At 40.2% G+C, this 57,671-nt stretch carries 56 protein-coding genes, 1 pseudogene and 1 other annotated feature (1 of these 58 running past the window's edge); of the genes and pseudogenes, 13 read left to right on the forward strand and 44 right to left on the reverse strand.

Translation table 11 applies throughout. The annotated features are described in order from the left end of the window. The first annotated feature begins 75 nt into the window (after positions 1-75). The gene (locus tag ODU37_RS00005) at positions 76-756 is read left to right on the forward strand and encodes an IS6-like element IS1216 family transposase (protein WP_010710189.1); all 681 of its coding nucleotides are present in this window, start codon (positions 76-78) and stop codon (positions 754-756) included. A gap of 33 nt (positions 757-789) precedes the next feature. On the opposite strand, the gene ODU37_RS00010 is transcribed toward ODU37_RS00005, so the two are convergent. The 3 genes from ODU37_RS00010 to optrA all read right to left on the reverse strand — a co-directional run bounded on the left by ODU37_RS00010 (position 790) and on the right by optrA (position 4,292). Next, a complete protein-coding gene (locus ODU37_RS00010) occupies positions 790-1,395 on the reverse strand; it encodes an EFR1 family ferrodoxin (protein WP_167787032.1) in 606 nt (201 codons plus the stop codon). Between the two features lie 531 nt (positions 1,396-1,926). Next, on the reverse strand, positions 1,927-2,061 hold the full coding sequence (locus ODU37_RS00015; RefSeq protein ID WP_002415371.1) for a hypothetical protein: 135 nt from the start codon (positions 2,059-2,061) through the stop codon (positions 1,927-1,929). 263 nt (positions 2,062-2,324) lie between these two features. Then, positions 2,325-4,292 (reverse strand): ABC-F type ribosomal protection protein OptrA, encoded by a 1,968-nt coding sequence (optrA, locus tag ODU37_RS00020; protein ID WP_050572105.1) that lies wholly within the window; start codon positions 4,290-4,292, stop codon positions 2,325-2,327. Between the two features lie 350 nt (positions 4,293-4,642). On the opposite strand from optrA, the gene ODU37_RS00025 reads away from it, so the two are divergent. Next, complete coding sequence (locus ODU37_RS00025) at positions 4,643-5,323, forward strand: IS6-like element IS1216 family transposase (RefSeq protein WP_010710189.1); 681 nt, start codon at positions 4,643-4,645, stop codon at positions 5,321-5,323. A 54-nt stretch (positions 5,324-5,377) separates the two neighbouring features. Here the strand turns inward: ODU37_RS00025 and ODU37_RS00030 are convergent. Beyond that, positions 5,378-9,643: pseudogene (locus ODU37_RS00030) on the reverse strand (SspB-related isopeptide-forming adhesin); the annotation flags it as partial. Positions 9,644-9,813: 170 nt separating this feature from the next. On the opposite strand from ODU37_RS00030, the gene ODU37_RS00035 reads away from it, so the two are divergent. After that, positions 9,814-10,404 carry a type IV toxin-antitoxin system AbiEi family antitoxin domain-containing protein gene (locus tag ODU37_RS00035; RefSeq protein WP_000037239.1) on the forward strand — a complete coding sequence of 197 codons (591 nt, stop codon included), beginning with the start codon at positions 9,814-9,816 and terminating at the stop codon, positions 10,402-10,404. Further along, complete coding sequence (locus tag ODU37_RS00040; RefSeq protein WP_024412121.1) at positions 10,401-11,246, forward strand: nucleotidyl transferase AbiEii/AbiGii toxin family protein; 846 nt, start codon at positions 10,401-10,403, stop codon at positions 11,244-11,246. Before ODU37_RS00035 ends, ODU37_RS00040 begins: the two co-directional genes overlap by 4 nt. 61 nt (positions 11,247-11,307) lie before the next feature. Here the strand turns inward: ODU37_RS00040 and ODU37_RS00045 are convergent, their stop codons facing one another. The 20 genes from ODU37_RS00045 to ODU37_RS00140 all read right to left on the reverse strand — a co-directional run bounded on the left by ODU37_RS00045 (position 11,308) and on the right by ODU37_RS00140 (position 30,081). Beyond that, the gene (locus ODU37_RS00045; protein WP_024392283.1) at positions 11,308-14,109 is read right to left on the reverse strand and encodes a phage tail tip lysozyme; all 2,802 of its coding nucleotides are present in this window, start codon (positions 14,107-14,109) and stop codon (positions 11,308-11,310) included. A 1-nt stretch (position 14,110) separates the two neighbouring features. Beyond that, complete coding sequence (locus ODU37_RS00050) at positions 14,111-16,462, reverse strand: VirB4-like conjugal transfer ATPase, CD1110 family (RefSeq protein ID WP_029743201.1); 2,352 nt, start codon at positions 16,460-16,462, stop codon at positions 14,111-14,113. Further along, positions 16,419-16,772, reverse strand: a complete 354-nt coding sequence (locus ODU37_RS00055; protein WP_172013014.1) for a PrgI family protein — start codon at positions 16,770-16,772, stop codon at positions 16,419-16,421. The genes ODU37_RS00050 and ODU37_RS00055 overlap by 44 nt, the downstream gene beginning before the upstream one ends. A 61-nt stretch (positions 16,773-16,833) precedes the next feature. Continuing rightward, entirely contained in the window at positions 16,834-17,688 is an 855-nt protein-coding gene (locus tag ODU37_RS00060; RefSeq protein ID WP_249562086.1) for a conjugal transfer protein TrbL, read from the reverse strand. 18 nt (positions 17,689-17,706) lie between these two features. After that, the gene (locus ODU37_RS00065) at positions 17,707-17,949 is read right to left on the reverse strand and encodes a hypothetical protein (RefSeq protein WP_001072182.1); all 243 of its coding nucleotides are present in this window, start codon (positions 17,947-17,949) and stop codon (positions 17,707-17,709) included. A gap of 17 nt (positions 17,950-17,966) precedes the next feature. After that, positions 17,967-19,784: a VirD4-like conjugal transfer protein, CD1115 family gene (locus tag ODU37_RS00070; RefSeq protein WP_249562087.1), complete on the reverse strand. Its 1,818-nt coding sequence runs from the start codon at positions 19,782-19,784 to the stop codon at positions 17,967-17,969. Further along, positions 19,784-20,272, reverse strand: a complete 489-nt coding sequence (locus ODU37_RS00075) for a hypothetical protein (protein WP_000093698.1) — start codon at positions 20,270-20,272, stop codon at positions 19,784-19,786. Before ODU37_RS00075 ends, ODU37_RS00070 begins: the two co-directional genes overlap by 1 nt. Before the next feature lie 77 nt (positions 20,273-20,349). Further along, positions 20,350-20,934 (reverse strand): CPBP family intramembrane glutamic endopeptidase, encoded by a 585-nt coding sequence (locus tag ODU37_RS00080; protein WP_249562088.1) that lies wholly within the window; start codon positions 20,932-20,934, stop codon positions 20,350-20,352. A 2-nt stretch (positions 20,935-20,936) separates the two neighbouring features. Further along, complete coding sequence (locus ODU37_RS00085) at positions 20,937-21,170, reverse strand: hypothetical protein (RefSeq protein WP_001005705.1); 234 nt, start codon at positions 21,168-21,170, stop codon at positions 20,937-20,939. Between the two features lie 8 nt (positions 21,171-21,178). Further along, positions 21,179-21,562 carry an arsenate reductase gene (locus ODU37_RS00090; RefSeq protein WP_024414124.1) on the reverse strand — a complete coding sequence of 128 codons (384 nt, stop codon included), beginning with the start codon at positions 21,560-21,562 and terminating at the stop codon, positions 21,179-21,181. A gap of 10 nt (positions 21,563-21,572) precedes the next feature. After that, entirely contained in the window at positions 21,573-22,001 is a 429-nt protein-coding gene (locus tag ODU37_RS00095; RefSeq protein WP_024414123.1) for a hypothetical protein, read from the reverse strand. Continuing rightward, on the reverse strand, positions 21,985-23,340 hold the full coding sequence (gene dcm / locus ODU37_RS00100; protein WP_024414122.1) for a DNA (cytosine-5-)-methyltransferase: 1,356 nt from the start codon (positions 23,338-23,340) through the stop codon (positions 21,985-21,987). Before dcm ends, ODU37_RS00095 begins: the two co-directional genes overlap by 17 nt. Positions 23,341-23,488: 148 nt before the next feature. Then, positions 23,489-24,307: a replication initiator protein A gene (locus ODU37_RS00105; protein WP_024414121.1), complete on the reverse strand. Its 819-nt coding sequence runs from the start codon at positions 24,305-24,307 to the stop codon at positions 23,489-23,491. Further along, complete coding sequence (locus ODU37_RS00110) at positions 24,304-24,477, reverse strand: hypothetical protein (protein ID WP_032504704.1); 174 nt, start codon at positions 24,475-24,477, stop codon at positions 24,304-24,306. Before ODU37_RS00110 ends, ODU37_RS00105 begins: the two co-directional genes overlap by 4 nt. 199 nt (positions 24,478-24,676) lie before the next feature. Next, positions 24,677-25,042 (reverse strand): 50S ribosomal protein L7/L12, encoded by a 366-nt coding sequence (gene rplL / locus ODU37_RS00115; protein ID WP_002936483.1) that lies wholly within the window; start codon positions 25,040-25,042, stop codon positions 24,677-24,679. A gap of 65 nt (positions 25,043-25,107) precedes the next feature. Beyond that, on the reverse strand, positions 25,108-25,602 hold the full coding sequence (gene rplJ, locus ODU37_RS00120; RefSeq protein ID WP_002936486.1) for a 50S ribosomal protein L10: 495 nt from the start codon (positions 25,600-25,602) through the stop codon (positions 25,108-25,110). Between the two features lie 26 nt (positions 25,603-25,628). After that, positions 25,629-25,763 (reverse strand) — a sequence feature (ribosomal protein L10 leader region). Positions 25,764-26,165: 402 nt separating this feature from the next. Further along, complete coding sequence (topA, locus tag ODU37_RS00125) at positions 26,166-28,259, reverse strand: type I DNA topoisomerase (RefSeq protein WP_249562089.1); 2,094 nt, start codon at positions 28,257-28,259, stop codon at positions 26,166-26,168. A 92-nt stretch (positions 28,260-28,351) separates the two neighbouring features. Next, entirely contained in the window at positions 28,352-29,194 is an 843-nt protein-coding gene (dprA, locus tag ODU37_RS00130; protein WP_249562090.1) for a DNA-processing protein DprA, read from the reverse strand. 58 nt (positions 29,195-29,252) lie between these two features. Continuing rightward, positions 29,253-29,810: a sugar O-acetyltransferase gene (locus tag ODU37_RS00135; protein WP_249562091.1), complete on the reverse strand. Its 558-nt coding sequence runs from the start codon at positions 29,808-29,810 to the stop codon at positions 29,253-29,255. Between the two features lie 10 nt (positions 29,811-29,820). Beyond that, positions 29,821-30,081: a metal-sensitive transcriptional regulator gene (locus tag ODU37_RS00140; protein ID WP_044762876.1), complete on the reverse strand. Its 261-nt coding sequence runs from the start codon at positions 30,079-30,081 to the stop codon at positions 29,821-29,823. A 108-nt stretch (positions 30,082-30,189) separates the two neighbouring features. On the opposite strand from ODU37_RS00140, the gene ODU37_RS00145 reads away from it, so the two are divergent. The 4 genes from ODU37_RS00145 (at position 30,190) to ODU37_RS00160 (ending at position 33,461) form a co-directional block, all read left to right on the forward strand. Beyond that, positions 30,190-30,513, forward strand: coding sequence for a rhodanese-like domain-containing protein (locus ODU37_RS00145; RefSeq protein WP_012775130.1), 324 nt, complete (start codon positions 30,190-30,192; stop codon positions 30,511-30,513). Next, on the forward strand, positions 30,510-32,162 hold the full coding sequence (locus ODU37_RS00150) for an FAD-dependent oxidoreductase (protein WP_105243192.1): 1,653 nt from the start codon (positions 30,510-30,512) through the stop codon (positions 32,160-32,162). Before ODU37_RS00145 ends, ODU37_RS00150 begins: the two co-directional genes overlap by 4 nt. 107 nt (positions 32,163-32,269) lie before the next feature. After that, positions 32,270-32,821 carry a DUF1836 domain-containing protein gene (locus ODU37_RS00155; protein ID WP_105243191.1) on the forward strand — a complete coding sequence of 184 codons (552 nt, stop codon included), beginning with the start codon at positions 32,270-32,272 and terminating at the stop codon, positions 32,819-32,821. Then, a complete protein-coding gene (locus ODU37_RS00160) occupies positions 32,811-33,461 on the forward strand; it encodes a hemolysin III family protein (RefSeq protein ID WP_002936498.1) in 651 nt (216 codons plus the stop codon). The genes ODU37_RS00155 and ODU37_RS00160 overlap by 11 nt, the downstream gene beginning before the upstream one ends. A gap of 32 nt (positions 33,462-33,493) precedes the next feature. Here the strand turns inward: ODU37_RS00160 and ODU37_RS00165 are convergent, their stop codons facing one another. From ODU37_RS00165 to ODU37_RS00230, 14 genes are all read right to left on the reverse strand, one after another. Next, positions 33,494-34,504 (reverse strand): YdcF family protein, encoded by a 1,011-nt coding sequence (locus ODU37_RS00165; protein ID WP_044679376.1) that lies wholly within the window; start codon positions 34,502-34,504, stop codon positions 33,494-33,496. A 2-nt stretch (positions 34,505-34,506) separates the two neighbouring features. Then, a complete protein-coding gene (locus ODU37_RS00170) occupies positions 34,507-35,280 on the reverse strand; it encodes a ribonuclease HII (RefSeq protein WP_398580390.1) in 774 nt (257 codons plus the stop codon). Continuing rightward, positions 35,267-36,118, reverse strand: coding sequence for a ribosome biogenesis GTPase YlqF (ylqF, locus tag ODU37_RS00175; protein ID WP_044679372.1), 852 nt, complete (start codon positions 36,116-36,118; stop codon positions 35,267-35,269). The genes ODU37_RS00170 and ylqF overlap by 14 nt, the downstream gene beginning before the upstream one ends. 99 nt (positions 36,119-36,217) lie before the next feature. Further along, on the reverse strand, positions 36,218-36,706 hold the full coding sequence (locus ODU37_RS00180; RefSeq protein WP_002936504.1) for a YkgJ family cysteine cluster protein: 489 nt from the start codon (positions 36,704-36,706) through the stop codon (positions 36,218-36,220). A 51-nt stretch (positions 36,707-36,757) separates the two neighbouring features. Further along, entirely contained in the window at positions 36,758-37,405 is a 648-nt protein-coding gene (locus ODU37_RS00185) for a Maf family protein (RefSeq protein ID WP_172134814.1), read from the reverse strand. Between the two features lie 51 nt (positions 37,406-37,456). Next, positions 37,457-39,577, reverse strand: a complete 2,121-nt coding sequence (gene nt5e, locus ODU37_RS00190) for a cell surface ecto-5'-nucleotidase Nt5e (RefSeq protein ID WP_172134815.1) — start codon at positions 39,575-39,577, stop codon at positions 37,457-37,459. Between the two features lie 130 nt (positions 39,578-39,707). Further along, positions 39,708-40,979 (reverse strand): dihydroorotase, encoded by a 1,272-nt coding sequence (locus tag ODU37_RS00195; RefSeq protein WP_398580391.1) that lies wholly within the window; start codon positions 40,977-40,979, stop codon positions 39,708-39,710. Between the two features lie 39 nt (positions 40,980-41,018). After that, the gene (locus ODU37_RS00200) at positions 41,019-41,672 is read right to left on the reverse strand and encodes a uracil-DNA glycosylase (protein ID WP_249562096.1); all 654 of its coding nucleotides are present in this window, start codon (positions 41,670-41,672) and stop codon (positions 41,019-41,021) included. 9 nt (positions 41,673-41,681) lie between these two features. Continuing rightward, complete coding sequence (locus ODU37_RS00205; protein WP_013730366.1) at positions 41,682-42,608, reverse strand: glycosyltransferase family 2 protein; 927 nt, start codon at positions 42,606-42,608, stop codon at positions 41,682-41,684. Between the two features lie 108 nt (positions 42,609-42,716). Next, positions 42,717-43,349 (reverse strand): orotate phosphoribosyltransferase, encoded by a 633-nt coding sequence (gene pyrE / locus ODU37_RS00210; protein ID WP_014637891.1) that lies wholly within the window; start codon positions 43,347-43,349, stop codon positions 42,717-42,719. Positions 43,350-43,486: 137 nt separating this feature from the next. Beyond that, the gene (locus ODU37_RS00215; RefSeq protein ID WP_029998742.1) at positions 43,487-43,813 is read right to left on the reverse strand and encodes an inorganic diphosphatase; all 327 of its coding nucleotides are present in this window, start codon (positions 43,811-43,813) and stop codon (positions 43,487-43,489) included. After that, a complete protein-coding gene (gene pyrF, locus ODU37_RS00220; protein ID WP_011922496.1) occupies positions 43,806-44,501 on the reverse strand; it encodes an orotidine-5'-phosphate decarboxylase in 696 nt (231 codons plus the stop codon). Before pyrF ends, ODU37_RS00215 begins: the two co-directional genes overlap by 8 nt. Before the next feature lie 164 nt (positions 44,502-44,665). Then, on the reverse strand, positions 44,666-45,607 hold the full coding sequence (locus ODU37_RS00225; RefSeq protein ID WP_024385739.1) for a dihydroorotate dehydrogenase: 942 nt from the start codon (positions 45,605-45,607) through the stop codon (positions 44,666-44,668). 9 nt (positions 45,608-45,616) lie between these two features. Next, positions 45,617-46,429 (reverse strand): dihydroorotate dehydrogenase electron transfer subunit, encoded by an 813-nt coding sequence (locus tag ODU37_RS00230; protein ID WP_398580398.1) that lies wholly within the window; start codon positions 46,427-46,429, stop codon positions 45,617-45,619. 174 nt (positions 46,430-46,603) lie between these two features. Here ODU37_RS00230 and ODU37_RS00235 point away from each other — a divergent pair, with 174 nt between their 5' ends. Beyond that, the gene (locus ODU37_RS00235) at positions 46,604-47,515 is read left to right on the forward strand and encodes a LysR family transcriptional regulator (RefSeq protein ID WP_012775137.1); all 912 of its coding nucleotides are present in this window, start codon (positions 46,604-46,606) and stop codon (positions 47,513-47,515) included. A gap of 155 nt (positions 47,516-47,670) precedes the next feature. On the opposite strand, the gene ODU37_RS00240 is transcribed toward ODU37_RS00235, so the two are convergent. Beyond that, positions 47,671-48,534, reverse strand: coding sequence for an IS982 family transposase (locus ODU37_RS00240; RefSeq protein ID WP_398580392.1), 864 nt, complete (start codon positions 48,532-48,534; stop codon positions 47,671-47,673). A gap of 113 nt (positions 48,535-48,647) precedes the next feature. On the opposite strand from ODU37_RS00240, the gene ODU37_RS00245 reads away from it, so the two are divergent. The 4 genes from ODU37_RS00245 (at position 48,648) to glgB (ending at position 54,268) form a co-directional block, all read left to right on the forward strand. After that, positions 48,648-49,775 (forward strand): glucose-1-phosphate adenylyltransferase, encoded by a 1,128-nt coding sequence (locus ODU37_RS00245; protein ID WP_105156187.1) that lies wholly within the window; start codon positions 48,648-48,650, stop codon positions 49,773-49,775. Between the two features lie 12 nt (positions 49,776-49,787). Then, positions 49,788-50,903, forward strand: a complete 1,116-nt coding sequence (gene glgD / locus ODU37_RS00250) for a glucose-1-phosphate adenylyltransferase subunit GlgD (RefSeq protein ID WP_011922501.1) — start codon at positions 49,788-49,790, stop codon at positions 50,901-50,903. Between the two features lie 8 nt (positions 50,904-50,911). Next, a complete protein-coding gene (gene glgA / locus ODU37_RS00255) occupies positions 50,912-52,357 on the forward strand; it encodes a glycogen synthase GlgA (protein WP_249562099.1) in 1,446 nt (481 codons plus the stop codon). A 72-nt stretch (positions 52,358-52,429) separates the two neighbouring features. Next, positions 52,430-54,268 carry a 1,4-alpha-glucan branching protein GlgB gene (gene glgB / locus ODU37_RS00260; protein WP_249562100.1) on the forward strand — a complete coding sequence of 613 codons (1,839 nt, stop codon included), beginning with the start codon at positions 52,430-52,432 and terminating at the stop codon, positions 54,266-54,268. Between the two features lie 127 nt (positions 54,269-54,395). On the opposite strand, the gene ODU37_RS00265 is transcribed toward glgB, so the two are convergent. From ODU37_RS00265 to ODU37_RS00285, 5 genes are all read right to left on the reverse strand, one after another. After that, on the reverse strand, positions 54,396-55,196 hold the full coding sequence (locus tag ODU37_RS00265; protein ID WP_105184230.1) for a transporter substrate-binding domain-containing protein: 801 nt from the start codon (positions 55,194-55,196) through the stop codon (positions 54,396-54,398). Positions 55,197-55,367: 171 nt separating this feature from the next. Further along, positions 55,368-56,177, reverse strand: a complete 810-nt coding sequence (locus ODU37_RS00270; protein ID WP_398580399.1) for a transporter substrate-binding domain-containing protein — start codon at positions 56,175-56,177, stop codon at positions 55,368-55,370. 198 nt (positions 56,178-56,375) lie between these two features. Next, the gene (locus ODU37_RS00275; RefSeq protein WP_105158896.1) at positions 56,376-56,843 is read right to left on the reverse strand and encodes an 8-oxo-dGTP diphosphatase; all 468 of its coding nucleotides are present in this window, start codon (positions 56,841-56,843) and stop codon (positions 56,376-56,378) included. Next, positions 56,836-57,339, reverse strand: coding sequence for a GNAT family N-acetyltransferase (locus tag ODU37_RS00280; RefSeq protein ID WP_161950684.1), 504 nt, complete (start codon positions 57,337-57,339; stop codon positions 56,836-56,838). The genes ODU37_RS00275 and ODU37_RS00280 overlap by 8 nt, the downstream gene beginning before the upstream one ends. Positions 57,340-57,416: 77 nt before the next feature. Beyond that, positions 57,417-57,671, reverse strand: partial view of a ZmpA/ZmpB/ZmpC family metallo-endopeptidase gene (locus tag ODU37_RS00285; protein WP_249562102.1) — the end only. It continues 5,493 nt past the right edge of the window; the window shows 255 of its 5,748 coding nt (coding positions 5,494-5,748); its start codon lies beyond the right edge, outside the window; it ends in the stop codon at positions 57,417-57,419.

The following is a 57,671-nucleotide window of genomic DNA, read 5'->3' on the forward strand; positions in this document are numbered from 1 at the left end:
CGGTTCTGTTGCAAAGTTTTAAATCTACTATCAAATAAGGTAGAATAATAGAAAAAGATAGCAGGAGGAATGACGATGAATCATTTTAAAGGAAAGCAATTTCAGCAGGATGTGATTATTGTAGCCGTGGGCTACTATCTTCGTTATAACCTTAGCTATCGTGAAGTTCAAGAAATCTTATATGATCGTGGCATTAACGTTTCTCATACGACGATTTATCGTTGGGTGCAAGAATATGGCAAACTACTCTATCAAATTTGGAAAAAGAAAAATAAAAAATCCTTTTATTCCTGGAAAATGGATGAAACGTACATCAAAATTAAAGGAAAATGGCATTATTTGTATCGAGCCATCGATGCAGATGGTTTAACCTTGGATATTTGGTTACGTAAAAAACGGGACACACAAGCAGCCTATGCTTTTCTTAAGCGGTTAGTGAAGCAGTTTGATGAACCGAAGGTTGTAGTCACAGATAAAGCACCATCAATTGCTAGTGCCTTTAAGAAACTAAAAGAATACGGATTTTATCAAGGGACAGAACATCGTACCATTAAATACCTGAATAATTTGATTGAACAAGACCATCGTCCAGTAAAGAGACGCAATAAATTCTATCGAAGTTTACGCACTGCCTCACCCACGATTAAAGGCATGGAAGCCATCCGAGGATTATATAAGAAAACCCGAAAAGAAGGCACTCTCTTCGGGTTTTCGGTCTGTACTGAAATCAAGGTATTATTGGGAATCCCAGATTAAATCATAGATACCGTAAGGGATTTTATTCTTTATTTAAAACTTTGCAACAGAACCAGTACCACATTGATTACAAGAAGCATCAACTGAAAAAGCAGAATCAAGTGATTCACCCTCTTTAATACCCAAATCTATGAGTAGTTTTTCTGTACCAAATTCTGAACTTCCAGTTATTGCCTTGGCTTCTTCTGAGTCTTCAATGATGAAATTCATACGATTATCAATTGCAGTTCTTACGACATCAATTTGACCTTCGATATTTTTAATAGCATCTCGTTCTCTTTGTTCGTTCATATCAAAAGCAGGAATAAAATTATCGAGCATTTGTATATTATTTATATAATTGGCTGGTATTGAACGTTTGTCTAAAATCTTTTTCACTTCATCTGCAGTTGAACCTGCATATTCTCCATATGTTGCAATAACAAATAGATATTTGCAATTAAAAATAGAGCGTTCTAAAAAATCTCTAATATATGGCGGGATATTAACGTGAAAAACCGGGAATACAATACCTATCCTCTCGTCTGAGAACTCATATTTATTCTCTTTTATCATTTGTGGGATGGATATTAGTTTTCCACCAAGTCTTTTCGCAACATAAAGACTGTTTCCTGTTGCGGTAAAATACAAAATTGTCATTTCTGCTACCTCTCTTTAACTAATTAGGATTCAAAATTGATTTTTGATGCAGTTACACTTGCATCGGGTTTGAATTGTTATCTAGGTGTCATCATAATGAGTATTATACTTAAGAAAATTCAAAATGTAAGTACGCACATTTGTGACGTATACTATCCCAACGGATAGTGTAAAGGATGAACTAGATTTTGTTTAAACGTTAAATTTCTCAATTCCCTGTACAAATCTATCTTTATCCTCATCTCTCATTAATGGAATAACTGTAACACAGGATACATTCCTCATTTTTTACAGTGGCAATAATCAGTCTACTATGTTCAACTTCTATGAGAAAATATACTTCGTTTGGCTCTTTTTAACGAACAATACAAGAAAAATATCCTAATTATCTGTTGCTTTTTTACTACAAAACAATCGATTAGTACATTATTACCATACCTATTTAGCACCAAGGCAAGCAATTCTACAAATCACAATATAATCTGATTTATCACCCTATATCTAAATACTATTGTTGAACTTCAGTTTCTCTTATCTTAACCTTCCTTTCTGCTGTATTTGAGACGTCATAACCTCTTGAACATTTTCAAATTCTTTACTTATGACATATTCATCAAATACTTCAGTCCCATATTTAGAATCTGGTTCTGCAACGACAGAAACCACCTGCTCAATCCTCCTGTTATATACAGAGGGCTACTGGAAGAACAACTTCTGGCAGCATAACAATCAAAGGAAATTTAGTGAGTTTATACGACTACACTTTTCTTGACAATTCCAAAGTATAGATAATAAAAACCGCTATGCGGCAAACTCAAAAGGTCTTCACATAGCGATTATATCTAATAAAAATTCATTAATTTTTTTACATTTTCAACAACCAGAATGTATCATTAACACTTTTACATCCTTATTGCATAACTCAAAAATTACATAACTTCCAATTCTCTCATCAACTGTTCCCATTCATTAAAATAATTACCCTGACACCTTTTAACATCATCAATTGATTTTTGTATTTCCGTCAGTACTATATAATCAGAAGAATTGTTTGGTTCAGAAATGATTTTATTCAATCTTTCTAATTCTTCATCATATTGATTTATTAACACTTCAAGCTTTTCAATTCGTTTCTCCTTCTTAACCTTCTCCTTCTCAATGGAGTTACGATCGCCTTTTACTGTGTTATTTTTCTCTACTTTCTGCTCAACTTTAATGTTATTAAATGGCTTTTCAGAATTCATCCTTTTTTTCTCGTACTCACCATAAGTAGATTGTACAAACTCTACACCATCCTTATCAAAAACAAGTAATCTGTCAGCAATCTTATTAGTAAAATATCTATCATGTGACACAAAAATAATTGTACCTTGATAACTGCATAAGATATTCTCTAAATTCTCTTTTCCAATAATATCCATGTGGTTTGTCGGTTCATCTAAGATTAAAACATTAGTACGTTTATATAATAATTTACATAATGTCAATCTAACCTTTTCTCCACCTGACAAAGAGGACACCGGTCTAAAAACATCATCTCCACTAAACTGAAATGAGCCAAGAGCAGTTCTGACCTCTGTGTCATTTAGCTCAGGGTATTCGCTTTGAAAAATTTCGAATAGTGTATCATCTCCACTGATTTGAGCAAGCTGTTGGTCAAAATAGCTAATTTCAACATTGTATCCGAATTTAAAATCTCCAGACAATGCTGCCACACCATCCATAAGTGTTTTAAGCAACGTGGATTTACCAATACCATTACTCCCAACAATTCCAAGCTTCTGTCCCCTTTCAAGGTTGAAATTAACCTTTGCAAGAGGAGTATCATAGCCTATCACAAGTTCTGAAGCACTTAATACTTGCCTTGAACTACTGATTCTCGGTTGAAATTTAGACATATAAGTTTTTGTATCGTATTGGTCTGGTGCATTTAATATTTGCATACGCTGTAATAATTTAATTTTAGATTGCACCATTTTAGCTTTCGTAGGTTTATAACGAAAACGTTCAATCAAGCGTGTAATCCTTTCAATTTCTATCTGTTGCAAGTCGTAATCTTTTTGCTGTTTGATATGATTTTCTCGTTTTTGCTCCTCAAAGGCTGAATAATTACCTTTATAACATTTGGTCTCTCCCCATTCGATTTCATAAACCTTATCCACAATTCGATTAAGAAACATTCTATCATGGGAAATAATAACCAATGTAGATTTATAACTTCTCAAATAACTCTCCAACCATTGTATTGTTTCTATATCAAGGTGGTTAGTAGGTTCATCAAGTAATAGAATGTCTGGCTTTGTTAAAAGTATTTTTATAAAAGCTATCTTAGTTCGCTGACCACCTGAAAATTCAGAAATGGGTTTTTTATCATCTGCTTCAGTAAAACCCATACTACGAATCATCGTTTCATATTCTTTTTGGTAGGTTAGACCTCCAAGAGCCATATACCTTTCACTGATATCAGAGTATTCATTGATGATTTTATCATCATATTGATTCTCCATTTTATCTATCAGCTGTTTCATCTTGTTTTCCATATCAATAAGCGTCTTAAATACCGTACGGACTTCATCCACCATTGATATACTTTCATCTTCAAAAGGCATCTGTCTTAAATAGCTAATATAAGGGTTACCGGTCTTTATTACTTGAAACTCACTTTCACCAGTTCCTTCTTCTAATTCAATTTCGCCTATAATAGCTTTTAGCAAGGTTGTTTTTCCACATCCATTTCTACCAACAATAGCAATCTTTTCATTATCATTGATTTCAATATCGATGTTTTCCAACACCATATTACCATCATAGTAAACGGCACCATTAATTATTTTGTATTGCATTTTCATATCCTCCTTTGCGTTAGTACTAGCAATTGCAAAGGTGGCTTTGGACAATAATTATTCTACTCCATGTAAAGCTTGTCACAGCCACCTATACATGGAGTTCTTTAAATGTTACTTTAGTTGTAGATTTCATTTGCTTCTCCCTCCTATCGTTTCAAATATAATTCAACTTCCCCCTTATTGTACCAAATCGCTAGCGCAATGGCTAACCTAAGTTTTAGCTTACACCTTTTCTGATAAAAACAAAGTAACTGATCCGTTATCTCATCTGCCTTCCTTTCCTTTCTATTATTTTTTTTATAACAACGCCATTATATCATAAAGTGCGGTTCTGTTGCAAAGTTTTAAATCTACTATCAAATAAGGTAGAATAATAGAAAAAGATAGCAGGAGGAATGACGATGAATCATTTTAAAGGAAAGCAATTTCAGCAGGATGTGATTATTGTAGCCGTGGGCTACTATCTTCGTTATAACCTTAGCTATCGTGAAGTTCAAGAAATCTTATATGATCGTGGCATTAACGTTTCTCATACGACGATTTATCGTTGGGTGCAAGAATATGGCAAACTACTCTATCAAATTTGGAAAAAGAAAAATAAAAAATCCTTTTATTCCTGGAAAATGGATGAAACGTACATCAAAATTAAAGGAAAATGGCATTATTTGTATCGAGCCATCGATGCAGATGGTTTAACCTTGGATATTTGGTTACGTAAAAAACGGGACACACAAGCAGCCTATGCTTTTCTTAAGCGGTTAGTGAAGCAGTTTGATGAACCGAAGGTTGTAGTCACAGATAAAGCACCATCAATTGCTAGTGCCTTTAAGAAACTAAAAGAATACGGATTTTATCAAGGGACAGAACATCGTACCATTAAATACCTGAATAATTTGATTGAACAAGACCATCGTCCAGTAAAGAGACGCAATAAATTCTATCGAAGTTTACGCACTGCCTCACCCACGATTAAAGGCATGGAAGCCATCCGAGGATTATATAAGAAAACCCGAAAAGAAGGCACTCTCTTCGGGTTTTCGGTCTGTACTGAAATCAAGGTATTATTGGGAATCCCAGATTAAATCATAGATACCGTAAGGGATTTTATTCTTTATTTAAAACTTTGCAACAGAACCCAAGTCAATCACCACATCTTTTTGTGGGTCTAATTTTGGAACATTATTAACCACTGTTTCCGTGACATAGGCCAAGCCAAAATCAATCTGATAGGCTGTATTTTCATACTGACCACCTGTTTTGGTCAACTCATTTTTTACCGTCATCGGAAGCGTGACAACTAAGGTTTGACCAGTCTTCACATAGGTCTCATAAAAGGTTTTGGGATCATCGCTACTAAGGACCTGAATGGCTCCTTTAGGTGTAAACTGACGTTTAGCCATGGCATCTTGGACGACTTCCGGAGCTTCTGACAAACTAGCGTAGGTGCTGACAGAGATACCAGATACACGATTGCCATCCTTATCCAAAACTTGAATGCCATCAGGATTTAGGGTAAGGGCTTCTTCTGGGTAATCGTCTACCATGTAAAATCCCTTGGCAAGAACATCATCCGTCACGACCATGTCCTTGTATTGACTGTAATCCAAGACAATTTTGTAATAATTGACCGTATTCGGAAGAACAGTCTTTCCATCAATTGAAATACCTTCTTGGTTGGTATTAGACTTATGTGGAGTTACTTTAGGGACGAAATTAGTCACCGTATTGGTTTCATAAGCTTGGCCAAAATCCACCTGATAGGCCACGTTTTCATAAGACTTCCCTGAATTAAGCATGGTTTCCAAAACCGTCATCGGAGTGACAATGGTAATATTCTCCCCCTTGGTCACATAAGATTCAAAAAAGGCTTGTGGGTCCTCAGGCATGAAAACTTGAAAAGCTCCTTTAGGCTGAATTTTTTGTTTCGAAAGGGCTGCTTGTAGCATTTTAGGAGCTTCTGATAATTGAGAATAAGCCTTCACCGTGATTCCTGAAACTGTTTTGCCATCAGATGTGATAAACTGAATAGCTGCTTCATCCGGCAATAAAGCTTCTTCTGGACAATCATCCACAAAGTAAAAACCTTGTGCAATCTGAGAGTTGTCTGCTTTAATCCCTCGGTATTGGTCCAAGTCCCATGAGAGAGTATAGTAATTTTGACTTCCCACTAGCATGGGCTTCCCATTGATATCCACTTTGTCTTTATTGAGGTTCTGTTTCTTGGGTTCTGGAGAAACAAGGGTGTTGGTCACTTCCTTGGTTTCATAGCCATTTCCAAAATCAACTTGATAAGACTTGTTTGTATAGGTCTTAGTTTGACCATAGAGACTATCTTTCACCGTCATTTTGGTCAAAAGAGCTAAAGAAGTTCCTGTTTGAACATACTGGTCATAAAAGGCTTGGTTGTCATCCGGCAAAAAGACTTGAAAGGCACCTGTCGGTGTAATCTTAGCACGAGCCAATTTATCTTGAAGGTCTTTAGGGGCTTCATTTAGGGAAGCATAGTTTTTAACCGTAATTCCTGATACCTTCTGACCGTCAAGGGTTGTAACAGCCGTCCCATTTTCCACCACATCAAGCACTTCCTCTGGGTAATCGTCCACAAAGAAGAAGCCTCGTGCAATTGTCTCTTTAGCAGAACGATCTCCCTTATACTGGTCCAAATCCCAAGTCAAACGATAGTGGTTGGTTGTGCCAAGGGCTACGACCGTGTCATTAATGAGGACACTATCCGCATTTTCATTGTTTTTATCTGGTGTAATGAGTGTGGTTGTCTCCCCATCACCTGGTGTACGAACCGTTACAACATTTGAAGTGACTGTGTAAGCATTTGTTGTGCCCTTGTTCAAAAGGAGTTTGTAACTATTGGAATAGGTTGCCCCATCATTTTGAACAGAACCATAGAGTTTTGGGGCGTTCAGTTGATAAACCTTGGTTAAATCTTTATTTACCTCCTGCAACAAGTTTTCCTTTGCGGTTAAGGTCACAAAATTCTTAGTCGCATCAAAGCTAAGGACATAGTTTCCATTCTCTTTTTGTGTTGTTTCCTTATCAAATAGGTAACCAGCAGGCAAGTAGTCCTCAAAAATGAGACTAGTCGTTTGGGCACGATTGGGCGATAAGGCATCAACTGTTAAGGGATAAATCACCGTTGAATCTTTTGCGACAGTTTTCTCATGAAGATTAGCTTGGTCACTATTGACTACTTCTTTCATAATCTCTGGAGTTGTCGTCAAACGGTACGCATGATAATGGACAGTCGGAACTTGTGGTGGCGTTGGAAGTTCTTTTGGAATAGGTTTAACAGGTAAGTTTACCTTGGTCAAAGTTAGACTAGGCTGCACTACTTCTTCCAAAGGCTTTGGCGTGAAGGTCACAGGCTTTTCAGGTGTAAAGGTTTTTGGAGTAAAGACATCTGGTGTTACCGTAATAGGTTCTGGAACGGGTTCAAGTTCCACCGCTACATGAGGTTTGGGACTATAAGGTGTCACTGTACGTGCAACTGGTAGGGTATTTAAGGCGAACCAGTATGACAAGCCAACATTCTGTGGCATATCGCCTTGCCCAAAGGTGACTGTGTAGGTATTGCCTGATGTAACTGTTGAGACAATAGCTCCTTTATAAGCATAACGACTTGATGTGGTATCCCATTCCTCAGGTAAATTCAAATCACTTGCACGGTTGGAACCCAACGAACGGGCCAGACCTTCATTAGTCACTTGAACGGTTGAACCATTAATCGGCACAAATTTCCCAGAAGTATCTTTGACATATTCTAGACCAATGTCATTATGATTGAGGGAAGAATGTGTGAAGACTCCTGGCTTTTCTTTGGAGAAGGTGACTTGTGAACCGTCTTCCAAGAAATACTTAGCAACTACACGAAACTCCATCTTGTCTGTTCGCCAGTCACCGTTTCCGTCATTTCGATAGGCAATAAAGCCCTCTGTGGGATCGTTTGGTACAACCAGCTTCACGGCATCGGTTCCAGCTGGTGATACAAGATTGGTAATATCGTAAGTCACTCGATTAATCTTTTTCCCATCAAATCGTGCATGTTGAAGATTTTGATAGTTAAAACTAAGTGTATCACCTGTTTTGAAGCTATCATAGACAAAGAATCCTGTTGAATCCAAAATTCTTGAGTAGCCACCCAGCATGGCATCGCCAGTTGAAATGATTTGATTAGGATTTCGGGTAATTGCTCCATGTTTTGCTTGTGGCTCACCGTTATTGAGATTCAGGGCTTGAGTAAGGGCTTCAGAAATATAACCTTCTTCACCTTTTGAAATCTCGGCCAAGTCACGTTGATAGCGTTCCATTTCTTTGGCATTATAGGCATCAATCGCTTCATTCTCTTTTCTGGCTGCGGCTTCTTTTTCTTTATTACGTTTGGTAATAGCTTCAATCTCGGCTGCACGATCTGAAACTAATTGTTGTTTCTCCTGATTAGCTTGATCTACTGCGGCTTGACCTGCACGGTTTTCAGCATCAACAGCTGCTTGACCTGCTTGATTCCGCTTTTCAATGGCTTCATTATCTGCCTTTGCCTTAGCAAGTCCAGCTTCATTTTCTTTTTGAATGGCTTGGTTTTTTGCAACAATATCATCTGCCTTGGTTTTCTTTGTTAGATAATCCGCTACAGCTTGTTCGTTAGTTGATTGAATAGTTTCAACAGCCTTGCCATAGTTTGTATAGTCCAGTACAGATGTTCCGTTTCCTGATGAGACTACTTGTTCTTTTACTGTCACATCAGCATCTGCATACCGAGTTTTTAGGTCATTGACTTTAGTATCAACCCAAGCATTTGTCTCTTTACCAGTTTGGTTGGCCCCTTCGAAGGCCTGTGTCAGTTTCCTATTTTCTTGCTCAATTCGGACTTTATTCGATTCATATGTTGCTTTATCAGCTTTGTAGGTTTCAGTAACTTCATTGATAGCCTCAACTTGGTTTTGGGCATCTTCTTCTGCTTTTGAAATTTGTTGGTTGGTTTCTGCCGCAGAAGTTGTATTTCCCAAGTCCATTGGGCTATCTTCAACCGTAGAAACACCTTCAGCCTTTGCTTCTTCAACTGCTTGTGTTACTGTATCATGTGGTACGGTGACAGCAATCGCTCCATTAGATTGTCCAGTTAACGCTAAACTTTCAGTTTGTTCAGATAAAGGGTTTGGCTGTGCTTCTGGTAAATTTGTGGCTGGATTCTCCGTTCGTTGGATGGTGGTGTCAACTGATGATGTGACTTCATCAGCAGATGCAACCGTTCCTCCCCAAGCAACAACAGCCGTCACCATAGTTCCAAGGGCAACGGAACATAAAGTACGATATTTTTTACTCTTGCGAAAGACGTGTTTCTCGCCTTTTTCCTGATTGACAAGAAAGTGATGATTACATGTTTTGGTCATAAATAGTCCTTCTTTTCTTTTATTCTCTAGCAACAAATTGTCACTCTTTCCTCATCATAAAAAAGAAGGCTTGATTTTGTTATCACAATAAAATGAGGGAAAAGAAAATGTTGCTTTTATACCACAAATATTGTAAAATTGTAGTGTAAAAGCAACAAGTGGGGGGCCGTATGTCAAAAAAAGAGATTCTACTCGATTTTATAGAAAAGAACAATGGAATTGTCACAAACAAAGATTGTAAAGCACTAGGTATTCCAACAATATATCTGACAAGACTAGAGAAAGAAGGCATTATCTTCCGAGTTGAAAAAGGTATTTTCCTAACCCAAAACGGAGACTATGATGAATACTACTTCTTTCAATATCGTTTTCCTAAGGCTATTTTCTCTTATATTTCGGCACTGTATCTACAACAGTTTACAGATGAAATTCCACAATATTTTGATGTGACAGTTCCTAGAGGCTACCGCTTTAATACTCCTCCAGCTAATCTAAATATTCACTTTGTCTCTAAAGAATACAGCGAGCTGGGAATGACTACTGTACCTACTCCTATGGGAAACAACGTAAGGGTATATGATTTTGAACGTATTATTTGTGATTTTGTAATACATCGAGAAAAGATTGATTCCGAACTCTTTGTCAAGACACTTCAATCTTATGGGAACTATCCTAAAAAAAATCTAGCAAAACTCTATGAATATGCGACAAAAATGAATACTTTAGAAAAAGTTAAACAAACTCTGGAGGTTCTAATATGAACAAAGCTAAATTAACAGCACTCTGTCATAAAATATCAAAGAATACTGGTTTAACCTTTAATTCCGTGATGACCTATTACTTTCTTGAAGTGATTTTGAAAAAATTAAGTCAGAGTACCTATTCAAATCACTATATCTTCAAAGGAGGATTCCTACTTTCGAATGTCATCGGAGTTGAATCTCGTAGCACTGTTGATATTGACTTTTTATTCCATCAAATAACACTATCAGAAGAAACTGTTAAACAGCAACTTGAAGAAGTTTTAGCAGATTCTGAAAAAGGTATTTCTTTCACAATTCAATCTATCACAGCTATAAAAGAAAGTGATGAATATGGTGGCTATCGTGCGACCATTTTGTGCCAACTTGAGAATATTAAACAAGTTATCCATTTGGATATTGCGACAGGTGATGTTGTAACTCCTCAGCCGATAACATACGACTATAAAGCTATTTTTGATGAAGACAATTTTCCAATCATTGCTTATACAATTGAAACAATTCTAGCTGAGAAACTTCAAACCATCTATTCACGCAACTTCTTGAACAGCAGAAGCAAAGATTTTTACGATGTTTATATTATTTCAAAACTGAAGAAAGAAGACATTGACTTCATTCAATTGAAAAATGCCTGTCAGAGAACATTTTCATATCGCGAAACAGAACTCGATTTTGTAAAGATTATTGAACTACTCGAGAGGTTCAAATCTGACCCTATTCAGAATAAACAATGGCAAAATTATTCAAAAAAAAATAGCTATACAAAAGGGATTTCACTTGCAGATGTTCTTGATGAGATGATTCGTCTCATAACAGTTCTCATTTCTATAAATTCTGATTAATCGTGACAAAAAAGCACAAAAGATATGCTAACAAATCCAATTATTGTTAGCATATCCTTTTTTATTTCGTCGTATAAGCAAAACTCAAGCTACTATCCACTCCAGATAATTTACGGAAGGTGTAGTTGGGATTGCCATTGTAATTGGTTTCGGAGATAAGGAATGAGCCATCTGGGTAGACTTTTTCGACGAAAGCCACATGTCCGTATTCTGTTGGGGTGCCATGTCCTCCTCCCGCAAAGGAAAGGATAGCTCCTTCTTGTGGACTTGTCCCTGTCTCTCCACCGAGACTTGCGGCTGTTCGTACCCAATCTTGGCCATTGCCCATTGTACTGATAATTGGAATCTTCTCACCATTTTTACCTTTGAGTTTTAGCCCCAGTTGGTTGATACGGGCTGCAACTCCCCAAGTACATTGGCCGTAGGCATACCCCATACCGTCACCACCTCCTGGAACAGAGTTTTCAAAAAGGTCTCCTCGTACAGCTTCAAGTGCTTTGGGATCACTTTGTGCTGTCCCACCGTTGGGGTGACTAAAGCCTTTTTCAATTTGGTAATACCACTCACTTGCTCTTGTCTGACGTTCAAGTAGCTTATCACCACTATTTCCTTCCCAGTAAATGAGAAATAGTTGGGCAAGACTAGCTGGACTACCTGTATTTTTGAAGAAGTCCTTTAACCAGTTGGTGTAATAAGGACTATCCCCATGCAACATGAAATCCAGTTGTAACCCTAAGTCATACCACTTTTGATGTTTTCCTTTGGCATATTCGAGCAATAAGGTATGTCTGCGTGACCCATCCGCGGTATCTGTCCATTGGCCTAAGCCTAAACCACGTTTGAGAATATTTGGGTAACGCCCATTATATATAGTTGGACCATTGAGTGAAAGCCAGCCCTCATCATCCCACGAACCGTCTGTCGCACCAATAGGGGGAGATAGATAGTCGCCCTCCGCACGCTTGGGATTAATAGAGGATTCTACCGACCAATTTCCTAGAATGGCTGCGATAGCTTGATTGGTCGCACCTTTGCTTTTAAGATAGTCATAAATTGCCTTGGCTCTCTCGAACTCATCGCCGCCAAACTGACCGATAGTTGGAAGAATGGTGGTCTGAACCTGGATCACTTTTGGAAAGTAGAAAGCTGGATTGACATAGACTAGCTTATCCGTGTCATCATCAACCTTTTGATAGGTGACTTTTAGACCCATTCCGTCTTTGGTCTGACCAATAATATCTCCTGCCAAGACTTGTTGATGTTCACTCACACGACCTGAATGAATGCCAAACAAGGTTAGTTTAGTTTTATTCACTCCCTTTCCAGATGTCAAAATAATATTCTCTCCATCAAGAGATACCTTGCCATCCATCGGAGCCACAATGACTTGGCCTTCTTTTGCTTCTAAGATGATATGGTGATGAAGCGTTGGTTTCTCATCAATGACCTCATAACCATATCGGTAGGTCATGTTTAAGCTATCCTCATCGGTCTGTCCCTGAAAGGGATTGTCCAATTCTTGAAGGGCTAGATAGTTGCCTTCTTCGATCAATTCCTTTAGCTCTTCTTGGTCCTCCTCAGACAGCTTGTAAGCAGGTTCTTTATACAAGTCAGACATGGATTTAATAGAATCTCCACCGTTTAAGTCTGTCCACACTTGACTGAGAAACGCTTTGTAGGTCACACCACCTGCTTCCATGAAATCGTCAAGCTTGTAGTCTTGGTATTGATGATTCATGTAAACCATGACCTCATCAATCTTGGTGAAATAGGTAATTCCCTTTTCGTTGGTTCTTGTATGCTCCGCATCTTCCCACGTCATGTGGGTATAGGCCTTGGTCAATTCCATCTCATCTTGTTGAATGACACTACTACCTGAAACACTCATGAAAAAGCTCATCATCAAAAGGATTATCAAGAGAATGCCTGAGACAATCCAAGTCAAAGGATTTCCCGCAAGGACAGAAAAGAAAGTCAGACTTCCCTTAATGGCTTGGACGATTCCTTTGAAACCTGCGACACTTTGTTTTCTGGCAAGCTTTAAAAAGGTTTGGTAGCGTCTTCTTGGTTTAAGAGGTTTCTGGCGTGTGAATCCTTTTCCCTTTTTGAAGTTCTGGAATCGTTCCTTTCCATGAGAAAATTTTGTTTTGGTAAACCGCACACCTGTCTGTCCACTTTTTACAACCACCTTACCTGCTTGAAAGGTAAACCTTCCATAGCGTCTGGCTTTCAAACTAGTATCCTTTATGGTTCTAAGTCCATCTAAATCATCATCCTGTGATACCAAGTCAAACGATTCAGATGTAGCTAAGCCTAATCCAACTTTGACTTTGGTAGAGTTTTTCTTAGTCTTTTGGACTTTCTTGAGTTGTTTAACCTCACGCTTTGCAGAACTTACGTCTTTTTCTGCACTTAGTCGATTAAATGACTGTTCTTGGTGAAACTGAAAGCGAGACTTCAGGGAAGGATTTTCTTTTTGGAAAGTAAACTTGGGATTAACTACCTGTTGTTTCTCACTTAGTTTCACTTCTGACAAATGTTTTCTTGCCGTCCGCAAACGTTCTTGAGCTTGCGGAAGTCGATAGTTCTTTATTTCCTTTACCTTCAACAGTTTAGGAGAAACATAGGTAATTTCCTTTAGGAACTTCTCTTCTGCTTCCTTTTGGCTACTGAGTAGATTTCCTTTTAACTCTGTTTTCTTTCCCTGAAACAGAGAATTTTTGGCTGTTTTTCGAAATCTTCCTTTTTTAGGAACAGTCTGTTTTAATGTCCTAACTTCTTTCCGATAATGCATACGGGCTGATTTTAGGTTGCTTCGAAAGTTTTGCCTAGCCTGTTTGACTAGCTTTTTATCCTCTTTCATCTCATGTCCTCATTTTTTCAGGGTCCGTACTCATGATGTCAAAGAGCTTGGTGTGTTGTGGAATCTTATTTTTGAATGGAACAACGGTGGAACCGGCCTTAATTAAGCCTGCCCCTTTTTCAGGATTAACTAAGTACTTCTCCAGCTCTTTAGAAAGCCCAAGCATATGTACCAATTCTTCTCGATCGCTCTTAGCCTGTTTCAAAAGAATCATGAACTCGCTATTGGCAATAATGCGTCTGCCATTGGCATCCAAAAGAAGCGTTTCTACATTCTGAGTAATGCCTGTCGGTATCGCCCCATACTTACGGACACGACTCCAAAGTTTGAAGAAGAAATCAGAGGCATACTTGTCTAATAAGAGAAGCTGCATCTCATCAAAGTAAATCCAGGTTTTCTTCCCTAGCTTTTGGTTTTTGACCACACGATTCCAAATCTGGTCAAAGATAACCATGAGGGCAATTTGTTTTAATTCATCGCCTAACTTTTTGACATTGTAAATCAGGAAATGACTGTCTGTTTTAATATTGGTCCTATGTGAAAATATGTCCAGCGACCCTTCCACATAGAGTTCCATATCCAGTGCCAAGTCCTTAGCTTCCTGTTCAGGTTGTTGGGACAAGACAAAGACCCATTCGACCAAGGACGGTATGTCAAAATGCTTATAGGTCAAGCGTGTCACACGATCTATCAAGGATTTTTCACGACCATCCATTTTGCGATCTAAGAGCTTTCCTATCCAAGACAAGAGAAATTCGGACTTAACCTTAACCGGATCCTCATCCATATTCTCATCAGATAGATCTAAGACATTTAAGAAGGTAGTGGAATCTGGAGCAATATCAATACTCTCTCCACCAAAGGCTTGACCGATAATACTGTACTCATTTTCTGGGTCAACAATAATAATTTCAGTATCATTATCTGCTTCCTTGAGCTTAGTAGAGATGATTTCATGTTTTGTCGCCATCCCTTTGCCAGCTCCAGAAGTCCCTAAAATCAAACCTGACGGAGTATTTAACTTGCCACGGTGAATACTGATGATATTACTTGAGATTTGATTGATGCCATAAAATTTCCCACCCTTGTCTTGAATATCAACGGAAGTCCAAGGTGCATTCACGGCAATGTTTGAAGTCAATAGAGAACGAGAAACTCCTTCGAGATAGTTCTTCCCAAATGGCAATAGACTATTAAAAGCAGCTTCTTGCATGTAGGTCAAATTATCGATAATCATATCATTAGACCCTGCTACTTGCTTGATAATATCAAGAGATTGTTTGAGTTGGTCTTCAGTATCTGCCAGCACACCAATCAGAAATACGGTGTCAAACAGTTTATCTCCTGTTTGGGTCATGGTTTGAAGAAGAGCTTCTGCTTCATCGATGTTGTTTTCAAGAACATGGCCGACCTTCTCCAAATAGATTCCAGTCCGAGCCATCTTTTGTTGTTCCCCAATCTTTTGCGATTCCATCAAGGTTTTCTTGGTTCGTAACTTGGTCATAGTTTCAGACTTGGTGGAGCCTTTAGCATGTAGGCTAATCATCACTTCCAAATCTGACTGCATGAGGTCACGAATAAATTTATCCCCTAGCTCCATACCGTAATCACGAACATAGACAATCTGTAATAATCTATCGTCCAATTCAATATGATTCTTGTGTTTAAAGGAAAGGTAGGTTGGGGCAATAAAGTGTTTGGTGGATTGACCTGACAGATCCAAATCCTTGTAAGAGAACGGTAAATGATTTTCACCTCGCAACATATCCGCAAGAACATTCACTCGCTCCTCTCCACCGAGCAGACCAAGAGACACATCAATCTCTGAAAAGCCACTCTTGAAATATTCCCCAATTTGCGACAGAGAACGAAAAGCTAGTTTTGGTGTTTGGTCGCTCTTGCCAAATGAAAGAAACTTGACAGCCGAAAAGTTGTTCTCACCCGCCTCTAAGTTGGCATCCATCATGCGATTTAATTCATCACGATAAGCATCAAACCCATCTTCCTGTAAGGGATAGAGAATACTCTTACGGAATTTTTCCAGATTGACCTTTTGATTGAAAATGGTCAGTTGGAAATTGGTCTTATCATCCAGTGAATTGATTAAATCGGAATATTTCTCAACAATAGCTCCTTTATCATCTAAGCCAACTGTTTGATAATTAACATCTCCTAAAAGATAGGTTTGTGAGAAATAGCTTGGACTGACCTGCATAAGGCCATTCTGAAAAAGCCCTTGATAGGCTAACGTATTTACGGTAGAAGGTCTGATCTCCTGCTTCTGAGTTTTCGTCTTTTGCTTTTTGTCATTAGAAGAGGTCTTTGGTTTCATTGAGTGTTTTAATTTTTTCACGTTGGTCTCCTTTTCTTCCAGTAAATGTACGGTCTGGCACCGTTAGTTCATAATGAAATCGGTACCTGAGATAGGTTTCAAAAGGTAAGTCATTGGGTCGATAGACCCCAAATAACATGAGTGGAATGGTAAAGCTAAAAACAAAACCATAGACAAACCAATCCCCAAATTGCCAGTAAAATAGGTTCAAGCCCAATACCAAAATGGTTATGGCGACGGCTGGAAATACAAAAATAACCTGTCTAGTTGTAAATCCTAACCATGCCCTGTGTTGAACCTTTGAGATGTCCTTAAAGACACGAGTGTTCATAAATGTTCTCCAATCTAAGTAAGCTATAAAAAGAGGAGGCGAGATAATGACTCCCTTCCTCCTACATCCCCAAAATACTTCGGGCGGTTCGTTGACTGCCAACTAAGGCAATGATTAACAAGATGGCCTGTACCAAGCCACCAAACATAATGGCGAGTGATTCCATAACTCCAGCTCCATTTGATAAAGCAATCTTTCCAGCCGATTCAAACAAGGGAACAAGAGATACAATTAGAAAAATCAAAATACCTTGAACGGCATAGACCATGATGTTTTTAAGGTAGCCAATCCCAACACTCCTCCAGTCATCACTGAGGAAGGTTGGAATAGTAACAGGGGCAAAAGGAATCATCAGATAGAGTTGGATAAAGCGAATGGTAATCAAGATATTGACTACCATGATACTGGCCATTCGTACCAACCAAATGAGAATCGCAAAAAAGCCAATAATCATTTTTCCTACAATTCCAGATCCCTTGATGCCTGAGATGGTATCGTAATTAGCACCACCATTCGTGACAAGACTTGCCACTTGTTCAATAACATAAGAGGCAATGGCAATAATGGCTTCCACAATAACCGTCGTATTGGTAATCACGACCGCGACCATGATGTAGCTGACAATCATAGGTGCCATAGCTTCAAAGGTCATTGCACCACCTGAGTTTGCGATTTTCTTGGCCATTTTTGAAAATTCGAGTACGAGAACAACCGCAAGAATAGCTACTCCCAAAGGTTGCATAATCCCCTTGGTAATGGCTGTCATGTAAGACCACACCGTCGGATTAAAGTCCGCTAGTGACTTAACCAAGTTGGCGGTTGATTCTAAATCCACTTGAAACCCTTCAAAAAGGCTATCACTAGATACTTTTTCAGAGGCTAGAAATACAAAAGGTGACGAAAAATTCATTATCATGTCATGTGCTGTCCTCCCCTAAATGGTAATCTGAGTCACAAAAGCACCAGCGGCTCCCACCATGACCCCACCAACAATTTCTAGAATAGCATTTCGGACACCTGGCCCACCATCTTTAATGTTGGTTGAAAGGTTGATAATGCCCATGACAACAAGAAAGGCTCCTACTGCAATTAAGCCTTTTTGTAATAGAGACATGGCTTGAGAGAACATGGAGCTGGCGTCCACTCCGTAAACAAAGCCTGTTAGTTTTTGATTCATATAATTCCTCATTTCTATTAATGTAGTGTCGTTTCTGTGCTTAAATCCCTTATTTTATGGCCTGACAAATCTACCTCTTCCTCAGCGGTTAGGGGATCGATGTGATAGTGCCACCAGCGTTCATCAGATTCCTTATCCGCAAGCCATTTCCAATTCTTATGTTTGAGTGGTAAATATTTCTTGGTTCGAAAAACAGGAACTCCTGCAATGCGTACGAGGCATTCATCTCGTTTCATATTCCCGACTTCATCAGCCGTCATCAAGTCACGGGCAATTTTCTGGTGAGAGGTAGAACTTGAGCCAGTCTGCCCAAAAGAACGACTGGTACTTCTGACATCAATGGTTTGTTTGCCTAATAGACCACTCATAAATTTGAAAGTTTCCTCGTCATTTCCACCCAAATAGAGGAGGCTGTCACAGTTCCCCAGTATAGTTTTCCAAGCCTCTTTTTCCTTATAAAGTCCTTGGAGTTGAGCAATATTTTGCAAGATTGGAACTAGACTCATGTTCCTAGAGCGAACTGTTGAGGTTTGTTCGGCGAAATCTGGTATTTCTCCGACATTCGAAAACTCATCCAGATAGCTTCTAACATGAATAGGCAGTTGCCCTTTAAAATCCACATCAGCCTGTCTGGTCAAAGTGGAGAAAACCGTAGAGAAAAATAAAGCAGATAGAAAACGAAAGGTCGTATCATTGTCTGGAATAACAAGATAGACCATGGTCTTTTGAGTGCCCCACGTTTTCAAATCCATAGTGTCTCTTTGCGTCAAATCAATCACCGATTGGATATTAAAGAGGGCAAACTTAGCGGTCGTCACAGCAATGACCGAATCCAAGGTCTTGTCCTTGTAGTTTTGAAAATCTGCCCAGTTTCTCATGGTAAAGTTTTCTGTTCCATATTTCTTAGCATAGTCTTCAAACAGGACTTCAAGAACACTTTTGTCCTGATTGTCTCCCTTTGATAAGAGTTTGATGAGTTTTCCAATCTCAGAAAAGGCTGGATAACGGCCACGCTTACGTCTTGCTTCCTGCTCTAGCTTGGAACTTCCTGGAGGATTGTAAAAATCCACCAAATAAGAGGCAATAGCTCTCACCAATGTCATGGAAGCCTCGTCCCAAAATGGATCACTGCGAGAACCATTTCCTTTGGTATTATTAAAATAGACCGTTAACATGCGGTTCAAATCATTCTCTGTTTCTACATAACGAAAGGGATTAAAACCGTCTGAATTGGTCATATTAACCAAGTCTAAAACCTTGACCTGATAACCGTTTTCTAAAAAGAGTTTACCTGTCTTCTCAGCCAAATGGTCTTTAGGATCTACGACAATATTGGAACAATTAAGTTGGATAAGGTTGGGTTTCACAAAGCGAAAGGTCTTACCTGCCCCAGAACCCCCAATGACAATCAAATTTTTATTTCGATCAAACTGGGGTTTCTTCTTTTCCAACAAGGTTAGACGAACATCACGAGCCAAAATCGTGTCATTGAAAGGATTCTTACTGTAAAAGTTCCGCTTTTCCTTACTGGTTCCAAATCGTGCAGAACCGTATTCTTCCCCTTCTCGATACACCTTTTGTCCTGTCGATACATAAAGATAGACTAATGTCATCGTTAGAACCCCAAGGATAAAGGCAAGAAGAGATTTTTGAGTAAAGGAAAATAGCCATAAAGGATTGAAGACTTGATTTAGCCCCTCTCCTAAGAGGTAGGCAAAACGTTCCATAGGTGGGGCATTGGTTAAACTATCATAGAGCAGGGTTAGACGATGGCAGAAATAACCAAAGGCGAGACCCAAGAGTCCAAAGACTAAAGCTTTTCGTCTTGAATACATTACAAGGTCACCTCCTTGGTTTTGACTGCCGAAGGTTCTGTCACTCTAATTTTCTCTTTGGCCAGTTCTATCTCTTGGTCCAAGGTTTTATCAAAGGTTAAACCTTCTAGCTTCTCTGGATTAGACATCAGTTTCTTCAACAATTCATCCAAGTGATGATCGAGCAAGGTCTTATCCTTGGCATAAAAGTAGAGATAGTCTTTTTGCCAACTAATTGCGATTGGCAGTTTTTCTGACTCCATCAACTCCTTAAATTTCTCCACATCGATTGGCTTATCTAGAATGTCTTTACTAACATCAATCGCTTCAATGACGTAAGGGCTTTGAAGGAGTTCTTCCAGTTTTTGAACCCCAATCTTATAAGCTGAATCTTGAGCCAAGGCTTGCCTAGCCGACCACTCTAAGAGCTTTAAGAGGGTTCTAACTGTCAATAAACTACTTCTTTCCACGTATTGCATCGCTTGACGTTCTTGTTGTTCAGATGACATGGTGACCTCCTCTTTTTTTCGATTCCCTATCAAACATAAGGTGCTTCCATAATACGGAAGCACTCTTGATTTTGGTATCACAAGAAAGTTACGACATAAGCCAAACTATTCCAAAGTAAATGTAAGGCGATTGCCGTCATACAATCAGCTTTCAATCGAACAGCAGCCAAGGTCAAGCCAAGACAGCTATACATGAGCCAACTCCCTAACTGATTGGGGCCATGGGATAGAACAAAGAGAAAACTGGTCACGCCTATTTGTACAAAAGGGAATGTCAATTTTTCCCACAGCAATTGCCTATAAACAATCTCTTCAAGGATACTTGCATTGACCAGAAACAATAAAAAGATAACATGAGGAACCTGCTTTCCTACTTGTACCAATACTGCTTGATTCCTAGTCTGAACTGGAAATAGGAAGCTGATGAAGACTGCAAAAGCAACCATAGACACAAAACCAAGAAGCAACCAACTTAGGCGATTTCTTAAGGTTATATTTTTTGCTTGAAGAGTTTTATGACGGGCAATCTCTAAGCAAGTCACACTTAATAGGACCAATTGTAGCAAGACTACACCCTCTATTGTCAGATACTCTTTCAGGCATAAACTCACCAGAAGTCCATTAAGCTGTATAGCTAGATAAAACAACACTATCCTTATCATTGTCACCTCTTGAATAAATCTTCATAATCAATGTCTAAGACTAGAACGATTCGCTCAACCCACCTTGTTTGTGGCATCAGGCGATTAGATTTGTAATGCCGTAATTTTTGATAGAGGCGATTAAATTCACTTGGATAAACATATTGACCTTTGAATACTTTGCGAGCTAGTTCTGCCCAAGTGAGGTCTTTTTCTGCCAGAATGATTTCTAAATTGTCCCAAAATCGTTCATTCATCTTCACACCTATCCTGTCACTTGTTTCATCAGGCTGGCCTGAAACAACTCTTCTTTTACCTGTCTGGGAAGAAAAGTACGCACTTCGTCTAGCCCAATAGCTGGATAGACGTGATTCTGACAGACAATGAGAGGCAGACGAAGGTTTTGGTCTGGCTTTTGGAGAATGAGCTGAATCATCTCATTCAAACTTATCGTATATTGACGCTTAAAGCGAAGAAATCGTGGCGACAGTAACTCAAAACAATCCGTTGTTTTGGCAAAGAGTGACAGTAAGATTTCACGGTTTACATCACACGCTTTTGTACAACGATAAGTCACCCCATAGGTCGTCAAAATGGTTAGTAAATCTTGATTTGTATTGGCATTATTTCCTAGATATACCTCAAGCATAGGCTCCTCCTTATAGGGTTAGGCTATTTTCAACTGTTGGTTCAGGACTTGAGAAATAGCGACTCATATCAATGGGCATCCGTCCTTCACCAAAGCACTTGACCGTCACTAAAGTCGTTAAAATGCCATCCTTTCCCCTAGCAGAATAATTTTCACCAAAGGCACGAAAGGCCAAGTGATTGTCTTTCGTCAATAATGTATCTACACCATTTTTAATATCCCTAGTTTCCATAAAATCCGAAATTCGATGAAGATTGGATTCGTAGAATAGGGGATCATTCATCTCTTTGTGGTAATCATCTTCAAAAGTCACCTCAAAGTCACAATCAAAATTTGGGAGCGACAGTATCTTTTGTAATAACTGATTGGTTTCAACTTGGTGAATATGTTCATCTAATTCAGTACACTCTAGGATACTTTTCTTATGTAGTAGATTCATGTTTTTCTTCCTCTTCCGTTCTTCTAAATTCTCTCACAATGGCTTCAATAACTGTGACAGTCACGCTATTGCCGGCCTGTTTGTATAGTTGGCTCTTACTAGAAACACTCTCTGCTCTTTCATAAGCCCAGTCAGGAAAGCCTTGAAGTCTGAAACACTCTCTTGGTGTCAGTCGTCTTATTCTCAGGCGATAAAGTTTCCCCTCTAAGACAATACCTGTGACTTCATACCACTTATCCTGTCGATATTCCAGAGCAGCAACCACCACTCCCATATTGTCTGAAGTCGTCAGAGTATTGGATATTCCCTTTCCCACTCGTCCCCTACGTTTGGTTGAGTCTGGATAAGCCAGATTGACAGAGTCTCCAAGAGTCGCCTTTGCATACCCTGTTTTTGTGGCTTCCTTGATTTTCAGAAATGGCAGCTCCTCCCTCAGCAAAATCTTTGGCACCTTGTCTCCACCTTGCATGGTGGTCAAAGTCGGTGACAAGCCAGATATGTCAAATACTCTTCCAGTCTGGTCAAAGCTAGTCGGCAGATTTCCTGCGACAACAACTCCGTGTCTGTCTTGACTTGTCAAAGTAAACATAGGGTCTTGATTGTCCTTAAATCGACGACCATGTTGCCGTTTTTCTAGTCTATCAGGTGTTAAGACTGGAATGGCTATTTTGGTCCCCTCTCCTTTACCTCTCGTTAGTGTAGGAGCAAGTCCATTCGTCAGATAGACTTCACCATTCAAACCACGTTTAGAGGGATTGATATTTCCTAGCCTTTCAAGATGAGCTGGGCTGTTTTCTCTTCTGAGAGGAAATAAGAATCTGGAACGGTATCTTCTAGAATGTCCGATAATAAAGACCCGCTCTCTGTTTTGCGGGACTTGGAAGTCCTTACTGTTAAGCACCTGCCATTCGACATCATACCCCAATTCATCCATCGTGGAGAGGATTGTGGAGAACGTCCGTCCCTTGTCGTGATTGAGTAGGCCTTTGACGTTTTCCAAAAATAGAAAACGTGGTTGGATTTGTTTGGCCGCTCGAGCAATTTCAAAAAAGAGAGTCCCTCGAGTATCTTCAAATCCCAGTCGTCTTCCTGCGAGTGAAAATGCTTGGCAAGGAAATCCCCCGCAGATGATGTCCACTTGCCCTCTAAATTGTCTAAAGTCATGGTCTGTGACCTCTTTAATGTCATGGTATTCTATTTCCTCTTCTGTGTTAAACATGGCTTTATAAGATGTTCTGGCAAATTTATCAATTTCACAAAAGCCCACGCATTTATGACCCTGTGATTCCATTCCTAGCCTAAAACCACCTATCCCAGCAAATAAATCTAAAAATTTCATTTTTCCTCACTTTCCAACTAAAAAAGAGCCTCACACATGTAAAACTCTTGCTTATATATAATCATCCATTTCTGGTGCACGGATGATTTCAACAATCAAAATGACGATAGAAATCAGATAGATTCCACCTAGTATCCACCAAATCAACTTAATCACCTCCCTTTACTTCTTGTCGTCTCAGTTGCTTGGTCCACTCTGACAGCACACCATTAAATACGTATTCAGCTATTACTTCCGCTGACCGAGCAAATCGCATATGTTCCAATGCATACTGATAACGGTCACTAAAATAAATCATGGCATAGTCACTAGCTGACTGAGATAGACCCGTCTGTCTTAACTGGTCATGAACCAAACCCCAAATATAGTCTCGATCGTACTTGGTCACGCCATCGACTTTTGAAGTAAAGTTCTCTTCTTGTTTCTCATCTACTAGCTGCCTCTCCTCCTCGTCCTCAATAAGGAAATCACTCCCTTCAGTTTCACTATTTTCAGTTTCACTTCCTTCAGTCTCACTAGGGGCTGAATTTAAGACCGGCCCCGTCTTTCTTTGAGCCCCCCCTAGTGTTTTTTTAACACTAGCCCCGTCTGTATGTAAGACTGGGGTAGTTTCATGTTCTAATTCCCCCAAGTAAATTTTATTTGCCATACGACCTCTTTCACTAGAGGACTGTTGGACTTCATCGATTAAGCCATATTCGCGTAAGGTTTTCTTGATAGAGAGTAGTTTTGACTTTGAACAGCCTAAAAGTGCCATCAGATTTGAATTGGAATAAATCAAATAAATAGCCCCATCCTCATCAATCCAACCTTTACTCAAAGACAACTCCAACCGATCCTTTAAAACCGCGTAGGCTACCTTAACTTCCAGCTTCATATCCTTATACCGTTCACTCTCAAACAAGACTTTTGGGAGTTTATAATAACGCTCTGATGTCTGATACTGATTAGCGGTAATTCGTTTCATGATTGTCCCTCCAAGACTAAAAGTCCAACATTTCCGAATTCATCAAATCGGATTAAACCTAGTTGTTCCATTTCATCAATTAGCTGAGTTGCTTTCTCAATATCAACTCCTAAAATAGCCACGAGATGACACATCACGATTTGGCGTGATGATTGTTCCTTCTTTTTCATGATTACCTCCAAAACGCAAAAAAAGGGGTAGACAATTTAATGTCTACCCCCGAAAATTTATTAAAACAAAAATCCTGCCAAAGAATTTTTGGCAGGATTTTTGGCAGGAAACCAAATCAATTTATCAGTTTCTATCAATCGCTTATCGCTCTCAAAGACTGGTAAATAGGGATTCCGCAATCTAATTATGATGTGACTCTTATTTAAGAGTAACTGAAGCGCCTGCTTCTTCCAATTTAGCTTTGATTTCTTCAGCTTCTGCAGTTGCAACGCCTTCTTTAACCATAGCTGGTGCACCGTCAACAAGCTCTTTAGCTTCTTTAAGACCAAGACCAGTGATTTCACGTACAACTTTGATAACGCCAACTTTTTTGTCGCCAGCAGATGTCAATTCAACGTCGAATGAATCTTTAGCTTCTTCAGCAGCACCACCAGCTGCAGCAACAGCTACAGGAGCAGCTGCAGTTACACCAAATTCTTCTTCGATAGCTTTAACAAGGTCGTTAAGCTCAAGGATAGTAGCTTCTTTAATTTCAGCAATAATGTTTTCAATGTTCAATGCCATTGTGATTTTCCTCCAATTTAGGTTTTTAAATAGTTTGTAGCACTAAGCAGCTACGCTCTGACACATTAAGCTGCGTCTTCTTTTTCTGCAACAGCTTTGACAGCGTATGCAACGTTGCGAACTGGCGCTTGAAGTACAGAAAGCAACATAGAAAGCATGCCTTCGCGGTTTGGCAATGTAGCAAGTGCTTCGATTTCTTCTTTAGAAGAAACTTTACCTTCTACAGCTCCACCTTTGATTTCAAGAGCATCAGCAGTTTTAGCGAAATCGTAAATTGTTTTAGCTGGAGCAACTGCATCGTTTGAGAATGCAACTGCAGATGGACCTACAAACAATTCTGCAAGACCTTCAAGACCAGCTTGCTCAGCAGCACGACGCAAGATTGAGTTTTTGATAACTTTGTACTCAACTTCTGCACCACGCAAGTTACGACGAAGAACTGTATCTTGTTCTACTGTCAAACCACGAGCGTCTACAACAACGATAGATGTTGCAGCTTTCATTTGCTCAGCAACGGCATTTACTAATTCCGCTTTTTTAGCGATAATAGCTTCACTCATTTTTTTACCTCCGTTTTTATTTTGGGCTAGGCACAAAAAAATCGCACCTAAACCTAGACACGAAAGTACAAATACGTTTATCTCAATAATCGTTTTGTGCCTCGGTAGGATGTTTATGAGTCCAGCTCCCCTACTGTCTTAGGTCAGTTTTTTCAAACCTCAATTATCATAACACAGTATTTTCAATAATGCAAGACTTTTATCCTATTTTTTAACATTTTTTAACATTTTTTCAAACTGGTATTACCGTTTAGTTCGTTTTAGTTGTAGAGGTCAGACTTGGAATGTGAAACACGAACTGCTATGATTTGCTTCGCAAATCTTATCTCCAACCTTTTTAGCTCGATTTTTTAATTTCTAAGCTCAGGCTGAAACAGTTTACTGAACTGTTTCACTCCACTGGCCTGTTAAACCCAATCAACCACTGCTCTGAGATATTGACACTAACTTTGAGAAGCAGTGCTGGGCTTTTTGCCCAGCCTCTCGCTCGTCGAAGTTAGCTAAGATAAACTAACATGACTATAAAAAACAACTGCCATTCCCTTGAGAATAGCAGTTTAAACTTATTTAATCTTGTCTTCTTCGTAGTCACCATTTGGACAGACAACTTGTTTACCACCACCACGAACTTTTTTCTCAACGAGATAGTGGTCGCATTTCGGACAAGAACGCCCGACTGGCTTGTCCCAAGAAGTAAATTCACACTCTGGGTAGCGATCGCAACCATAGAAAAGACGATTGCGTTTACTCTTGCGTTCAATCACTTGCCCTTTTTGGCAAACCGGACAAGTCACACCGATTTCTTTAGTGATTTGCTTGGTATTGCGACAGTCTGGGAAATTGCTACATGCATAGAATTTTCCAAAACGTCCTAATTTAATAACCATTTCATGTCCACAAACATCACAGTCAAAGCCAGCTGGTTCATCCTTAATTTGGATTTTTTCCATCTGTTCTTCTGCCTTAGATAATTCTACCTTGAATGGCTGATAGAAACCGTCAATGACCTTCTGCCACTGCTCTTTCCCGATTTCTACATCATCCAATTTTTGTTCCATATCGGCTGTAAATTTGACATTGACAATATCTGGGAAGAACTCAACAATCAGCTTATTAACGATTTCTCCGAGTTCAGTTGGTTCAAATCGCTTAGCCGCAAGCTTAACATAGTAACGTTTTTGAATGGTTTCAATCGTTGGTGCATAGGTTGACGGGCGACCTACACCATTCTCTTCTAATGTTTTAATTAAGGTTGCTTCAGAGTAGCGAGCTGGTGGCTGAGTAAAGTGTTGTTCTGGATTTGTTGACACGCGTACCACCGTGTCACCTTGTTCCATATCTGGCAACATTTTATTTTTATCAGCGTCGTTATAGACCGCCATATAACCATCGAATTTTACTTGGCTACCATTAGCAGCAAAGACAATACCATTTTGACCCAAACGAACACTCATGGTATCAAAAACTGCTGCAGCCATCTGACTTGCGACAAAACGATTCCAAATCAGTGTATATAGTCGCAACTGGTCCTTGTCCAGATATTTTGCAATTGATTCAGGTGTTAAGTTAACATTTGATGGACGAATGGCTTCGTGGGCATCTTGTGCACCACTGGCATTTTTTACTTTGTTACCATGCTTTGAATAGGTAGCACCAAAACGCTCCGTGATAAAGTCAGCAGCTTGTGCTTGTGCAATAGGGCTAATACGTGTTGAATCCGTACGCATATAGGTGATCAAACCTTGGGTACCACCTGTGCCAAGACTGACACCCTCATAAAGTTGTTGGGCAACCATCATGGTTTTACGAGTACGGAAATTGATTTTATTAGCCGCATCCATCTGCATAGTAGAAGTTGTGTAAGGCAGAGGTGCATTTCGTTTGCGCTCCTTACGCTCAACCTGTTCTACTAAGAAATCATCCCCATCAAGTCGGGCGAGAATTTCTTTAACCTGCTCATTGTTTTCAATTTTAGTTTTCTTTCCATCTATACCGTAGAATGAAGCCTGGAATTTCTTGCTCCCTTTTTTGAAGGTTGCATCAATTGTCCAATATTCTTCTGGTTTGAAATTGCTGATTTCATTTTCACGGTCGATTATTAATTTGAGAGCAACCGATTGAACACGTCCTGCTGACAGACCTTTTTTGACTTTCTTCCATAAAATAGGTGATATGGAGTACCCTACAATACGGTCTAAGACGCGACGAGCTTGCTGGGCATCTACCAAGTCATGATTGATAGCGCGCGGCTCCTGAAAGGCATTTTTTACTGCATCTTTTGTAATTTCATTAAAGACAACACGGTTTTTATCGTTTGCGTCCAATCCCAAAATGTGAGCCAAATGCCAAGAAATTGCTTCTCCTTCGCGGTCCGGGTCACTCGCGAGAAAGACTTGCTTAGCATTTTTTGCTTCTTTTTTCAAAGAATTGATGAGTGGTCCTTTTCCACGTATGTTGATGTACTCAGGTGCATAGTTGTTATCAAAGTCAATAGACATACTAGATTTCTTCAAATCTCGAATATGCCCGACTGAAGCAACGACCTTATAATTTTTACCAAGATATTTTTCGATTGTTTTCGCCTTAGCAGGCGACTCTACAATAACGAGATTTTTCTTGGTTGCTGTTTTTTTCTTACTAACTGTTTTTGTAGCCATTCTTATACCTTACAAATATTTTTAACCTCACAAAGAATATACTATTTTTCAGCCAGTGTCAAGATATTTATTTTCCTATAGGAAGACTTGTTTTAAAATTGATACTCAGAAATGATGTCCAAGCCTGATGTAACGCACTTTGCTCCCTCTTGAATCAGATGATGACAACCATCTGATTTCCCATCCAAAATGGAACCAGGTATGGCATAGACTTCTCTGCCTTCTTCCAAGGCACGTTCGCAGGTAATCAAGCTGCCAGACCGCATTTTTGCCTCGCAGACTACCAATCCTTCCACCAAACCAGCTATAATGCGATTCCGCTCTGGGAAATGGTATTTGAGTGGCTGAGCACCAGCTTCATACTCTGTCAGCACCAAATGGTGTTTTCCAATATAGGTCTGCAAATCCTTATTTTCTTTTGGATAAATATTATCTAAACCTGTTCCGATTACAGCAATGGTTTGGCCTCCATTTTTCAAACTGGCAATGTGGGCAGCTGTATCAATTCCTCTCGCTAGACCACTAACAATGACGAAACGATTGTTGAGTTCTTTGATAATTTTCTGGACAGATTGGATACCATTTTTACTGGCATTTCGTGTACCAACAACTGCCAGCTTTGATTTTTCTAGCAATTCTAAATCCCCTTGATAAAACAAAAGTACAGGCGGATTGTAAATTTGCTTCAAAGCTAATGGATAAACGTCATCCAAAATTGAAAATGATGGATACTTATTAAATTCCTCGCGACAGGCTTTTGTATCTAGATTCTTATAATTTTCCATAAATAGAACTGGATTTTTACATTCAGACACTACAGCGACATTTCGCAAGGTCAATTTTTTTCCGTGTTTTTCTTGATAGGCCAAAACTTTATTCACATTAAGATTGGTCAAACCTGCTTTTTTCCATTTAAACAATTCAAAATTATTCATTTTCTTCACCTCATCTAGTCTATTCGCAAGGCAAAGAAAAAATTCTCCCGAAGAAGAATTATTTTTTAGGTATTTCTTTGATAACACGCGCAGGATTGCCCGCTAAAACGACATTATTACCAAAAGACTTAGTCACGACAGAACCAGCACCAACAACGACATTGTTGCCCAAGGTCACGCCAGGTAAGATTGTCACACTACCACCAGCCCAGAAATTATCACCAATGGTAATGGGAGAGCCATATTCCAAACCAGAATTTCGTTCATCAGGATCTAGTGGATGAAGTGGAGTTAGCAACTGTACATTGGGACCAAGCATGGCATTTTTGCCAATGGTAATGGGACAAACATCCAACATGGTACAGTTGAAATTAGCGTAAAAATCCTCACCAACATGAATATTGCTACCGTAGTCACAGTAGAAATTTGGCTCCATGTAAATCCGATCACCTGTAGTTCCAAACCAGTTCTTCAATTGCTCCGAGCGGGCTTGTCCATCAAGTTCATCGTTAAATCGTTTCATATTTTGACGAGCTAAAATCCGCATCTGAACCAATTCTGGATCACCAGCCCGATAAAATTCCCCAGCTATCATCTTTTCTTTTTCTGTTGGCATACTTCTGCTCCTATTTTTTTATAATCAAATTAATAGCTTCTGCTAGCCGTGCCTCTTGTTCCTCGGGATTATCGGAAGGGTGTTCAATGCAATCTTGAACTTTTTGAGCAATGACCATTCCCATCATACTGTTGATACTGGAACGAACTGCACTCAGCTGCATCACAATATCGATACACTCTTGCTCTTCTTCAATCATTTTTTGAATGCCACGGAGCTGACCTTCTGCACGTTTCAAACGATTTATCATCTTTTTCTTCTCTGTATTCATACCCTATATGGTACTGCTTGAAGTGAAAAATGTCAATTTTTTACCTTGACATCTTTTGAATTCCTTGATATATTTTAGATACCCCCATGGGTATAAAAAGGAGTAACAATGTTTAAACAATTATTTTCAGGAATGTTTTCAAACTCAGATAGTCTTCCGATAACTGATGTAGAACAAGCGATACAATCATCGAATGCTATTTTGCTTGATGTTCGCGAAGTCGACGAATTTGCTAGTGGACATATTCCACAAGCTATCAACCAGCCCTTAAGTCAACTTGACCAATTTAAAGGCGACAAAACCAAGAACTATCTTGTCATCTGTCAATCTGGCATGCGTAGCCAACGGGCGACAGAATATCTTAAATCTCAAGGCTATCAAGCAATCAACGTTAAAGGCGGTATGAATGCCTGGACAGGAGGAATAGCATGAAAATAATTATTGTAGGTGGTGTCGCTGGCGGTATGTCAGCAGCTACTCGTCTCCGTCGTTTGATGGAAAATGCTGAAATCATCGTTTTTGAGAAAGGACCTTATGTTTCCTTTGCCAACTGCGGTTTACCTTATTACATTTCTGGAGAAATAGCAGAGCATGACAGTTTATTGCTTCAAACGCCAGAAAGTTTGAAACAACGCTTTAATCTAGATGTCCGCCCCTTCCATGAAGTCATTAGTATCGATACTGAGCAGCAAACTGTAACAGTCAAAACGCCTACTGGTGAGTTGATTGAAAGCTACGACAAACTAATCTTATCACCCGGCGCCAAGCCTGTCATTCCAAATCTATCTGGTATTGAAGAAGCAAACAATCTCTTTACTCTTCGGAACGTACCTGATTTAGACAAGATTATGATTAAACTAGACCAGATCAAGTCTGGTCATGCTGTGGTAATTGGTGCAGGATTTATCGGTCTGGAAATGGCTGAAAATCTTGCCTTGAAAGGCCTGAAAGTCACACTTGTTGAACAGGCACCTCATGTTTTGCCAACATTTGACCTAGAGATGGCTCGATTTGTGGAAGCAGAGTTAACAAGTAAGGGTGTCGAGGTTATCACTGGGCAGTCTGTCACTGCTTTTTTCGAACATGGTCAAGTAGTCGAATTGTCTAACGGACAGACCCTGTCATCTGATGTGACCATTCTGTCAGTCGGAGTTGCTCCCGACAGTCAACTAGCCAAAGATGCTGGAGTTGAGTTAGGTCTCCGTGGTGGTATTCTCGTAGACCAAAACTACCAAACTAGTCAGAAGAATATTTATGCTGTTGGTGATGCTATTGTTGTTAAACAAGAAATTACAGGTCAAGATGCCTTGATTTCACTGGCTTCTCCTGCTAACCGTCAGGGAAGACAGGTAGCTGATGTCATTGCTGGACTTGATAGAAAAAACAAAGGATCTATTGGAACAGCTATCGTAAAAGTCTTTGACCTAGCTGCCGCTTCAACTGGTTTAAGCGAACGTGCTGTTCAATCACTCGGCTATAAACATGCCGTCGTTCATACAACTGGAAAAGACCATGCAGGTTATTATCCTGGTGCGACTGATATTGTTTTAAAACTCATTTTCTCACCGACTGATGGAAAAATTTTCGGAGCGCAAGCCGTCGGTCAAAAAGGTATTGATAAGCGGATTGATGTCCTTGCCACTGCTATCAAGGCTGGACTGACAATTTTTGATTTACCAGAGCTAGAATTGACCTACGCTCCGCCATTTGGCTCTGCCAAAGACCCTGTCAATATGATTGGCTACGCTGCTATGAACATCGCAGAAGGGATTAGCCAAAACATCCAGTGGCATCAACTAGACGACGAGTTAGCTACTGGTAAAGTTCTATTAGATGTCCGCAATCCTGGTGAGGTCGCAAATGGGCAATTCAGAGAATTCATTCACATTCCTTTGGACCAACTCCGTGAGCGAATTGGAGAACTGGATGCTTCAAAAGAATACATTGTCAGCTGCCATAGTGGACTGCGTTCTTATATTGCCGAACGTATCTTAAAAGAAAATGGTTTTATAGTTAAAAACCTAGATGGAGCCTATTCACTTTATAAGATGACATTGCCTGAAAATATTATCCAACCATAAGCAACTAACCTTCTGTGATTTTGGGTCCAGAAGGTTTTTTCTTGACATTAAATATTGTATATCGTACAATCTAGTTATCATTACTAGATAAAAGAGAGTAGATAATCATGAAACAGACCATCCCCTACTGGCATGAATTACCTGATTTAGATTTGTATTTGGACCAAGTTCTGCTGTATGTTAATCAAGTAGTCAATTCTCAGGAAAGCCTTGAACAGAATAGTTTATACTCAATGAAAATCAACAGTAGCCTAGGAAACGAAGCTGATGATAGAACTGGGGTTCATCAAGGCAAGGTGACAACGGATAATATTGATTTTCGAAGAGTATTGACTGCTGCTATGATTAACAATTATGTCAAGCACAAGCAACTTGAAAAACCGGTAAAGAAAAAATACCAGAAACAGCAAGTTGCCCGCTTGATTGCCTTGACTATCTTAAAAAATGTCTTTTCGATTCAAGAAATCAGTCAGACCTTAAATCTTCTTCTCCAGTCTAGCAATTCAGAAACCTTATACAATCATTTTGTTGACTGCATGCGAAATGAGGAGAGCGACGAAACGCCTGAAATCATTCGTTATGCCTGTCAGTCTGTTAAACTATATTACAAAACCCGTCAACTCACTATGGAGTTAGAAAGGAGTCACCATGAATCCTAGTTTGAAATTGAGCCTGCAACTATCCTTTGGAGAGGAGGTTGCTAACAGTGTCACACATGCAGTCGGAGCCCTGCTTATGTTGGTCTTGCTCCCCGTTACTGCTATTCATTCCTATCAAGATTATAACCTGACCGCTGTGATTGGTATGTCCATCTTTGTCATCAGCCTTTTCCTCATGTTCCTATCCTCTTCCATCTACCACTCCATGCCCTATGCTTCTACTCACAAATACATCCTGAGGATTATTGACCATAGCATGATTTACATTGCTATCGCTGGAAGCTACACACCTGTTGCCCTTTCCTTGGTCGGTGGTTGGCTAGGTTATCTGATTGTAGGTTTGCAATGGGGATTGACTATTTTTGGTATACTCTATAAAATTTTTGCTAAAAAAATAAATGAAAAATTCAGCCTCTTCCTCTATCTTTTCATGGGTTGGTTGGTTGTCTTTATCTTGCCAGCCATTTTGCAAAAGACTGGAATGGCATTTGGCATTCTCATGCTGGCTGGTGGATTATCTTATACTATTGGAGCCCTCTTCTACGCCAAGAAAAAGCCCTATTTCCACATGATTTGGCATCTCTTTATCCTACTGGCTTCGGCACTTCAGTATATCGCCATTGTCTACTTTATGTTATAAGAAAACAGCTTCTAGTCACCTAGAGGCTGTTTTTAATGCATTAAACTGATGATCACTCCGATCAGGTAAAGGGCTGACACGATGCTCAAAAAGACCAAATGCGTCTTTCGGCTCATGACTACATAACCTACAAATTCCCGAATAAAGGCATTGAGGCTAAAGTAAAATTTGGTTTTTGCGCCGTAGCCGATACATTTGATTTTCAATTGTCGTGCCAATAGCAGAGCTCTGAAAACGTGATAGTAATTGGTTACAAGTGCAAATCGACTGCCAGGTTTCATCAGGGCATAGGAAAATTTCAAATTTTCTTCTGTGTTGGTTGATTGGTTTTCGATGAGAATGTCTTCAGCAGGCACTCCTTTCTCCAAGACATAATTTGCCATTGCCTGTCCTTCAGCTATGAGTTCATCAGGACCCTGTCCGCCTGACATGATGAGCTTACTGCCAGGATGTTTCTGGTAGATCGCTATGCCTTTTTCAATCCGCGAAGCCAAAAGTGGCGTTACCTTGTCACCAATCAAGCCAGCACCTAAGACCACTACATAATCAAGCTTGCCTGGGAAAAGATTGACCAAATTGACAAAGCTAGACGTGGTATAGAGCATGCTGATGATAATGGCATAAGACACTAAAAATCCAACATAGACAAACACCATGTTTAACAAACTAATACCAGACAGAGATTGAACCACAAAGGGAGCGATGAAGAGATAAAAAGTCAAGGCTACCGCCAGTCCCATGGATAGGAAATTATGGAAGCGAACCCCTTCTCTCTTCAAAATCTGAAAACCATTTAGATAAAGTGTGAAAAGCAAGACAAATGGACCACTTAACAAGGCAAAAAAGAGCACCATAGCCACTGCTATAGCCAGCAAGCGCAAGATTTCATTGTTTTCGAGAATGCCTGTTGAGATGATCCATGCCAAGGCCCAGACCAGGATGTTCAAAGCAAACAGTGAGATAAAAATCGACCGCCGCTCCCAGAAATAGACAAGAGCAAACAGACCGATAGCCGCTAAAAATAACCAGAAAAAGACTGTCAAGACTAGTTTCCCCCTGCTACCATAGACTTAATGGGCTCAAAGGTCTTACGGTGAATGGGCGTGATGCCTAACTTGTTCAAGCCTTCCAAATGCTCTGCCGTTCCATAACCAGCATTCTTGGCGAAGCCGTAGCCTGAGAACTCCTTGTCATAGTCCGCCATCATCTTATCCCGCGTCACCTTGGCCACGATAGAGGCAGCTGCGATAGATAGGCTATTGGCATCTCCCTTGATGATGGAAGTTTGTGGTATGGGCGTATCCAACTTCATGGCGTCTATGAGCAAGTGGTCAGGTTTCTGGCTTAATTTCCCCAAAGCCTCCAACATGGCTAACTTGGTCGCCTCGTAGATATTGACCTGATCGATGACAGCTGCATCTTTTATTCCCACACCGACTGCCACCGCTCGCTCCATGACTTCTTGGTAGATTGCTTCATGCTTGGACTTAGGAATTTTCTTGGAGTCGTTGAGGTAGCGGATTTTGCACCCTTTGGGCAAGATGACCGCCGCAGCCACCACAGGACCTGCTAGAGGCCCCCGGCCGACTTCGTCGATACCAGCGATGAACTCCACCCCATTTTCATAAAGGTTTTTTTCGTAAAATAGCATAGCTTCTAAGCGGGCATCTTCTGCTACTTCTTTATCCAGCTCCTTACGGCGTTTCTTGATGGCAGCCTGGACCCCTGCTCGCTCATCCTGAGATAGTTCCGCCCAGACAGGACTGTCCAGACTGTCCACCTGAGCTAGCAGAGTAGTCACTTCCTTAATCGTTGCCATCTAAGTCACTCACCCTGTCTAATGTATAAGTACCCAAGCGACCGTCCCGAACGTCCTTGACAAAGAGGTTGTAAAAACGGTCATAATCATCACGAAAGCCCAATTTCTTGGTCCAGTCCATGATGAGTTCAGGCGTTTCCTGCTCCAAATCCATGCCCTTGAACCGCTCTTGTAGACGTTCTGGATAGTTGGCCTTGAAATAGTCCAAGCCAAAAATGGTCACTTCATCCATAGGCAAAAGCTGGTCCTTGATTGCCCCAGTCAGAGCCAACTTAAGTCCAACTTCCTGGTCCTCAAATTTAGGCCAGAGAATACCTGGTGTATCAAGGATTTCAAGGTCTTTATTGGACTTGAGCCACTGTTGGCCCTTCGTCACACCTGGTTTGTTGCCAACAACGGCAATTTTCTTTCCAGCCAGACGATTCATGAGAGTGGATTTTCCAGCGTTTGGAATACCGATAATCATAGTCCGCAAGGTTTCTTTTTGAATACCTCTCTCGCGGAGGCGTTCAATCTTCTCTTTCATGAGGCTCTTGGCTGCGTCGGTCACCTTTTTCACCGTCGCTTGCTCCTTTGAGTTGATGGCAAGGGTGCGAATTCCCTGACCTTCAAAGTAGCTCTGCCATTCTTTTGTACGAACAGGGTCTGCCAAATCAACCTTATTTAAAATCATAAGCTTGGGCTTGTCACCGACAATCTTGGTCAGCATAGGATTTTGGCTAGATAGGGGCAGGCGAGCATCGACCAAAATGGTCACGAAATCAACGTGCTTGATGTTCTCCTGCACCTGCCTGCGAGCTTTTGACATGTGGCCCGGAAACCATTGAATAATTGCCATGGGGTCCTCCTAAATATGATTCATTGAAAAAAGCCGTAAAAACGGCTTGTTTTTTTATTATTATAGCAGAAAATCAATATTTTGTCTTACTTGTTCCTCTTAAATTCTCTCCCGTAACTTTTCGACAAAGAGATAGGCTGCGGGACAAATCAGAGTATTTTTTATTGTTAAATTGTTGATTTGATAAATCTTCTTGCGGTCAGTATGCGGAAATTCTCGACAGGCTTTGGGACGAGCATCATAGATACTACATAGATTATCGCCTCCAAGGAAGGGACAGGGCATGGATTGAAATACCTTATCTCCGTCCTCATCCACACGCAAATACATATCCTCAAAAACTGGAAGTTTCATGCGCAAATGCTTGGCAATTCGGGTAATATCTGCTTCTGTAAAGAGTGGTCCCAACGTTTTACAACAGTTGGCACACTCTGTACAGTCGATTTCAGAAAATACTTCGGCATGAATATCTTGAACAATTCTATCCAAATTTTTAGGTGCTTTTTTCTTCAAATTTGCTAGAAATTTTCGATGTTCTCCTTGCTTCTGCTGGGCCAATTGCTTGTATCTTTCAATGTCGACGGTCATAAACTCTCCTTTTCGACCATTATTATACCACAAACTAGCTATTAAGCTCTGCTATTTTTCAAAACCTTCTTCAGAAAAAATCCTGCGGGAAACTTCGGCTACAGGTAGACCAATAATGGTGTGAATATCCCCTGAAATGCCCGCCACAAAGCGTGGATCCAGCTCCTGAATACCGTAGGCACCGGCCTTATCCAGTGGCTGCTTTTCACGGATATATGATTGAATAACCTCTTCAAGAGCTGGATAATAGTCGACAAAATCAATCTGTGCAACCGTATAAAAAACATCCAGTGAGTGTCTTGTCCGTAGGCAGACAGATGTAACAACGTGATGACTCTTTCCAAAATAGGAACGTAACATGGTTTCAGCTTCTGTCAAATCTTGAGGTTTGTTAAAAATTTGCCCATCTGACACGACGATTGTATCCGCAGAAATGTAGAGATGACCAGTTACCAAATCCATGTCCGATTTTGCTTTGGAAATTTCACAACAAGTTTTTGCAGCTCGAGTGAGAAAATCATCTGTAACGAATTGTTTCATAAAATGTTCTTCGATACTACGCTCATCCACTTCAACTGATGCGATTTGTGGTTGTAAAAATCCCAATAATTGTTTACGACGTGGGGAGTTGCTAAGCAGAACGTAAGAACTAATCTGCTCACGATCCCCCTCTTTTTGATATTGAAATACAGTTTGCATGTTTCCTCCAGTCAAAAACAGAGTCCGAAGACCCTGTTTTCAGATGATTGATTAATTTTCTTTTCTGCGACCTACTGCCATGGCCAGTCCTGCAAGACCTAAACCTAAACCAAACAGGCTGAGCGTCAGATTCATCTGATCACCAGTATTTGGCAAGACTCCTGCTTTTGTAGTTTTTACTGGACTTGCTACTTCTGATTTTTTATCTCCTACTTTAGGAGAATCAACTGGGGCCTTCTTGTCCGTTGCCGAAGTATTTTGCGCTTGATTAGATGGTGAATCTGTATTTTCGGCTGGAACAGTTTCTGGATTTGAGGCTGGATTTTCTGGATTAGTATCCAATAAAATTTCGATAAAGTCTGGGTAGCCATCTTCATCCGTATCAATGCTTGAATTTACAGGAATGATACGTGAATATGGGTTGACAACCTCATAAGCTGATAAGTCAGCTGTCTTTAGGTATTCAGCAAAGACGCTGTCCATTGAAGGACCTTCTTCACGTGCTCCTCCAAGCATTGTGTAGCCATCACCACCAGCAGCAAGGAAGTCATTTGTTGCTAAATAGTACGTTTTTTCAAGATCCAAGGCGTCATATTCGCCAGTCTCTGGATTAAGAATACCGATAAGAAGAACACGTTCTTCTACAGGAAGAGTTGGATCGTAGAATACATTTGCTCCTGAAATGTGTAGGAATCCACCACTAGCTTCAAAGAGCGGCATGCCATTTTCATCTAAAAGCATCTCGCCAGTTTCTGGATTCACTTGCAATGTAGATGATAAAGACTTGGTAAACATATCATAAATTTGCTGACCAGTCACAGTGATTTGAGAAACAATGTTACCAAATGGCAAGACTGCAATAATATCACCTTTTGTAACAGGCTGATCTTTAGCAATTGTTGCACGTAGACCACCACCGTTAGTCACAGCAAGGCTAGTTTTGTTTGAAAATCCTGTTTGACCATAGGCATAGATCGCATCCGTCACTGCATTCCCCAAGTTGGTTTCACGAACACGCACGTTTGAGCGGTCTCCGTTTAATTCCACTGGGTTATTTTCGATAACTACTTGAGCATTTTCAGCTTCATATTTTGCTTTAATTTCATCAACCAAGGCTGCGATTTTAGCATTTGGCGTCACATTTTTAGTATCCGCGGCAGAAATCAAACTAGCTTCACCCAATAATTTATCGGATTTCAAGGTTACTTTACCAATATTGTTCAAGTAAGAGCCTGTTTGATTATAAGTAACGTTATCTCCATAGGTAGTCGCTTCTACCGTGTGGGAATGACCATCGATAACAATAACACGTTTACCAGCTAATTTACTATTTTTAGAAAGTGCTTCAGCAAGAGTTGAACCTCTCCATTCAACAGGTGTTGTAGAATCGACACCTAGGTGAGCTAGAATGATATAGTTCTTGTAAACACGATTATCTGCTAGAGCACGCGCTTCCACTTCGTCAATCACTTTATTGACTTCTGTGACTGGGTCGGTAAATGTTACTCCCTCAACATTTTTAGGATGGGTTTTTGTAGCAGTTTCAGGTGTTGTTACACCGATAACTACAAATTCATCGCCTACAACAGTTGGAGTTTTATCGACAATAGTTGAAGCTTCAAAAACACGAGCGCCATTAACGTAAGTGTTAGCACTCAATAGCGGGAAGTTCAAGGTTTCCTTGTACTTGATTGCTTGATCCATCCCAAAGTCAAATTCATGGTTGCCAACAGCCATTGCATCATAGCCGACTTGGTTCATGATATTGGCGCGGTCTTCACCTTTTGTAGAGTTGGAAATTGGAAGTCCTTGGAAGGCATCACCAGCATCTACTACAATTGTATTTTCTACTTTGGCACGTTCTTCTTCAATGACTGCCGCAGCCTTAGCGTCACCGATGACATTCTTTTCTTCAAGAATGCGACCGTGAACGTCGTTTGTGTGGATAATAACTGCCTCTACCGTTTCTTCCGCAGCAGGGACAACAGTTTCCTCCGTTGCTACGTTTTCAACTGACGTTGCTGGTACCGTAGCAGTTGCATCAGTCGTTGCTGGCTGATTGGTTGTGGTAGCTGCAGTCGTTGTCTCAGCAGCTTGTACTTGTTGAGCTAAAACAAATGGCGCCAACAAGAGTGTGGACATTACAGGCAACAAGATTTTTTTCTTTTTCATAAATAGACCTTTCTTCGGCATTTTTCATATCTCTATTATACACTTTTTATCAAAAAACAAAAACATTAAAATCGCTTACATGTCAAAAAGGTTCGAAATAAGCGAATTAGCTATCTAATCCGCTCATTTCCTATTTACCAAATACTATTTGTCCATTTGCAATGGTGTAAAGGACCTGTCCTTTCAGACTATCACCAACAAACGGAGAATTAGCAGACTTCGAGGCAAAATCCGCTGTGACCAACCGATTTGCATTTGGGTCAAAAATAACAAGATCAGCTGGGCCATTTTCAGCAAGATAACCAGCATCAAGACCATAGAGCTTGGCTGGATTAATAGTCATTTTCTCCAACAATTGCACGAGTGTCAGATGCCCTTCTTCCACCAGATGCGTCAAACCAAGTGAAAGCGAGGTTTCCAAGCCTGTCATTCCTGAAGGAGCTTGCGTAAGATCCTCTACATTTTTCTCATCTGCGTGATGAGGTGCATGGTCCGTTGCAATGACAGAGATAACACCAGATTTCAACCCATCAATCACAGCCAAGCGATCACTTTCTAATCGTAGTGGCGGATTCATTTTAGCATTGGCACCTTTTGTTAGAAGTAATTCTTCTGTTCGTGAAAAATGTTGGGGTGCTACTTCTGCCGTGACGTTTGCTCCGAGACCTTGAACAAATTCAACCACCTTGACCGACTCGGCTTTGGATAGATGCTGGATATGAACACGCGCACCCGTTTCATAGGCAATCATGACATCGCGAGCAACCATGCTGTATTCTGCTACACCAGTTGCTCCACAAATATGAAAATGTTTTTCAGCTACTTGTTCGTTGAGTCCCAAGACACCATTCAGGTCAGGGTCTTCTTCATGCAGACTGATGAGACAGCCCTGCTCTTTGGCTAATTTCATAGCTTTTCTAACCACGCCAGCATTTGTCAAAGGAATACCGTCGTCCGAAAAGGCCACCGCTCCCGCCTCTAGCAAAGCAGGAAAATCGGTCAGATTTTGCCCATCGAAATGATCTGTAATAGTTGCCACACTATAAATGTGAATAGCTTCTTTTTTAGCGGAATCCAATACTTCTTTTAAGGTTTCAACATTTGAAATCGTCGGATTAGTGTTAGCCATCATGACAACAGAAGTAAAACCACCCGCTGCTGCAGAAAGAGCTCCTGTATGAATATCTTCTTTATGGGTCTGACCTGGCTCCCGAAAATGCACATGAACATCGACCAAACCAGGAGCAACGACTAATCCTGTCGCATCAATCACTTCTTGCTCAACATCTTCTGAAATCGACTCCGCAATCTTAACAATCTTACTTCCGTCCATCAAGATGTCGCAAACCTTGTCTAAACCGGATTGCGGATCCAATACACGACCATTTTTCACTAATAACATTCATATTCTCCTTTGTAGTACCAAAGCCATTACCATCTACTATCGCAGCCAATCAATTCCTGTTCTGCCTTGTGAAGTCAAGTAAGCATTTGCTTGTGAGAAGGGCTTGCTTCCAAAGAAACCTCGATAGGCTGAAAGAGGGCTTGGATGAGCAGATTCGATAACCAGATGTTTTGGATTGGTTATCAACGCCTTTTTCTTGCGAGCATAAGCACCCCAAAGAATATAGACAACAGGCTGGTCTAAGCTATTGACCACCTTAATAACAGCGTCCGTAAAAGGCTCCCAGATTTGCCCCGCATGTCCATTTGCCTGACCTGCTGGAACAGTTAAACAAGCATTGAGCAAAAGCACACCTTGTTCCGCCCATGCTGTCAAATCATGATCTTGCTTGACGCCAATATCATCCGTCAATTCTTTTAAGATGTTTTGAAGAGATGGCGGAGCTGGTACCGAGTTCGGAACAGAAAATGACAAGCCCTGTGCCTGACCAGGTCCATGATAGGGATCCTGTCCCAAAATAACTACTTTAACCTCTTCCAAATCCGTTGTTTGAATGGCAGCAAATACCTTCTCACGAGGCGGATAAATGGTTCCACCAACATAAACATGATCTAAAAACTGATTGATTTTACCAAAATAATGCTCTGGCAACTGTGCCTTTATCAATTCGTGCCAAGCTGAATATTCCATAAACTGCTCCTAGTTTGAACTTTTCTCTTTAACAATATAAATCGGACGTTTCTTCGTTTCCAAGAAAACTTTTGCCAAATATTTACCGAGAATACCAATGGTCATCAACTGCAGACCTCCCAAAAATAGGATGATACAAATAGTCGACGGCCAGCCAATTGTAGGATCTCCGAACACCAAGGTTTTGAAAACCACAAAAACCATTAGAACTAGCGACAATAGGAAGGTGAAGAAACCTGTATAGGAGGCAATATTCAAAGGTGTATCTGAAAAATTGATGATTCCTTCAATAGAATAAGAAAGCAATTTCCAGAAAGACCAACTAGTTTCGCCAGCGACCCTCTCAACATTTTCATAGGGCAAGTATTCTGTTTCGAATCCTACCCAAGCAAAAATTCCTTTTGAAAAGCGATTGTATTCAGACACAGATAGAATGGCATCTACCATGTGACGACGCATGAGACGGAAATCACGGGCACCGTCTACTACCTCGACCTGGCTGATTTTATTCATCAATTTGTAGAATAATTTTGCAAAAAAGCTACGAATAGGAGGTTCACCATCACGACTGACACGACGGGTTCCAACGCAATCTAAATCTGGATTTCCATCCAACATAGCCTTCATTTCCATCAACATTTCAGGTGGATCTTGCAAATCAACATCCATAACAGTCACTAGCTCACCTTGCGCAGCTTGTAGACCTGCATAAAGAGCAGCTTCTTTCCCGAAATTCCTTGAAAAAGAAAGATAGCGAACAGCTCGGTCTTGACCAGACAATTGGCGTAAAACCGTTAATGTCCTATCCTTTGAACCATCATTGACAAAAATATACTCAAATTGTTCCCCCATCTCCTTACGAACTTTTTCCATAGCATCGTAAAAATAGGGAATTGCCTCTTCTTCATTAAAACAAGGCACGATAACTGAAATCATGTTTTTCTCCTCATACGGTCAATTATTGTATTCTCAAAATACGTTAGAGACTATTATACCATTTTACAGGATAAGTTCCCAGAAATCGTGCGTGAACTCGTTTTAAATCTAGTCTTCCTGCCAAGTTTCTTGATTTTGACGGAACTTTTTAAGCAGATTCAAACCATCTGCATTGATATATCCCTGTACTTTTGCGACCTTGATTAACTCTGAATAATTGCTAAGCGTCACCAATTTCACGCCAGCATTATCAAAATTACGATCTGCCTTTGGCAATTCATAGGTAAAGATTGCCACAACACCAATAACGTCAGCGCCTTCACGCTCAGCTGCTGCTACGGCATCAAGTACTGACCCTCCAGTAGAAATCAGGTCTTCAACGACAACCATTTTTTGTCCCTTGACGATGCGACCCTCTAATTGATTCCCTGCACCATGGTCTTTTGGTTTGCTACGGATATAAGCAAATGGCAAATTCATCCGATCTGCAATGATAGCACCATGAGGAATACCTGCTGTGGCAGTTCCGGCAATCACCTCAACCTCAGGAAATTCCTCTTCAATTCGTTGAACAAAGCCATCTTCAATCAGATTTCGAGTTTCAGGATAAGATAGTGTAATACGATTATCTGTATAGATAGGTGATTTGATACCTGATGCCCATGTAAATGGCTTTTCAGGACGCAGATGAACTGCCTTAATATCCAATAAGTGTGATGCGATTTCTGTTGCTAGTGTCATAATAGACCTCCTTCTAAATGCGTACCATTCCAACATGACCATCCCGCCGAATAGCCTGTCACTCCTAAAGTATTGGTTCAATCTATGAACCCTACAAAAAACTATATTTATCCCTGTTGAATTCTTACAGACTTCTCCTAGTCCACCATTTCAATCCATGAATCAAAATACTGTTCAATGAAATTGGTTTTCTTTTTTATTTCTGTCACGGTAAGTTTTTCATCAAGACCTGTCAGAACCCATTTATCCTCGACATCATCTCTGCGATGTATAATCGCGACCAATTTCCCCTCGAAAGCTGTCAAGGGCTGCCGAACAGCTTTGGAAATGATGTAAACATCTTGCTCTTCACCATCTCCAGCCAATAGATTTGGAACATAGCCGTAATTGATTGGATACTGGTTGCCAAATTTATCAATATACCCGATAGGTCTATCGATTATAACCTGATAAACCTTATCCACGATTCCACTCCTCTTTAATAGACAAATAGGTCTGGTAAGGATGTTCTGATTTTGTAATCGGGCGACCTACCACAATGTAATCACTACCGATTCGAGCAGCATCTGCTGGTGTCATAACTCGTTTCTGATCGCCTACTTCACCGCCAGTCGGACGAATCCCTGGCGTCAGGCACACAAAATCAGAACTTGTAGCATCTTTAATCAAAGCCACCTCATGAGCTGAACAAACCACCCCATCAAGACCAGCTTCTTGTGCTCTTTGAGCATAATGAACAACTGCTTCCTGCAAACTAGTCTGTATATTCTGGTCCGTCCTCATCTGCTCTTCTGAGGTAGAGGTCAACTGAGTGACCGCTATTAAAACAGCATCCTTACCCAATCCCCTTCGTGCTGCCCGCATCATCTCAACACCACCAGCAGCGTGAACGTTGGTCATATCCACACCGAGTTTTGCCAAGACTTTCATAGCAGACTCGACGGTATTAGGAATATCATGCAGTTTCAAATCCAGAAAAATACTGTGACCGCAGTCTTTCAAATAATTGATAATACCTGGTCCCTCCGCATAATACAACTCCATTCCAACCTTTACATAGAGTTTCTCATCTGGTGGGAACTGTTCCAGAAAAGACTGAACTTCTTCTTTACCTGCAAAGTCAAGGGCAATAATTGGTCTTGTTTCTTTCATAAAATCCTTTCATTTACACAAAAATCCCTGCCAAATCGGTCAGGGATGTGCACGAATTCAGCTTGAAAATCACCTTTCAAGCATATTACATGACACCTTCCTAGCCTCTCTGGACTTAGTTAAAGGAGATATTTTCTTTATATTACTCTTTTATTTTACCTTTGTCAACGCTTACCCAAGCTATGTCTGATTTCTCGGCGTAAACCTTCCAAACTATCAATACCATAAACTTCCATGCGTTTTGGCAAGTCTTGAATAATCTTTGGACAAGCAAATGGGTCTGTAAAGTTGGCTGTTCCTACCCCTACAGCTGAAGCTCCTGCAACCATCATCTCTATAGCCTTGTCCGCCGTATCCACACCACCCATACCAATAATCGGTAAATCAGTCATCTGAGCAACCTGACGAATGAGTTTGAGAGCAACCGGAAAAACTGCTGGACCTGACATTCCTCCTGTACCATTTGCCAAGATTGGTTGTCGAGTTTTGAGATTGAATCGCATACCAACCAAGGTATTTATCATCGTCAAGCCAGTCGCTCCAGCATCCTCAGCAGCCTTGGCCAACAGGGTTATGTCTGCCACACTTGGTGTCAGCTTAACGTAAACAGGTACAGATGAGGCTTCGACTGCTGCTTTTACTGCTTGATAGGCTAATTCTGGCACCTGTCCAATCAAGAGACCATTATTTCCGTGGTCCACATTGGGACAGGAAATGTTCAGCTCGATAGCTTTTACGTTTGGAGCCTTTGAAATTTTCCCTGACACATAGGCATATTCCTCATTGGAAAAACCAGCCACATTGGCAATGATGGGCAAATCTGGGAAATGTTGCTCTAACCATGGTAATTTTTCGGATAAGACCGCCTCAACACCCGGATTTTGAAGTCCAATGGCATTGAGCATACCTGCTGGTGTCTCGGCTACACGGGGAGTCGCATTGCCATAACGAGGATGACGAGTAGTCGCCTTAATCATAATGGAGCCAAGCTGGTTAAGGTCATAATAATCTGCATACTCCTGACCAAAACCGAAGCAACCAGAGGCTGGAATGATGGGATTTTTCAAGTCCAAGCCTGGTAAGGAAATCGCTAATCGTTTTGTCATATCAACCTCCTATAAAATCAGACTACCAGTCGCAAAGACTGGACCTTCCTTGCAGACACGCTTGTTCTCGTGTTCTTGTCCCTCTTTGGGTTTGACAACACAGGCATAGCACGCCCCCATCCCGCAAGCCATCCTAGCCTCCAGTGAAATGTAGGCATGAGGATGTTCCTGAAAGCGTTGGTCAACATAGTTCATCATAGCTGGCGCCCCACATGAGTAAATGGCTGCAAACTCGTTTGTCAGCTCTTCAACGACCGTTGCGACATTCCCCTTACGCCCATAGGAACCATCATCTGTTGTAACATAGACCACCCCGTAACTTGCCAGTTCCTCTTCCAAAATGACGGCCTCTCTGGTGGCAAAGCCAATGACTGACGTGACTTTGGCGCCACGGTTCGCCGCCTGTTTCGCCACTTCCACCAAGGGAGGAACACCAATTCCTCCGCCAATGATGAGAATGCGGTCACCTTCTTTGAGAAAGTCTACTTCAAACCCTTTCCCAAGCGGTCCCATAACATCCAAATACTGCCCAACAGTCATTTTCGAAAAGACTTCCGTCCCTTGACCTTCCACTCGGTAAATAATCCGACATTGAGACTTATTCCTATCAATCTCGGAAATAGATATTGGTCTCCGCAAGAGCATGGAATCATCCGGCACACGAATATGGATAAATTGCCCCATTTTCATATCTTGGACCATATCACCCTGCAAGGTCATAGCAAAAATTCGTGGCGCTAGTTGGACTTGGTCCACCAGTAACATCTGTTCTTTTAAAATCATCTTTTCTCCTATTCTATATAACAATGACACAGAAAACAAGAAAGTCGATATAGAGAAAAAACCTTGCTGGCTAGCAAGGTTACACGAAAAGAAGGCAGTATTTGCCCTATTTATCACGTTCCCTTCTTCGCCTCTCTGGACTCAGTTAAAGGATATATTTTCAGCATTATACATTTTTTAGAATAATTTGTCAAATCATGTTACAATAGAGGTATGAGAATCCAACAATTATACTATATTATCAAAATTGCAGAAACAGGCAGTATGAATGAGGCTGCCAAACAACTCTTCATTACCCAACCCAGCCTTTCCAACGCTGTACGAGACCTGGAAAAAGAAATGAAAATTAAAATCTTTTTCCGTAATTCTAAGGGCATTACCCTGACAAAGGATGGCATGGAGTTTCTTTCCTACGCTCGTCAAATTGTTGAACAGACAGAGCTTTTAGAAGATCGCTATAAAAATCCTAATGCAAAACGCCAACTATTTAGCGTCTCTTCTCAACACTATGCCTTTGTCGTCAACGCCTTTGTCTCACTTTTGAAAGAAACTGAAATGGAAGATTATGAACTCTTCCTACGTGAAACACGGACCTGGGAAATCATTGATGACGTTAAGAATTTTCGCTCAGAAATCGGAGTGCTTTTCCTCAACCATTTCAACCGTGATGTTCTGCTGAAACTGTTGGATGACAATCGACTATCCTATACAACTCTCTTCACTGCCAAACCACATGTATTTGTCAGCAAAACCAATCCTTTGGCACAAAGAAAGTCAATCACTCTCGATGATTTGGTAGATTTCCCCTATCTCAGCTATGAGCAAGGTATTCACAACTCCTTCTACTTTGCAGAAGAAATTCTAGCCCAGGAACACCATAAAAAATCGATTGTCGTATCTGACCGTGCCACACTCTTCAATCTCTTAATCGGTCTAGATGGCTATACAATCGCAACAGGTATCCTCAATTCAAACCTTAACGGAGATAATATTGTATCAATTCCTCTGGAATTTGATGATGAAATCGAATTGGTCTATATTCAACACGAAAAGGCATTGCTGTCCGACATGGGAGAAAAATTCATCAATTACCTACTTGAAGAGGTAAAATTCGACCAAAAATAAATACCACTTTATATAGACAAACAAAATACAATATGTTATGATACATTTATGAAAGACGTTGAAAAGAAAAATGAAAATAATTCACTTTTCTTTAAGGAAACGCTTTCATTTTTTTATACTCTATGCTATAATACATGTATCATATACCCGTGGTGCTAGTTCATTTCAAAATAGCGTAAATTATGAGCTAGAATAATTTGTTCAATTTGCAACTGTAGTCCGGCTATCCCTCTAGTTAATGTATGTTCGATGTCAAAGAGACGACACAGTTCAGAAAAACGTGTTTCAATAGTTCGTCTCATGGTCATTACTTTCCAATTGTTATGTTCTTCAGCCCCTGTCATGTTTTGTCGAAATGGCGTCCATAGATGGTAACCTTGTTGTTCTAAGTCCTTCTTGAGTTCACTGCTCAGGTAGCCTAAATCACCTAGGATAACCGATTGCTTACACCCCTCTAATAGCTCATAAACCACCTTGATATCATGGACAGAGGCAGGTGTGACAACATAGTTCAGAATAAAACCAGATAAGGTCACCAGCATATGAACCTTGAAGCCGTAGAACCAAAGATGTTTAGAGGCGTTGTAGCCAATATCGGCTAATCCATTAAAAATGGTTGCTCTGTGATTGCGAACAGGTTGGCAAAGTGGCAAAGGAAAACTATCTATAATGGCTAGTTTATCAGATGGAAGCATTTCACTCATAGCTTTTCGGATTAATTGGACGAGCCAAATCAATTGTTTTGACCGACGATTGAAACGACTTCTTTCTAGTAACTGACCGCAAGGGAAGAGGTGGCAGATGGTGTAGAAATGGCGTTGTGATGTTATGCCTAGTTCTGCTTGTAACAAAAGCAAGACAAGGATTGATTCATCTGAAACTTTGGCTAAACTAACATTACGCCGATGTTTGAAGGAATCCGGGCAATAGTTGTGGTAGAAGTGATGACAAATTTGTGATAATTGGCGTACATTCCATTGCAAATGATGAGATTTAGCGGTATACTGTAAGTGGCTCATTTGGACTAACCTCCTGTATGTTTCGTCACTTACAGTATAGTCCATTTGGGCTTTTTATTGTATGTTGAAATGAACTAGCACCACGGGTATCATATATATTAAGGAGTGGTTAGATGGCTCAAAATAAAATGTTAGCTATGATTCTTGCTGGTGGACGTGGAACACGTCTAGAAGGGTTGACAAAAAAAGTCGCCAAACCAGCGGTCGCATTTGGCGGAAAGTACCGCATTATTGACTTTCCTCTCAGTAACTGTGCCAACTCAGGTATTGATATTGTCGGAGTTTTGACTCAGTATGAGCCTGTTCTCTTGAACTCATACGTTGCACAGTCTCAACGTTGGGGACTTGATGTACAAGGATCTGGCATCTTTGTATTACCACCGAGTGAAAAAATCGAAGGTTTCGGACTTTACAAAGGTACAGCCGACGCTATTACACAGAACATTGATTTTATTGATCTTCACGATCCAGAGTACGTATTGATTTTGTCTGGTGACCACATCTATAAGATGAACTACGACAAACTCCTTGATACACATATTCAGAAAAAAGCAGATGCCACGATTGCGGTTATCGAAGTTCCGATCAAAGAAGCTTCACGTTTTGGTATCATGAATACGGACGAAGATTACCGTATTGAAGAATTTGAAGAAAAACCAGAAAATCCTAAGAGCAATTTAGCATCAATGGGTATCTATATCTTCACTTGGAAGACCTTGAAAAAGTACCTTCAAGAAGATGACAAATTGGACACTTCATCTCACGATTTTGGGCACGACATCATTCCGAAATACTTAGAAGATGGCCGCACTCTCATTGCCCATCCATTCCGTGGTTATTGGAAAGACGTAGGTACCGTTAACAGCCTCTGGGAATCCAATATGGACTTGATTGATCACGCTGGAGATTTGGACCTTTCTGACCGCTCATGGAGAATCTACTCAGAAGACAAGGGCTCACCTGCTCAGGTGATCGGTGCAACTGCAACGGTTAAATCTGCCTATATTGATAAAGGGGCAATCATCGATGGTACTGTAGAACATTCTGTTATTTCAACAGATGTGCAAGTCAACCAAAATGCCGTAGTAAAAAATTCTGTCATCCTACCTGGTGCTATTATCGGCGAAGGTGTTGAACTTGACTACGTCATCGTCGCTGAAAATATTAAAATTGCCGACGGAGTTAAACTCACAGGAGACATCGACCATATCCTCTTGATCGACAAGAATGTAACCAAGTAAGAAAGGACTGCTATGCTAAGAAATACTCTCGGAATTGTAAATATTGAAGGAAACAACGTACATTTTGGTGACGTGATGAAGCACCGTGGCGTACAAGCTTTCGGTTTCTTAGGTCGTTATCGCCTAATTGACTTTGCTCTATCCAATATGTCAAACTCTGGAATTACAGAATTCCAAGTATACATGCCTGCCGAAATGCGTTCAACAATTCAGCACGTTGGTACAGGAAAACACTATAATATCAACAGCAAACGCGGTACCCTTCGCTTGCTCAATAGCGCAACAGACCCAAATAGTGTCTATCGTCACGATATTAATGCCTTCACAGAAAACATCCACTACATCGAAAATTCTACAAAAGATTATGTGCTAGTTGCTCCATCTTACTTCATCTATAGCCAGGATTTTTCAAAAGTCATGGATGACCATATTGCAACGGATGCTGATATTACCGTTCTTTATAAAAACGTTTCAGATGCTAAAGAAAATTTCATCGGCTGCCAAACTCTCAAATTTGGTGAAGACCGTCGTGTCGTAGCTTTTGAAGAAAACCACGGTAAATATAAAAACCGTCCCGTTTCCCTTGAAGCCTACATTATGAAACGGACTACATTTATCGACTTGATTAAACGTGCTAACAAAGTATCGTCTCTCTACTGGTTAAAAGATATTTTACGTGATACAGTTGACCAGTACAAGATTATGGGCTATGCACATCGTGATTATGTCGCATGTATCAATACGACAGCTTCCTACTTCAATACTCAAATTGAATTGATTGACCAAGATACCCGCAAACTCCTCTTCAAACATGATTGGCCAATCCATACCCAAACAAGTGATAGCTCACCATGTTTGTATGGTCCATTGGCAGAGGTCAAACGTAGCCTAATTTCAAATGGAGCGAATATCAATGGTCAAGTCGAAAATTCAGTCATTGACCGCGATGTTATCATTGAAGAAGGTGTTGTTATCAAAAACTCAATCATTCTCAATGGCGTGACAATCAAGAGTGGGGCGAATATTGAAAATGCAATTATCGATAAAGCAACTAAAATTATTCACCCAATTGACATCAAGGGAAGCGAAACTTCGCCTTCATACTTGAAACCACATCAAATCATTTAGGAGCTAACATGACAAAAAAATCTGTTCTCTTTGTAGCATCCGAGGGACTTCCATTCATCAAGACTGGCGGATTGGCTGATGTTATTGGCTCTTTACCAAAAGAATTGGTGAAACAAGGTTTAGATGTCCGAGTCGTTCTACCACTCTACAAAAAAATTGCAGTAAACAATCACTCTGATTTCGATTACGTATCAAGTTTTGATGTGCGGGCTGGCGACATCCAATCTATGGCAAATGTTTACAGTCAGGTTGTTGATGGAGTAACATTCTATTTTATTGAACACCGCGATTTCTTTGAACGCGATGAACTATATGGATACGACGAGGATGCCATGCGTTTTGGCTATTTCCAACATGCTACTTGTCGTCTGTTAGAAGCACTTCATTTCTTCCCGGATGTCATGCACACACATGACTGGCACACTGCTGCCCTTCCATTCCTTTGCCGTACTTTCTATAGCTACCGCGAAGAATTCCGCAATATCAAGCATGTATTCACTATTCATAACTTGGCTTTTCAAGGTATTTTCCACAAACAAGCACTTTGGTCAGCGCTTGGCATGGACTATAGCTACTATTTGGATGGCATTGCACGTTTTCATGATGAATGTATCAGCTTCATGAAGCTTGGTATTCTATACGCTGACAAGGTTACTACAGTTTCTGAAACTTATGCTCGCGAAATCCTAACGGAAGAATTCGGCGAAAACATGCAACATGTACTAGAGTTGCGCAAATATGACTTGGTTGGTATTGTCAATGGTATCGACTATGACAGTTGGGATAGTCAAACAGACCAGTACCTTGTGAGAAATTATAGTCTTGAAACGATTGAAAGTAAAAAGGCTAATAAACTGGCCCTGCAAGCACAATTTGCCCTTCCACAAGATGAGAATGTCCTATTGATAGGTATCGTCTCTCGTTTGACATGGCAAAAAGGGTTCTACCTCTTGACCGAGGTACTTGGCCATCTTCTTCAAGCCCATGTCCAATTTGTTATCTTAGGAAATGGTGAGGAAGACATTGAAAATGCCTTTAATCACTTTAAACATGCTTATCCTGATAAATTTGCATTCTACCGTGGTTACAATGAACCACTTGCCCACCAAATTTATGCAGCAAGTGATCTCTTCCTCATGCCTTCTATGTTTGAACCATGCGGCATTAGCCAGTTGATTTCAATGCACTACGGAACACTCCCTCTAGTGCGTGAAACAGGTGGCTTGGTTGATACTGTAGCATCATACAATATGTCTACCAAGGAAGGAACTGGTTTTAGCTTTGGAGGGCGTGACGCTTACAATATGCGACAAGTCTATGATTTAGCCCTTCAAACCTACTATGACCGTCCCGATGACTGGTATGCCATGGTTGAACAAGCTATGAAGCGTGATTTTAGTTGGACAGCTTCGGCAGAGAAATACATCTGGCTCTACCGTGAAATTAGTGGTTAGGAAATAAGATGAAAAAATAAACTGAATCGGAGTGGGACCCTAGTCCGCTCCTTTTCGGCAATGGAGATTGCTATGACAGAATTTACTGACCTAGATTTATATTATATGAATACTGGTGAGCATACCACTCTTTACGAAAAAATGGGTGCTCATATTATAAAAGAAGGAAACAAAATTATCGGAACCCAATTTCGTGTCTATGCCCCAAATGCCAGAGAAGTATTCTTAGTTGGCAACTTTAACGAGTGGCAACGCAGTCACTCTATGGAGCGTGAAATTGATGGAGTATTTCAACTTTATGTAGACGGATTAAAATCCCTTGAAGATTATAAATACCTGATTATCACACACGATGGGCGTGAAATATATAAGGCTGACCCTTATGCATTTTTCAGCCAAGTTCGTCCAGACACTGCCTCTACAACCTACAATTCGCGTTATAAATTCAAAGATGACATCTGGATGTATAATCGTGTTAACTATGATTTTAAAGAACAGCCAGTATCCATCTACGAGGTGCACTTAGGTTCGTGGAAGCAAAAATTTGCTAATAAAAATGAAGGAGGAGCTCCTGTAGAAGCTTTCAATAGTTATAAGGAAATCACTCCACTTCTCATCGAACATATCAAGGAAAATAACTACACACATATTGAGTTATTGCCAATTACCGAGCATCCTCTCGATGCGTCTTGGGGCTATCAGGTAACAGGCTACTACAGTCCAACTAGTCGCTATGGCAAGCCAGATGAACTTAAGTATTTAGTTGACCAATGTCACCAAGCAGGAATCGGAGTGATTCTTGACTGGGTACCACTTCATTTCTGTAAAGATGCTCATGGGCTCTACCAGTTTGATGGTAGTTGGCTATACGAATACTCCTACGAACAAGACCGTGAAAATCACCAGTGGGGGACTGCTAATTTTGACCTTGGAAAAGGACTGACTCGTTCTTTCCTTCTTTCTAATTTAAAATACTGGTTGGAATATTTCCATTTTGATGGCATCCGTGTTGATGCACTATCTTATCTCCTCTATTGGCGTGGTGAAACAGATGAGGATAAGATAAATCATGCCGCAATTGACTTTATCAAACGTGTCAATGCCATGGTCCATACCGACTATAAGGGAGTCCTGATGATTGCTGAAGACTCTTCAAGCTTCCCTAAAGTCACACATTCTCTAGAAAATGGCGGTATTGGATTTGATATGAAATGGGACCTGGGCTGGATGAATGATACACTAAAATTCGTGGAACGCCCTGCTATTTATCGAAAATATCACTCAAATGAAATCACTTTTGGTATGTACTATAACCAAAACGAGCAATTCTTACTACCACTTTCGCACGACGAAGTTGTTCATGGGAAGCACTCCATTATCGAGAAGATGAATGGCGACTACGAAGATAAGTTCCATCTGGCTCGAGTCTACTACAGCTTTTACTTTGCCCATCCTGGAAAGAAATTACTCTTCATGGGAAATGAATGGGGTCACATCCGTGAATGGCACGAATATACAGAAATGGACTGGGGACTGCTACAATTTCCAATCCACCATTCTTTCTATCAAATGATGAAAACACTATCTACTTTCTATAAAGAACATGATGCTTTCTGGAAATATGACTACCAAGCCTATGAAAAAGGATTTAATTGGGTAAAAATAGATGAAGAAGCAAGTCTGTATGCTTTTTCTCGCACTAGTGATGTGCAAGAAATCTTGACTATTCATAACTTTAATGATCAAGAACTATTTGATGTACACTTAGATTTGCCAGCTGACAGCGAATATAAACTTGTCTTCTCATCTAATGCTATTCCAATGGACACATTTAGCCTCTATCCCGATGAAAATGGAGCCAGAATTACTGTACCACGTTTGACCAGTTTTTATCTAGAGCGTGTGAAATAATTATCTGTAAAAAATGGAGTATTGAACCGACCCAAATTTTCTGTCTAACTTTTGGGGTGTGGCTCACTTACTCCATTCTTTTTTGCATGCAAAAACAACCATCGTTTCCGATGATTGTTCATTTCTCTTATTCGACACTTGTATATGTTGCAGCCTTCTCAAGGAAAGTATCAAACTCACCACTTGCTTTTACTTCTGCGATAACCTTGTCTATCGCAGTTTTTAGTTCTGTACTACCTTTTGGCAAAGCAATGACTTTCGAATTCTCATCAATCGTTGGAAATTCAACGGATGCAACGGCTAAATCTGAATTCTGTGAAACATAACCAGCAGCAACTGGAGAATCCATTAAAATAGCATCAACTTTTCCTGATTTGAGCTCATTTACAGCTTCACCCATCAAGGTTAAAGAAATTAGGTTAGCTTGACTAATGTTTTCCTGTGCGTAGGATTCTTGTGTTGAACCCTTTTGTACCGCGAGAGTTTTCCCGCTCATAGCATCAATTGAAGTGAGTGAATTGGCGCTATCTTTTTTGATAAGTAATACATCAGAAATTTGATAGTAACTTTCAGAGAAATCAAAAACTTTTGCACGATCTTCCGAATAAGATAGACCAGCAATTGCAATATCAGCTTTGCCATTTTGAACGCTAGACAATACATTGTCAAAACTCATTGCTGAAACTTCAAGCTTAACCCCAAGTTCGTCGGCTATTTTTTGAGCCAGCATAATATCTGCACCAACAACTTCATTCTTTCCATCAACTAGTGCCTGAAACTCGAATGGAGCATAGTCTGGACTAGTTGCCACTACCAATGTACCTTTTTCTTTAATTTTATCTAATGCGGATTGTGATGACGTCGAAGAACAAGCTGCCAATGTCAGTCCTGCTAAAACTGTTGCTGCTAATGCCAAGATTTTTTTCATATTTCTTAAATACCTTCTCTTTATTTTAATAAAATACTTATTCTAAAAAACACAAGCTTATTGATTTTCATTGTATTTTCTTGCAGTTTTTCAGAATGTATTCTCATTTTAATTCATTTTTATACATTTGTCAAGAAAATATTATTTTTATTCACTTTAAATGTATAAAATTTAATTGTTAGCAATGGATAATTCATAGGCTTCTTGAACAAATTGATCCATCTGTCCAGATTCCACTAGTTTTGTAATGACAGAGTCAACTTTTTCCTTTAAAGCTGTACTTCCTTTTGGCAAGGCAATAGCATAGGCATCTGAATAGCTACTTTTTATCTCAGTATCCAAAATAACCAAGTCATCATTTTTGGCAACATAGGCTTTCGCAATCGGCTCTTCAAAAATAACTGCTTCTACCTTCTGTGATTTTAATTGATTAATCAGCTCGCCGTTCGAAGCTAGAGCAATAACCGTGGAAGACGGAAGCTGTTCTTTAACAATTTGTTCTTGAATAGAACCTTTTTGTGCTCCTATATTTACCTCAGCTAGAGAATCAAGCGATGTATATTGTGCAAGATCCTCTTTATTTATTATAACTTTATTGGTTGAGGTGTAGTAAGGAATGGAAAAATCATACACTTTTGCACGCTCTTCAGTGACTGAAATTCCTGAAATGGCAATATCCGATTGCCCTGACTGGACATTGTTCAAAACATTATCAAAACTCATCGCTGAAAATTCGACTTCTACCCCCAATTCTTGACCAATGGCTTTTGCAAGCTCAATGTCAGCTCCAACGATTGTATCTTTGCCATCAACCAGTGTTCTAAACTCAAATGGTGGAAATTCTGGATTCAATGCAACAATTAGTTTTCCCTTTTCCTGAACATCCTTCAAAGAAGTATCTTCTTGAGTAGCATTTCCACTACAAGCACTTAGACCTACTGTTGCCAACAAAACCAATCCCGTCATAATATATTTTTTCATCATCATATTCTCCTTTAAAATAATCCTGTGCATACTTATACCGTTTTTTATATAAAACATCGGACTTTCATTGTAGTAAAATGCATATTATTTCTCCTTTTTTGAAAGATAAAAACAATTTATGTCATTTTATACATTTATCAACTTGTTTATTGTATTTTTATTCAAATAACGTAAAAAAGAAGCTATTTCTAGCTTCTACCTAAAATTCTTATCCCACTCTCCATCTTCATTTTTTCTAGTATAAAAGAACTCAGACAAATCTGGCTCATCCATGACTTTCAGTATTTCTAGCAAATCATAGGCCAAATCCATCTGAGGCAGGTCCGACTTCTCGACCCAACGCACCTCACCTTCTTCAGTTGATCGGATAGCTCCTGTAAACTCTGTTGCCTTATAGAGAAATACAATGTAACGATGCCCTTCCTTGTCCGGCCAATGCTTTATTCCGACTAATCGTGCATTTCCAATCGTCAAGCCAGTCTCCTCAAAGACCTCACGAACAACCGAATCATGGAAATTCTCGCCTTCTTCAATATGTCCACCTGGAAAGGCAACACCAGACCAACGATAACGCTTGGGATCTCGAATCTGTACAACGACCTCCCCTTCCTTATCTTCGATTAGACACATGTTAGTCAAAGTGACCATTTCTTTTCTAGCCATTTTTTCTCTCTTTCTGTTTAAAAACCATTCTATATTCTGTACGTTCTGCACCTAAATTGACCGTTTTTTTGACACCATCAAATCGGAAGCCCACTTTTTCATAGAAGGCAATGGCACGCGCATTCCCCTCCAATACCCAGAGAGTAACGGTTTCGTAGCTCTGCAATTTTTCCAAAGCTGCCTGCATGAGCTGGTAGCCTATCTTCTGATCATAATAGTCCGCCAAGACATAGAGGGCGTAGAGCTCCCCTGCCCCTTGCAAATCCTCCTGACTAGACGAGCCGTAACAGGCAAAGCCAACCACCTTATCATCCATCACAGCTATCAGGATATTCTGAGGATACCGAACCGCCCAGTCTTGACAGCGTTCTAAGGTGTAAGTATTCTTTAAAAATTCCTGAGGTAACAAGTCACCATAGGCTTCCTGCCACGATTTCCAATGAACATAGGCCTTACCTAGCATTTCACTTTTCGTTTCCAGTGGTTTAATCATCATCTAATGTACCTCCGAATTTTTTCCTCTAGTATACATTAAAAAACAAGTTGGCACAAGACCAACTTGTTTTTGATTATTTAATTAAAAATCGATGTTCTGAAATCATTTGTAGAGTTCATCAGGGCTTGATAAACTTTCACTTTGAGTGCATGAACACGACTGTTGTTCAAGTTTAAACTATTTGCTTGGATGTCTGCCTCCATGGCTTCTTTCATCAAGTTTTGCAACTGTTCAAAGCTTGTGATGGTTACTTCCTTGGTAGAATTTGCAACACCTAGTTCATACTGCATGGTAAACGGCTTGAGTTTGCCTGCTACTGCTTTTTCCAAACG

Source organism: Streptococcus sp. 2021WUSS109 (genome assembly GCF_044427305.1).
GTDB classification, from domain to species: Bacteria; Bacillota; Bacilli; order Lactobacillales; family Streptococcaceae; genus Streptococcus; species Streptococcus suis.

Coding starts and splice junctions, on each gene's coding strand:
- glgB (WP_249562100.1), top strand. CDS start 52,430: ATGACAGAATTTACTGACCTAGATTTATATTATATGAATACTGGTGAG.
- ODU37_RS00270 (WP_398580399.1), bottom strand. CDS start 56,177: ATGAAAAAATATATTATGACGGGATTGGTTTTGTTGGCAACAGTAGGT.
- ODU37_RS00160 (WP_002936498.1), top strand. CDS start 32,811: ATGAATCCTAGTTTGAAATTGAGCCTGCAACTATCCTTTGGAGAGGAG.
- ODU37_RS00155 (WP_105243191.1), top strand. CDS start 32,270: ATGAAACAGACCATCCCCTACTGGCATGAATTACCTGATTTAGATTTG.
- ODU37_RS00110 (WP_032504704.1), bottom strand. CDS start 24,477: ATGAAAAAGAAGGAACAATCATCACGCCAAATCGTGATGTGTCATCTC.
- ODU37_RS00010 (WP_167787032.1), bottom strand. CDS start 1,395: ATGACAATTTTGTATTTTACCGCAACAGGAAACAGTCTTTATGTTGCG.
- dcm (WP_024414122.1), bottom strand. CDS start 23,340: ATGAAATTTTTAGATTTATTTGCTGGGATAGGTGGTTTTAGGCTAGGA.
- ODU37_RS00035 (WP_000037239.1), top strand. CDS start 9,814: ATGTCAAAAAAAGAGATTCTACTCGATTTTATAGAAAAGAACAATGGA.
- ODU37_RS00225 (WP_024385739.1), bottom strand. CDS start 45,607: ATGACAAAACGATTAGCGATTTCCTTACCAGGCTTGGACTTGAAAAAT.
- ODU37_RS00145 (WP_012775130.1), top strand. CDS start 30,190: ATGTTTAAACAATTATTTTCAGGAATGTTTTCAAACTCAGATAGTCTT.
- ODU37_RS00025 (WP_010710189.1), top strand. CDS start 4,643: ATGAATCATTTTAAAGGAAAGCAATTTCAGCAGGATGTGATTATTGTA.
- ODU37_RS00095 (WP_024414123.1), bottom strand. CDS start 22,001: ATGAATCTACTACATAAGAAAAGTATCCTAGAGTGTACTGAATTAGAT.
- rplL (WP_002936483.1), bottom strand. CDS start 25,042: ATGGCATTGAACATTGAAAACATTATTGCTGAAATTAAAGAAGCTACT.
- ODU37_RS00060 (WP_249562086.1), bottom strand. CDS start 17,688: ATGATAATGAATTTTTCGTCACCTTTTGTATTTCTAGCCTCTGAAAAA.
- ODU37_RS00180 (WP_002936504.1), bottom strand. CDS start 36,706: ATGACCGTCGACATTGAAAGATACAAGCAATTGGCCCAGCAGAAGCAA.
- ODU37_RS00280 (WP_161950684.1), bottom strand. CDS start 57,339: ATGATGATTAAACCACTGGAAACGAAAAGTGAAATGCTAGGTAAGGCC.
- ODU37_RS00135 (WP_249562091.1), bottom strand. CDS start 29,810: ATGCCAACAGAAAAAGAAAAGATGATAGCTGGGGAATTTTATCGGGCT.
- ODU37_RS00005 (WP_010710189.1), top strand. CDS start 76: ATGAATCATTTTAAAGGAAAGCAATTTCAGCAGGATGTGATTATTGTA.
- ODU37_RS00240 (WP_398580392.1), bottom strand. CDS start 48,534: ATGAGCCACTTACAGTATACCGCTAAATCTCATCATTTGCAATGGAAT.
- pyrE (WP_014637891.1), bottom strand. CDS start 43,349: ATGACACTAGCAACAGAAATCGCATCACACTTATTGGATATTAAGGCA.
- ODU37_RS00045 (WP_024392283.1), bottom strand. CDS start 14,109: ATGAAAGAGGATAAAAAGCTAGTCAAACAGGCTAGGCAAAACTTTCGA.
- ylqF (WP_044679372.1), bottom strand. CDS start 36,118: ATGGCAATTATTCAATGGTTTCCGGGCCACATGTCAAAAGCTCGCAGG.
- topA (WP_249562089.1), bottom strand. CDS start 28,259: ATGGCTACAAAAACAGTTAGTAAGAAAAAAACAGCAACCAAGAAAAAT.
- ODU37_RS00170 (WP_398580390.1), bottom strand. CDS start 35,280: ATGGCAACGATTAAGGAAGTGACTACTCTGCTAGCTCAGGTGGACAGT.
- ODU37_RS00080 (WP_249562088.1), bottom strand. CDS start 20,934: ATGATAAGGATAGTGTTGTTTTATCTAGCTATACAGCTTAATGGACTT.
- ODU37_RS00070 (WP_249562087.1), bottom strand. CDS start 19,784: ATGTATTCAAGACGAAAAGCTTTAGTCTTTGGACTCTTGGGTCTCGCC.
- glgD (WP_011922501.1), top strand. CDS start 49,788: ATGCTAAGAAATACTCTCGGAATTGTAAATATTGAAGGAAACAACGTA.
- ODU37_RS00200 (WP_249562096.1), bottom strand. CDS start 41,672: ATGGAATATTCAGCTTGGCACGAATTGATAAAGGCACAGTTGCCAGAG.
- ODU37_RS00150 (WP_105243192.1), top strand. CDS start 30,510: ATGAAAATAATTATTGTAGGTGGTGTCGCTGGCGGTATGTCAGCAGCT.
- ODU37_RS00275 (WP_105158896.1), bottom strand. CDS start 56,843: ATGGCTAGAAAAGAAATGGTCACTTTGACTAACATGTGTCTAATCGAA.
- pyrF (WP_011922496.1), bottom strand. CDS start 44,501: ATGAAAGAAACAAGACCAATTATTGCCCTTGACTTTGCAGGTAAAGAA.
- ODU37_RS00105 (WP_024414121.1), bottom strand. CDS start 24,307: ATGAAACGAATTACCGCTAATCAGTATCAGACATCAGAGCGTTATTAT.
- ODU37_RS00205 (WP_013730366.1), bottom strand. CDS start 42,608: ATGATTTCAGTTATCGTGCCTTGTTTTAATGAAGAAGAGGCAATTCCC.
- nt5e (WP_172134815.1), bottom strand. CDS start 39,577: ATGAAAAAGAAAAAAATCTTGTTGCCTGTAATGTCCACACTCTTGTTG.
- dprA (WP_249562090.1), bottom strand. CDS start 29,194: ATGAATAATTTTGAATTGTTTAAATGGAAAAAAGCAGGTTTGACCAAT.
- ODU37_RS00055 (WP_172013014.1), bottom strand. CDS start 16,772: ATGAACACTCGTGTCTTTAAGGACATCTCAAAGGTTCAACACAGGGCA.
- glgA (WP_249562099.1), top strand. CDS start 50,912: ATGACAAAAAAATCTGTTCTCTTTGTAGCATCCGAGGGACTTCCATTC.
- ODU37_RS00090 (WP_024414124.1), bottom strand. CDS start 21,562: ATGCTTGAGGTATATCTAGGAAATAATGCCAATACAAATCAAGATTTA.
- ODU37_RS00065 (WP_001072182.1), bottom strand. CDS start 17,949: ATGAATCAAAAACTAACAGGCTTTGTTTACGGAGTGGACGCCAGCTCC.
- ODU37_RS00265 (WP_105184230.1), bottom strand. CDS start 55,196: ATGAAAAAAATCTTGGCATTAGCAGCAACAGTTTTAGCAGGACTGACA.
- ODU37_RS00235 (WP_012775137.1), top strand. CDS start 46,604: ATGAGAATCCAACAATTATACTATATTATCAAAATTGCAGAAACAGGC.
- ODU37_RS00075 (WP_000093698.1), bottom strand. CDS start 20,272: ATGTCATCTGAACAACAAGAACGTCAAGCGATGCAATACGTGGAAAGA.
- ODU37_RS00040 (WP_024412121.1), top strand. CDS start 10,401: ATGAACAAAGCTAAATTAACAGCACTCTGTCATAAAATATCAAAGAAT.
- ODU37_RS00085 (WP_001005705.1), bottom strand. CDS start 21,170: ATGAATGAACGATTTTGGGACAATTTAGAAATCATTCTGGCAGAAAAA.
- ODU37_RS00245 (WP_105156187.1), top strand. CDS start 48,648: ATGGCTCAAAATAAAATGTTAGCTATGATTCTTGCTGGTGGACGTGGA.
- rplJ (WP_002936486.1), bottom strand. CDS start 25,602: ATGAGTGAAGCTATTATCGCTAAAAAAGCGGAATTAGTAAATGCCGTT.
- ODU37_RS00195 (WP_398580391.1), bottom strand. CDS start 40,979: ATGTTATTAGTGAAAAATGGTCGTGTATTGGATCCGCAATCCGGTTTA.
- ODU37_RS00185 (WP_172134814.1), bottom strand. CDS start 37,405: ATGCAAACTGTATTTCAATATCAAAAAGAGGGGGATCGTGAGCAGATT.
- ODU37_RS00140 (WP_044762876.1), bottom strand. CDS start 30,081: ATGAATACAGAGAAGAAAAAGATGATAAATCGTTTGAAACGTGCAGAA.